This window comes from Ectopseudomonas oleovorans (assembly GCF_003052605.1).
Lineage (GTDB): Bacteria > Pseudomonadota > Gammaproteobacteria > Pseudomonadales > Pseudomonadaceae > Aquipseudomonas > Aquipseudomonas oleovorans_A.
The window spans coordinates 1-44,532 of record NZ_QASO01000139.1 but is presented as its reverse complement, the minus strand read 5'-3'; the positions used below and the strand labels follow the sequence as shown (position 1 = coordinate 44,532).

The 44,532-nt window shown below is 60.9% G+C and carries 37 protein-coding genes, 2 tRNA genes and 1 pseudogene; 8 read left to right on the top strand and 32 right to left on the bottom strand.

Annotated features, from left to right (window positions below; genetic code table 11):
* The 16 genes and pseudogenes from DBO86_RS26975 to DBO86_RS25070 form a co-directional block, all read right to left on the bottom strand.
* A partial coding sequence (locus DBO86_RS26975) for an IS66 family transposase (protein ID WP_482764211.1) occupies nt 1-202 on the bottom strand: 202 nt, incomplete at its 3' end.
* Nucleotides 203-335: 133 nt separating this feature from the next.
* Entirely contained in the window at nt 336-2,441 is a 2,106-nt protein-coding gene (gene pnp, locus DBO86_RS25140) for a polyribonucleotide nucleotidyltransferase (RefSeq protein ID WP_004424390.1), read from the bottom strand.
* Nucleotides 2,442-2,612: 171 nt separating this feature from the next.
* Nucleotides 2,613-2,882: a 30S ribosomal protein S15 gene (gene rpsO / locus DBO86_RS25135; RefSeq protein WP_074860168.1), complete on the bottom strand. Its 270-nt coding sequence runs from the start codon at nt 2,880-2,882 to the stop codon at nt 2,613-2,615.
* A gap of 170 nt (nt 2,883-3,052) precedes the next feature.
* The gene (truB, locus tag DBO86_RS25130) at nt 3,053-3,973 is read right to left on the bottom strand and encodes a tRNA pseudouridine(55) synthase TruB (protein WP_108235188.1); all 921 of its coding nucleotides are present in this window, start codon (nt 3,971-3,973) and stop codon (nt 3,053-3,055) included.
* Nucleotides 3,974-3,975: 2 nt separating this feature from the next.
* Nucleotides 3,976-4,365: a 30S ribosome-binding factor RbfA gene (gene rbfA, locus DBO86_RS25125; RefSeq protein WP_013716991.1), complete on the bottom strand. Its 390-nt coding sequence runs from the start codon at nt 4,363-4,365 to the stop codon at nt 3,976-3,978.
* Nucleotides 4,366-4,476: 111 nt separating this feature from the next.
* On the bottom strand, nt 4,477-6,966 hold the full coding sequence (infB, locus tag DBO86_RS25120) for a translation initiation factor IF-2 (protein WP_108235187.1): 2,490 nt from the start codon (nt 6,964-6,966) through the stop codon (nt 4,477-4,479).
* Between the two features lie 27 nt (nt 6,967-6,993).
* Nucleotides 6,994-8,475, bottom strand: coding sequence for a transcription termination factor NusA (nusA, locus tag DBO86_RS25115; RefSeq protein ID WP_104729468.1), 1,482 nt, complete (start codon nt 8,473-8,475; stop codon nt 6,994-6,996).
* Between the two features lie 160 nt (nt 8,476-8,635).
* Nucleotides 8,636-9,094, bottom strand: a complete 459-nt coding sequence (rimP, locus tag DBO86_RS25110; RefSeq protein WP_108235186.1) for a ribosome maturation factor RimP — start codon at nt 9,092-9,094, stop codon at nt 8,636-8,638.
* Between the two features lie 129 nt (nt 9,095-9,223).
* Nucleotides 9,224-9,300, bottom strand: a tRNA-Met gene (locus DBO86_RS25105).
* A 97-nt stretch (nt 9,301-9,397) separates the two neighbouring features.
* Nucleotides 9,398-9,483 (bottom strand) — tRNA-Leu (locus DBO86_RS25100).
* Between the two features lie 7 nt (nt 9,484-9,490).
* Nucleotides 9,491-9,868 carry a preprotein translocase subunit SecG gene (gene secG, locus DBO86_RS25095; protein WP_108235185.1) on the bottom strand — a complete coding sequence of 126 codons (378 nt, stop codon included), beginning with the start codon at nt 9,866-9,868 and terminating at the stop codon, nt 9,491-9,493.
* Between the two features lie 3 nt (nt 9,869-9,871).
* Nucleotides 9,872-10,627 (bottom strand): triose-phosphate isomerase, encoded by a 756-nt coding sequence (tpiA, locus tag DBO86_RS25090; RefSeq protein ID WP_108235184.1) that lies wholly within the window; start codon nt 10,625-10,627, stop codon nt 9,872-9,874.
* Between the two features lie 65 nt (nt 10,628-10,692).
* On the bottom strand, nt 10,693-12,030 hold the full coding sequence (gene glmM / locus DBO86_RS25085) for a phosphoglucosamine mutase (RefSeq protein WP_108235183.1): 1,338 nt from the start codon (nt 12,028-12,030) through the stop codon (nt 10,693-10,695).
* 169 nt (nt 12,031-12,199) lie between these two features.
* Nucleotides 12,200-13,051 carry a dihydropteroate synthase gene (gene folP / locus DBO86_RS25080; RefSeq protein WP_108235182.1) on the bottom strand — a complete coding sequence of 284 codons (852 nt, stop codon included), beginning with the start codon at nt 13,049-13,051 and terminating at the stop codon, nt 12,200-12,202.
* Between the two features lie 8 nt (nt 13,052-13,059).
* On the bottom strand, nt 13,060-14,973 hold the full coding sequence (gene ftsH, locus DBO86_RS25075; RefSeq protein WP_108235181.1) for an ATP-dependent zinc metalloprotease FtsH: 1,914 nt from the start codon (nt 14,971-14,973) through the stop codon (nt 13,060-13,062).
* Nucleotides 14,974-15,145: 172 nt separating this feature from the next.
* Nucleotides 15,146-15,750 (bottom strand): annotated as a pseudogene (locus DBO86_RS25070) (RlmE family RNA methyltransferase).
* A 90-nt stretch (nt 15,751-15,840) separates the two neighbouring features.
* On the opposite strand from DBO86_RS25070, the gene yhbY reads away from it, so the two are divergent.
* Entirely contained in the window at nt 15,841-16,152 is a 312-nt protein-coding gene (yhbY, locus tag DBO86_RS25065) for a ribosome assembly RNA-binding protein YhbY (protein WP_104729464.1), read from the top strand.
* A gap of 26 nt (nt 16,153-16,178) precedes the next feature.
* Here the strand turns inward: yhbY and DBO86_RS25060 are convergent, their stop codons facing one another.
* Genes DBO86_RS25060 through carA form a run of 4 tightly spaced genes read right to left on the bottom strand, consistent with a single transcriptional unit; the run spans nt 16,179 to nt 21,476 of the window.
* Nucleotides 16,179-16,619: a hypothetical protein gene (locus DBO86_RS25060; protein WP_004424423.1), complete on the bottom strand. Its 441-nt coding sequence runs from the start codon at nt 16,617-16,619 to the stop codon at nt 16,179-16,181.
* Nucleotides 16,597-17,073 (bottom strand): transcription elongation factor GreA, encoded by a 477-nt coding sequence (gene greA / locus DBO86_RS25055; RefSeq protein WP_074860149.1) that lies wholly within the window; start codon nt 17,071-17,073, stop codon nt 16,597-16,599. Before greA ends, DBO86_RS25060 begins: the two co-directional genes overlap by 23 nt.
* Complete coding sequence (gene carB, locus DBO86_RS25050; protein WP_108235180.1) at nt 17,070-20,291, bottom strand: carbamoyl-phosphate synthase large subunit; 3,222 nt, start codon at nt 20,289-20,291, stop codon at nt 17,070-17,072. The genes greA and carB overlap by 4 nt, the downstream gene beginning before the upstream one ends.
* Nucleotides 20,292-20,327: 36 nt before the next feature.
* The gene (carA, locus tag DBO86_RS25045) at nt 20,328-21,476 is read right to left on the bottom strand and encodes a glutamine-hydrolyzing carbamoyl-phosphate synthase small subunit (RefSeq protein ID WP_108235179.1); all 1,149 of its coding nucleotides are present in this window, start codon (nt 21,474-21,476) and stop codon (nt 20,328-20,330) included.
* Nucleotides 21,477-21,531: 55 nt separating this feature from the next.
* Between carA and DBO86_RS25040 the strand changes: the two genes are divergently transcribed.
* Nucleotides 21,532-23,166, top strand: a complete 1,635-nt coding sequence (locus tag DBO86_RS25040) for a DNA cytosine methyltransferase (protein ID WP_208630567.1) — start codon at nt 21,532-21,534, stop codon at nt 23,164-23,166.
* A gap of 4 nt (nt 23,167-23,170) precedes the next feature.
* Here the strand turns inward: DBO86_RS25040 and DBO86_RS25035 are convergent, their stop codons facing one another.
* The 5 genes from DBO86_RS25035 to grpE all read right to left on the bottom strand — a co-directional run bounded on the left by DBO86_RS25035 (nt 23,171) and on the right by grpE (nt 28,818).
* A complete protein-coding gene (locus tag DBO86_RS25035) occupies nt 23,171-23,902 on the bottom strand; it encodes a PmeII family type II restriction endonuclease (protein ID WP_108235177.1) in 732 nt (243 codons plus the stop codon).
* A gap of 63 nt (nt 23,903-23,965) precedes the next feature.
* Nucleotides 23,966-24,769, bottom strand: coding sequence for a 4-hydroxy-tetrahydrodipicolinate reductase (gene dapB / locus DBO86_RS25030; RefSeq protein ID WP_108235176.1), 804 nt, complete (start codon nt 24,767-24,769; stop codon nt 23,966-23,968).
* A 62-nt stretch (nt 24,770-24,831) separates the two neighbouring features.
* The gene (gene dnaJ, locus DBO86_RS25025) at nt 24,832-25,959 is read right to left on the bottom strand and encodes a molecular chaperone DnaJ (RefSeq protein WP_108235175.1); all 1,128 of its coding nucleotides are present in this window, start codon (nt 25,957-25,959) and stop codon (nt 24,832-24,834) included.
* A 135-nt stretch (nt 25,960-26,094) separates the two neighbouring features.
* Nucleotides 26,095-28,011, bottom strand: a complete 1,917-nt coding sequence (gene dnaK, locus DBO86_RS25020) for a molecular chaperone DnaK (protein ID WP_108235174.1) — start codon at nt 28,009-28,011, stop codon at nt 26,095-26,097.
* A gap of 99 nt (nt 28,012-28,110) precedes the next feature.
* Complete coding sequence (gene grpE, locus DBO86_RS25015) at nt 28,111-28,818, bottom strand: nucleotide exchange factor GrpE (protein WP_279630331.1); 708 nt, start codon at nt 28,816-28,818, stop codon at nt 28,111-28,113.
* A 19-nt stretch (nt 28,819-28,837) separates the two neighbouring features.
* Between grpE and recN the strand changes: the two genes are divergently transcribed.
* Nucleotides 28,838-30,514 (top strand): DNA repair protein RecN, encoded by a 1,677-nt coding sequence (gene recN, locus DBO86_RS25010; protein ID WP_055987037.1) that lies wholly within the window; start codon nt 28,838-28,840, stop codon nt 30,512-30,514.
* 280 nt (nt 30,515-30,794) lie between these two features.
* Here recN and fur read toward each other — a convergent pair whose 3' ends face one another.
* Nucleotides 30,795-31,199, bottom strand: a complete 405-nt coding sequence (gene fur / locus DBO86_RS25005) for a ferric iron uptake transcriptional regulator (RefSeq protein WP_108235172.1) — start codon at nt 31,197-31,199, stop codon at nt 30,795-30,797.
* A gap of 94 nt (nt 31,200-31,293) precedes the next feature.
* Here fur and DBO86_RS25000 point away from each other — a divergent pair, with 94 nt between their 5' ends.
* Entirely contained in the window at nt 31,294-31,812 is a 519-nt protein-coding gene (locus tag DBO86_RS25000) for an outer membrane protein assembly factor BamE (protein ID WP_017675346.1), read from the top strand.
* A gap of 69 nt (nt 31,813-31,881) precedes the next feature.
* Here the strand turns inward: DBO86_RS25000 and DBO86_RS24995 are convergent, their stop codons facing one another.
* The 3 genes from DBO86_RS24995 to DBO86_RS24985 are packed head-to-tail and all read right to left on the bottom strand — an operon-like array spanning nt 31,882 to nt 34,033.
* Entirely contained in the window at nt 31,882-32,202 is a 321-nt protein-coding gene (locus DBO86_RS24995; protein WP_017675347.1) for an RnfH family protein, read from the bottom strand.
* Nucleotides 32,195-32,629 (bottom strand): type II toxin-antitoxin system RatA family toxin, encoded by a 435-nt coding sequence (locus DBO86_RS24990; protein ID WP_017675348.1) that lies wholly within the window; start codon nt 32,627-32,629, stop codon nt 32,195-32,197. The genes DBO86_RS24995 and DBO86_RS24990 overlap by 8 nt, the downstream gene beginning before the upstream one ends.
* On the bottom strand, nt 32,630-34,033 hold the full coding sequence (locus DBO86_RS24985) for a sodium-dependent transporter (protein ID WP_108235171.1): 1,404 nt from the start codon (nt 34,031-34,033) through the stop codon (nt 32,630-32,632). It abuts the gene before it with no gap.
* Between the two features lie 127 nt (nt 34,034-34,160).
* Here DBO86_RS24985 and smpB point away from each other — a divergent pair, with 127 nt between their 5' ends.
* Nucleotides 34,161-34,643 carry an SsrA-binding protein SmpB gene (smpB, locus tag DBO86_RS24980; protein WP_017675350.1) on the top strand — a complete coding sequence of 161 codons (483 nt, stop codon included), beginning with the start codon at nt 34,161-34,163 and terminating at the stop codon, nt 34,641-34,643.
* 170 nt (nt 34,644-34,813) lie between these two features.
* On the opposite strand, the gene DBO86_RS24975 is transcribed toward smpB, so the two are convergent.
* A complete protein-coding gene (locus tag DBO86_RS24975; RefSeq protein WP_017675351.1) occupies nt 34,814-35,581 on the bottom strand; it encodes an FCD domain-containing protein in 768 nt (255 codons plus the stop codon).
* 295 nt (nt 35,582-35,876) lie between these two features.
* Between DBO86_RS24975 and DBO86_RS24970 the strand changes: the two genes are divergently transcribed.
* The 3 genes from DBO86_RS24970 (at nt 35,877) to dld (ending at nt 40,509) form a co-directional block, all read left to right on the top strand.
* Nucleotides 35,877-37,568, top strand: coding sequence for an L-lactate permease (locus tag DBO86_RS24970; RefSeq protein ID WP_108235170.1), 1,692 nt, complete (start codon nt 35,877-35,879; stop codon nt 37,566-37,568).
* 84 nt (nt 37,569-37,652) lie between these two features.
* A complete protein-coding gene (lldD, locus tag DBO86_RS24965) occupies nt 37,653-38,792 on the top strand; it encodes an FMN-dependent L-lactate dehydrogenase LldD (RefSeq protein ID WP_108235169.1) in 1,140 nt (379 codons plus the stop codon).
* Between the two features lie 4 nt (nt 38,793-38,796).
* On the top strand, nt 38,797-40,509 hold the full coding sequence (dld, locus tag DBO86_RS24960) for a D-lactate dehydrogenase (protein WP_074855252.1): 1,713 nt from the start codon (nt 38,797-38,799) through the stop codon (nt 40,507-40,509).
* A gap of 291 nt (nt 40,510-40,800) precedes the next feature.
* Here the strand turns inward: dld and clpB are convergent, their stop codons facing one another.
* A complete protein-coding gene (gene clpB, locus DBO86_RS24955; protein ID WP_108235168.1) occupies nt 40,801-43,365 on the bottom strand; it encodes an ATP-dependent chaperone ClpB in 2,565 nt (854 codons plus the stop codon).
* 119 nt (nt 43,366-43,484) lie between these two features.
* Nucleotides 43,485-44,222 (bottom strand): nitroreductase family protein, encoded by a 738-nt coding sequence (locus DBO86_RS24950; RefSeq protein WP_108235167.1) that lies wholly within the window; start codon nt 44,220-44,222, stop codon nt 43,485-43,487.
* Nucleotides 44,223-44,532 lie beyond the last annotated feature (310 nt).

Genomic DNA, 44,532 nt, shown 5'->3' with positions numbered 1-44,532 from the left:
CTGGCTCGGCGGCCGGCGCTTCGATCAGCTCTTCGACCTCGTTGAACATGGCCAACTGCGGTGAGTCGGCGTCTTCAGAGCTGCGCTCGGACTTGGGCGAGAACAGCTTGTGGCGCAGCAAGGCGTTCTCTTCCTGCAACTGCAGAATCAGAGCCTTGAGCAGGACGGGATCGTCGGGAAGGTTGTCGGCGCCAAATTTCATGGCGCCGGATTATACCGGCTCAGGTTACGAAGCGCGGCGTCAGTATCTGGTGCGGACGGTTGCGCGCCATGCCTGGCGCACCACAAAAAAGGGCTCCCGCAGGAGCCCTCTCGTTCGAACAGGCGAACCGTGCTTAGACGCCAGAGGCCTCGGCAGCAGCTACGTCCTTGATCGACAGTTTGATACGGCCGCGGTTGTCCACGTCCAGTACCAGTACCTTCACTTCCTGGCCTTCCTGCAGCACGTCGGTGACCTTCTCCACGCGCTGATCACTGAGCATGGAGATGTGCACCAGACCGTCCTTGCCCGGCAGGATGTTGACGAAGGCACCGAAGTCGACGATGCGCTCGACCTTGCCGACGTAGATCTTGCCGATCTCGGCTTCGGCAGTGATGGCCAGCACGCGCTGCTTGGCAGCCTCGGCCGCGTCCTTGGTTTCGCCGAAGATCTTGATCGAGCCGTCGTCTTCGATATCGATCGAAGCCTTGGTCTCTTCGCAGATGGCGCGGATGGTGGCACCACCCTTGCCGATGACGTCGCGGATCTTGTCCTGGTCGATCTTCATCGCAATCATGGTTGGCGCGTTAGCCGACAGCTCGCTGCGCGATTGGGCGATGACCTGGTTCATCTGACCAAGGATGTTCAGACGCGCTTCCAGCGCCTGCTCCAGCGCCTGCTCCATGATCTCTTCGGTGATGCCCTGGATCTTGATGTCCATCTGCAGCGCGGTAACACCCTTGGCGGTACCGGCTACTTTGAAGTCCATGTCGCCCAGGTGATCTTCGTCACCGAGGATGTCGGTCAGCACGGCGAATTTCTCACCTTCCAGTACCAGGCCCATGGCGATACCGGCAACCGGTGCCTTCATCGGCACACCGGCGTCCATCAGCGCCAGGGAAGCGCCGCACACCGAAGCCATGGAGGAAGAGCCGTTGGACTCGGTGATCTCCGACACCACACGGATGGTGTACGGGAACTCGTCGGCGCTCGGCAGCATGGCGGCAACGCCACGACGGGCGAGACGGCCGTGGCCGATTTCGCGGCGGCCAGTGGCGCCCATGCGACCACACTCACCCACCGAGTACGGCGGGAAGTTGTAGTGCAGCATGAAGGGGTCTTTCTTCTCGCCTTCGAGGGTGTCCAGCAGCTGTGCGTCGCGGGCGGTACCGAGGGTGGCAACCACCAGCGCCTGGGTTTCGCCACGGGTGAACAGCGCCGAGCCGTGGGTCTTGTCCAGTACCCCGACTTCGATATTCAGGCCACGTACGGTGCGGGTGTCACGACCATCGATACGCGGTTTGCCGTTAACGATGTTCTCGCGCACGGTGCGGTATTCGATCTCGCCGAAGGCTTCCTTGACTTCACCGGCAGTAGGCTGACCTTCTTCGCCGGAGAACTTGGCGACGACCTGATCGCGCAGCTCGCCCAGACGCGCATAGCGATCCTGCTTGACGGTGATGGTGTAGGCCTGGGAAATCGCCTCGCCGAATTCGCCACGGATGGCGTTCAGCAGAGCGGTGTTTTCCGGCTTCGGCTGCCAGTCCCAGGTCGGTTTTCCGGCTTCGGCAGCCAGCTCCGCGACAGCCTGGATGACCACCTGGAACTCCTCATGGGCAAACAGCACGGCGCCCAACATCTGGTCTTCGGTCAGCTCTTTGGCTTCCGACTCGACCATCAGCACGGCGTCCTTGGTACCGGCCACGACCATGTCCAGGCTGGAGGCCTTGAGCTGCTCGTAATTCGGGTTCAGCAGGTAGCCAGTTTCCGGATGGAAGGCGACGCGCGCGGCACCGATCGGGCCGTTGAACGGGATACCGGAGATGGCCAGAGCGGCCGAGGTACCGATCATCGCCGCGATGTCCGGATCGGTCTTCTTGCTGGTGGAAACCACGGTGCAGATGACCTGCACTTCGTTCTGGAAACCTTCCGGGAACAGCGGGCGGATCGGACGGTCGATCAGGCGCGAGGTCAGGGTTTCTTTCTCGGAAGGACGCGCTTCACGCTTGAAGAAACCGCCAGGGATCTTGCCGGCTGCGTAGGTCTTTTCCTGATAGTGAACGGAGAGCGGGAAGAAGCCCTTGCTCGGGTCGGCGCTCTTGGCGCCTACCACGGTGACCAGCACGCTGACGTCGTCATCGACAGTGACCAGCACGGCGCCGGAAGCCTGACGGGCGATACGGCCAGTCTCGAGGGTAACGGTCGACTGACCGAACTGGAATTTCTTGATTACCGGGTTCACGGTGTTTTCCTTCTCTTTGTTGCCTTGGGGGAAATTGGAAAGAAGCGCGGGAGTCGGACCCGGTGCATCCCTCGAAAAGCCAAAAGCTGGAAGCCCAGCGCCACGAGGTGAGGATCACTCCCCACTCGCGACGCCGAACTCCCAGCTTCCAACTTGTGCAGCTCGCGTCTATTAACGACGCAGGCCCAGGCGACCGATCAGGGCGCTGTAACGACTGGAGTCTTTACCCTTCAGGTAGTCCAGCAGCTTGCGGCGCTGGTTAACCATACGGATCAGACCACGACGGCTGTGGTGATCCTTACCGTTGGCCTTGAAGTGACCTTGCAGCTTGTTGATGTTGGCGGTCAGCAGGGCAACCTGCACTTCCGGGCTACCGGTATCGCCTTCAGCTTGCTTGTAGTCGTTAACGATCTGGGCTTTTTCTTCAACGCTGAGTGCCATGTTGGCTTCCTCTCATCTGGAAACTGCCGAAGCAGTCTCAATAGGCCGGAAATCGCTTCCCGTGTTTTAAAAAGAGGTATGACCGTGCCTACTAACAGCCACCCTCGCAGCACCTGATGACGACGTCGTCAGCATCAGGCTTTCAGCCTTCTCGGCCGAACCGTTCGGTGCTACGCACCGGTATAAATCAATCGACGCGGGGCGATACGCCCATCGTCACTCACTTCACCGATGCCGATGAAGCGACCATTGTGATCCTGCACCCGCACCATGCCGAACTTCGGTGCTTCCGTCGCTCGCACCGGCTGCCCTTGCAACCAGTAGAACGCACTGTGCTCGGAGAACTGCAGCAGCGGCCAGTCCTGCAGACCGCTATCGGCCGGTAGCAGGAAGCGATCCAGCGCCTCGTTACCACCTTCGGCGTGTGCAGCCTCCAGTTCTTCCAGCGTCACGGTACGCGCCAGATCGAACGGGCCGGCCTTGGTACGACGCAACTTGGCGACATGTGCACCGCAGCCGAGCAACTGGCCGAGGTCCTCGACCAGCGTACGAATATAGGTGCCTTTGCTGCAATCAACCGCCAGACGGGCCTGCTCGCCTTCGCAGGCCAGCAGTTCCAGGCGCGCAATAGTAACAGAACGCGCTTCGCGCTCCACTACTTCACCCGCACGAGCCAGCTTGTAGAGTGGCTGACCATCCTTCTTCAAGGCCGAGTACATTGGTGGTATCTGTTTGATTTCACCGCGAAAACGCGGCAACAGCGCCTCAATCTCGGCGCGACCGACGGTCACCGGGCGCCGCTCGATAACATCGCCTTCGGCATCACCAGTGGTGGTAGTGACGCCCAACTGAGCGACGGTCTCGTAGCCCTTGTCAGCGTCGAGCAGATACTGAGAAAACTTGGTCGCCTCACCGAAACACAGCGGCAGCACACCGGTGGCCAACGGGTCGAGGCTACCGGTGTGACCGGCCTTCTCGGCATTGAGCAGCCAACGCACCTTTTGCAGGGCTGCGTTGGAAGTGAAGCCGCGCGGCTTGTCGAGCAAGATGATGCCATCGACCTTGCGGCGAATACGTTTGACCTGCGCCACGCTTAACCCTCGCTGCCGTCCTGATGCTTGCGGTCTTCCGCCACCGCGCGCTCGATCAGCGCCGACAGCTCGGCGCCGCGACGAATGCTGGCGTCGTACTGGAAGTGCAATTGCGGGATGGTGCGCACTTTCATCGACTTGCCCAGCAGCATGCGCAAGTAACCAGCTGCCTCGCCGAGGATCTCCAGGTTGAGCTTGATCTGCTCGGCATCGTCGTCCTTGCCCATCACGGTGATGAACACCTTGGCATGGGAAAGGTCGCGACTCACGTCGACCGCAGTGATGGTTACCAGACCCAGGCGTGGGTCCTTGATCTCGCGCTGGATCAGCACTGCCAACTCACGCTGCATCTGATCACCGATACGCTGGGTACGGCTGTAATCTTTGGCCATTTCTTAGTTACCTTTCCTTCGTCTGCAGCCTAGCCGGCAGCGGACGTAAAAGCGGCAAACGCCCGGCCGCGCTTGAGCGGGGCCGGGCGTTGCATGATCGGGATGTCGCGCTTACAGGCTGCGCGCCACCTGGACCTTCTCGAACACTTCGATCTTGTCGCCGACCTTGACGTCGTTGTAGCTCTTCACGCCGATACCGCACTCCATGCCGTTGCGCACTTCGGCAACGTCGTCCTTGAAGCGACGCAGCGATTCCAGCTCGCCTTCGAAGATCACCACGTCCTCGCGCAGTACGCGGATCGGACGGTTGCGGTAGACGGTGCCCTCGATGACCATGCAGCCAGCGACAGCGCCGAACTTCGGCGAACGGAACACATCACGCACTTCGGCGGTGCCCAGGATGTTCTCGCGAACATCGCTGCCGAGCATACCGGTGAGCGCCTTCTTGACGTCTTCGATGATGTCGTAGATGACGTTGTAGTAGCGCATGTCCAGGCCTTCGGCCTCGACGATCTTGCGCGCACCAGCGTCAGCACGGACGTTGAAGCCGAACAGCACGGCATTGGAAGCCAGCGCCAGGTTGGCATCGGACTCGGTGATACCACCGACGCCGCCACCGACCACACGCACTTGCACTTCGTCGTTGCCCAGGGTGCTGAGCGAGCCTTGCAGGGCTTCCAGAGAACCACGAACGTCGGCCTTGAGGACGATGTTGAGGGTCTTCTTCTCTTCCTGGCCCATGTTCTCGAAGATGTTTTCCAGCTTGCCGGCGTGAGCACGGGCGAGCTTGACCTCGCGGAACTTGCCCTGGCGGAACAGCGCAACTTCGCGGGCCTTCTTCTCGTCGGCCACCACCATCATCTCGTCACCGGCATCCGGCGTACCGTCCAGGCCGAGAATCTCGACCGGAATCGACGGACCGGCTTCCTTGATCGACTTGCCGTTCTCGTCGAGCATGGCACGCACGCGGCCGTAGTTGACGCCGACCAGAACCATGTCGCCCTGACGCAGGGTACCGTCCTGAACCAGCACGGTAGCCACCGGGCCACGGCCCTTGTCCAGACGCGATTCGACCACCACACCACGACCCGGAGCCGACGGCGTGGCTTTCAGCTCGAGCACTTCAGCCTGCAGCAGCACGGCTTCGAGCAACTCGTCGATACCGGTACCCATCTTCGCCGAGACATGTACGTAAGGTGCATCGCCGCCCCACTCTTCCGGGATCACGTCGAGCGCGGCCAGGCCGTTCTTGATGTTGTCCGGGTTGGCGTCGGGCTTGTCGATCTTGTTCACCGCGACCACGATCGGCACGCCGGCTGCTTTCGCATGCTGTACGGCTTCCTGAGTTTGCGGCATCACGCCGTCGTCAGCAGCGACGACCAGAATGACGATATCGGTGGCCTTGGCACCACGCGCACGCATCGCGGTGAACGCGGCGTGACCGGGGGTGTCGAGGAAGGTGACCATGCCGCGCTCGGTTTCGACGTGGTAGGCACCGATATGCTGGGTGATGCCACCCGCTTCACCGGAAGCCACCTTGGCGCGACGAATGTAGTCGAGCAGCGAGGTCTTACCGTGGTCAACGTGACCCATTACGGTCACAACCGGAGCACGGGATACGGCTTCACCTTCGAACTTCAGCGACTCGGCCAGGGAATCTTCCAGGGCGGTATCGCTGACCAGCTTGACCTTGTGGCCCAGCTCTTCGGCGACCAGCTGGGCAGTTTCCTGATCCAGTACTTGGTTGATGGTGGCAGGCGAGCCCATCTTGAACATGAACTTGATGACTTCAGCGGCCTTCACCGACATCTGCTGGGCCAGTTCGCCCACGGTGATGGTCTCGCCAATCGACACTTCACGCACCACCGGACCGGCCGGAGCCTGGAAGCCGTGCTGGTTGCGCTTCTTCATCTTGGCCTTGCCGCGACCACCACGACGGAAGCCGTCGCTCTCTTCGTCGACACTGCGCGGTGCGACGCGCGGAGCCGGTGCCTTTTCCTTGAGGGTCGGACGGTGCTGCGCGTGCTTGCGATCACGACGCTCGTCTTCGTCGCTACGCGCCTTCTCGGGACGGCGCACTTCTTCTTTCTTGCGCTCGGCGTCGACAACCGGTGCAGCAGCGACCACAGGTTCGCTGGCCGGGGCCGGAGCAGCAGCGGGTGCAGGGGCTTCGGTAGCGGCGGCGGCGGCCTGACGCTTGGCCTCTTCTTCGGCCTTGCGCTTGGCTTCTTCCTCGGCTTTCAGACGCTCGGCCTCGGCAGCTGCCTGCTGAGCTTCCAGCTCACGCTGCTTCTCGGCCTCGAGCTCTTCCGGGCTGCGCTTGACGAAGGTCTTCTTCTTGCGCACTTCAACGCTGATGGTCTTGCTGCCAGCAACCTTGAGGGTGCTGGTGGTCTTGCGCTGCAAGGTAATCTTGCGCGGTTCTTCGACCTTGTCGCCGTGACTGCTCTTGAGATGGGCCAGCAAGGCCTGCTTCTCACTATCGGTCACTACCTGTTCGGCACTGCTGTGGGACAGCCCAGCTTCACGCATCTGCTGCAGCAGGCGTTCCACCGGAGTGTCGACCACTTGGGCCAGTTCTTTCACCGTGACTTGCGTCATGCATCTTTCTCCTCAGGCCGCAACCGCTTATTCGAACCAGTGGGCTCGAGCGGCCATGATCAGCTTGCCGGCACGTTCTTCGTCGATGCCGTCGATGTCGAGCAGGTCGTCGATCGACTGCTCGGCCAGGTCTTCACGGGTAATCACGCCGCGCAGCGCGAGCTCGAGAGCCAGCGCCTTGTCCATGCCTTCCAGTTCCAGCAGATCATCTGCCGGATGGGCATCGGCCAACTTCTCCTCGTTGGCGATCGCCTTGGTCAGCAGACGATCCTTAGCCCGTGCACGTAGCTCATTGACGATCTCCTCGTCGAAGCCGTCGATACTGAGCATTTCTTCCATGGGTACGTAGGCAATCTCTTCGAGACTGGTGAAACCCTCTTCGACCAGGACTTGAGCCAGTTCTTCGTCGACTTCCAGCTCGTCGATGAAGGACTGCATGATGTCGCCGGTTTCTGCCTGTTGCTTGGCCTGGATATCCGCTTCGGTCATCACGTTCAGCGTCCAGCCAGTCAGCTGACTGGCCAGGCGCACGTTCTGACCGCCACGACCGATGGCCTGCGCCAGGTTGTCTTCGGCGACGGCGATGTCCATGGCATGGGCATCTTCATCGACGATGATCGCAGCCACTTCAGCCGGCGACATGGCATTGATCACGAACTGTGCGGGGTTGTCGTCCCACAGCACGATATCCACACGCTCACCACCCAGTTCGCCGGAAACGGCCTGGACACGCGAACCGCGCATGCCGATGCAGGCGCCTTGCGGGTCGATACGTTTGTCCTTGGAGCGTACGGCGATCTTAGCGCGCGAACCCGGATCACGGGAGGCAGCCTTGACGTCGATCAGCCCTTCGGCGATTTCCGGTACTTCGATGCGGAAAAGCTCGATCAACATTTCCGGCGCGGTACGCGACAGGATCAGTTGCGGGCCGCGGTTCTCGGTACGAATTTCCTTGAGCAGGGCACGCAGACGCACACCCACGCGGAAAGTCTCGCGCGGGATGATGTCTTCACGGGCCAGCAGCGCCTCGGCGTTGTTGCCCAGGTCGACGATGACGTTGTCGCGGGTGACCTTCTTCACGGTGCCGGAGACGATCTCACCCAGCCGCTCGCGGTAGGCGTCTACCACTTGAGCACGCTCAGCCTCGCGCACTTTCTGCACGATGACCTGCTTGGCGGTTTGCGCGGCGATGCGACCGAACTCGATGGAATCGACCTTCTCTTCGAGCACGTCACCGATCTTGGCGTTGGCCTCAACGGCCTGCGGCATGTCCTCGGTCACCTGATAGGCCGGGTCCTCGAACTCGGACTCATCGACCACGGTCCAGCGGCGAAAAGTTTCGTAACTACCGTTCTGACGATTGATCGACACACGCAGATCGACCTCATCCTCGAAACGTTTCTTGGTCGCGGTCGCCAGAGCCAGCTCCAGCGCCTCGAAAATCACGCCGGCCGGTACACCCTTCTCGTTGGATACCGACTCAACAACCAGCAGTACTTCTTTGCTCATCGTACGCCTCGCCTTTCGCAATCCATTGGTTCTGCACAGTCCGCGTCACGCTTACGCCATCGGCGCCAAAATACGTGCGCTACCGCGCTACCTTCGCGCCATCTGTGTCGCTCGAACTGCACAGAAGGTCGACAGCCCGGCAGCGACGCAGATCCGCATTTCAATCAAATCGGGGGATGATATTGGCCTTGTCGATCAGGTCGATCGGCAACAGATACTCGTGGTCATCCACCTGCACTACCACGTCCTGCTCCTCCACACCGCGAAGAAGGCCCTGGAAGTTACGACGCCCGTCGAAAGGCGAACGCAGCTTGACCTTCACCTGCTCACCGACATGCGCCGCAAATTGCTCAAGAGTGAACAACGGACGATCCATGCCAGGAGAAGAAACTTCCAGTGTGTACTCCGAGGTAATCGGATCCTCGACATCGAGTACACCACTGAGCTGACGGCTGACGATTTCACAATCGTCGATCAGGATGCCATCGGCTTTATCGATATAGACACGCAGCAGCGAATGACGCCCCTGCGACAGGAACTCGATGCCCCAACATTGGTAACCGAGTGCCTCGATTACTGGGGCCAACAAGGCCTGCAACTGTTCTAGCTTGCTCGACACTTAACGGCCCTCGTGCATGCTGTGCAAATAAAAAATGGGCGAAACGCCCATCCCATCAATCCGCCGTAAATACCAACGGACACTGTCTTTCAGCTAACAAAAAGCCCCTGAAAAGGGGCCTGCTGAAACTGGTTGCGGGGGCAGGATTTGAACCTACGACCTTCGGGTTATGAGCCCGACGAGCTACCAGACTGCTCCACCCCGCGTCAAAGCTGGGCCGGAATTATACGGCCACCCCCTGGCAAGGGTCAACCAAACACTCCAGCAACAAGAAAGCCCGCGAACTGCGGGCTTTCTTGAGTATGGTACCGAGGAGGGGACTCGAACCCCTACAGCCTATGGCCACTACCACCTCAAGGTAGCGTGTCTACCAATTCCACCACCTCGGCAAAACTGTTACTGCCCTGGAGCCTCCGGCACATCCGAAGCATCGGATGCTGGAGCTTGCTCTTCGAGCACCGGCACATCTTCGACAGCCGGTTTTTGTTGAACTTCCAGAACCGCTGGATCTGGCAGACCAACTTGAGTCAGTGCATCAGCTTTTTCTTTAGCAAAGTACGCTAAACCCAAGCTGGTAATGAAAAAAGCCGCGGCAAGTATACCAGTAAACTTACTCAGAAAGGTAGAGGAACCTTGGCTTCCGAATACAGTTGCCGAAGCACCCGAACCGAACGACGCACCCGCGTCAGCGCCTTTACCCTGCTGCAACAGCACCAGCACTACAATCCCGATCGCACCCAGCAGGTGCAGAACAACAATGACTGTTTCCAGCATTCTTCAGTTTCCTGCAGCGCGACAGATCGCACCGAATTCATCCGCATTCAGAGAGGCTCCACCCACGAGCCCCCCATCGATATCTCGCATGCCGAACAACTCGGCAGCACTGGCGGCCTTCACACTGCCACCATAAAGAATTCTCAGCCCGCTCGCGACACCAGCATCGAGCTGCGCAACTTGCGCACGGATTGCTGCGTGCACTTCCTGAGCCTGCTCAGGCGTAGCGGTCAACCCTGTACCAATGGCCCAGACAGGCTCATAGGCAACTACGGCATTCTTTAGCGCTTCGACACCCAGGGCATCGATCACTGCGGCCAACTGGCCACCCACTACACCCAGCGTTTTATTCGCTTCACGCTGCTCGCGGGTCTCTCCCACACAGAGCACGGGAGTCAAACCTGCAGCCTGTACCGCTGCAAACTTGCGCACGACCACCTCGTCACTTTCACCCAGAATCAGGCGACGCTCGGAGTGACCAACAAGCACCAGCTCACAACCGCCGTCGACTAACTGACTAACCGCCAGCTCACCAGTCAAGGCGCCCTGCTCTACTTGTGCCGCACAATCCTGCGCTCCAACCTTCACCGCTTTACCATTCAGGCCTTCGACGACCTGAACGATATGCAGACTGGAGGGAAACACCGCAACATCGACATCAGCAGGCAGTACCTGCTGACGTACACCTTCGATCAGCTCTGCGACGCTTGCGCGGGTACCGTGCATTTTCCAGTTACCAGCGACCAAGGGGCGACGCATGTTTTACCTCGTCGATCAAAGAGGGCGCAGATTTTACCCAAGAGCACCCTCGGTAGCAAGCGCAATCAAGCACAGACTTCGGCAACAATCTTAGCCAATTCATCGGCATAGCCGCGAACCGAGCTTTCCTCGTCACCTTCGACCATCACCCGCACCAGCGGCTCGGTGCCGGACTTGCGCAGCAGCACTCGACCACGCCCAGCCATGCTCTCGGTCACCCGCGCGCAGGCTTCCTTCACCGACGGATGCTCGAGCGGATCGACAGCACCAGAGAACCGCACATTGACCAGCACCTGCGGACACTTCTTCAGATCGCTACGCGCATCAACCAGGCTCTGACCGCGGCGCTTGAGCGCCATCAACACCTGCAGAGCCGCAATAATCGCATCGCCAGTCGTGGTGTGCTGGAAGCACACCAGGTGCCCGGAATTCTCGCCACCGAGCTGCCAGTTGCGCGCCAGCAATTCAGCGATCACATAACGATCACCGACATTGGCACGAATGAATGGGATGTTCAGATCAGCCAGAGCCAGTTCCAGCCCGAGATTGCTCATCAGCGTGCCGACCACACCACCACGCAGCCGCCCACGCTCCTGCAGATCACGCGCAATGATGAACAACAGCTCATCACCATCGACCACCGCACCATATTGGTCGACCATCAGCACACGATCAGCATCGCCATCGAAGGCGATACCCAGATCAGCCTGCTGTGCGACCACTTCAGCCTGCAGCGCGGCAATGTGCGTGGAACCGCAACCGTCGTTGATATTCAGCCCGTCGGGCTGCGCCGAAATCACCCGAACCTCCGCACCCAGCTCGCGAAACACGCTAGGCGCGACCTTGTAGGCAGCGCCATGGGCGCAATCGATGACGATCTTCATGCCTTTGAAGCTGGTACCACTGGGCACACTACCCTTGCAGAACTCGATGTAGCGACCGGAGGCATCGTTGATCCGCGAAGCCTTACCGATCCCGGCAGATTCGACCACGGTCATCGGCTGATCGAGCAGCTCTTCGATCATCGCCTCGACATCATCGGGCAACTTGGTGCCCTCACTGGAGAAGAACTTGATGCCATTGTCGTCATGCGGATTGTGCGAGGCACTGATGACGATACCGGCATCAGCTTGGAAGGTACGGGTCAGATAGGCAATTGCAGGCGTCGGCATCGGACCGAGCAGTTGCACGTCCGCACCCGCGGCAGCCAGACCAGCCTCCAGCGCGGACTCGAACATGTAGCCGGAAATGCGCGTATCCTTACCGATCAGGATGCGGCACTTGCCCTGTTTGCGAAACGCCATGCCAGCCGCCCAACCGAGCTTGAGCATGAAATCCGGAGTAATGGGAAACTGGCCAACACGACCACGAATGCCGTCGGTGCCGAAGTACTTTCTAGCCATAACGCTTTCCTTGTTAGCAGGCTATTGAAAACTACCTGCGTTATCTGGCCGTCATTTAAAACAGCCTCAAAATGCTCATTTACAACACGTAAAGTCGAGCGCGGCTCCGAGCGTTTCTCGGCTGTTTTTGCCTAGCCCAGACCGCCTCGCCTACGTTTTCATAAGCCCGCTATTGTGCCGCTTCAACCGCAGCGATCATGCGCACCACGTCCACCGTTTCGGCGACATCGTGCACACGCAGAATATGTGCGCCTTTGGTCAAGGCCAGAGCAGCCAATGCCAGACTACCGTAGAGACGACCACCAACCTCGTGACCAAGCACCTTGCCGATCATGCTCTTGCGTGACACACCAACCAGCAAGGGCCGCCCCAACGCAGAGAGCTCACTCATGCGCTTGAACAGGGCGAGATTGTGCTCCAGGGTTTTGGCAAATCCAAAGCCCGGATCGAGCAGGATCCGCTCAGCGGGAATACCGGCTGTCGCGCAGATGGCCATGCGCTCGACGAGAAAATCACGTACCTCAGCGACGATATCCGGATACTGCGGATCATCCTGCATGTTCCCGGGCTCGCCGCGCATATGCATCAGACACACCGGCAAACCAGTATCTGCCGCCGCATCCAGAGCACCATCACGCTGCAACGAACGCACATCATTGATCAGCCCCGCGCCCAGCCTTGCACTCTCGCGCATGACTGCGGGCGTCGAGGTGTCCACGGAAATGATCACGTCGAGTTCACGGGCGATAGCTTCGACCACCGGCGCAACCCGCTCCAGCTCTTCGGTCGGAGAAACGGCCCGGGCGCCCGGGCGGGTGGATTCACCACCGATATCGATCAGCGTCGCACCCGCGGCGACCATCTGCTCGGCGTGACGCAATGCAGCATCGCGCGCCGTAAAGCGCCCACCGTCAGAGAAAGAATCCGGAGTGACATTGAGGATGCCCATCACCTGCGGACGGGACAAATCAAGAAGCCGGCTACCACAGGGTAGCCGGCTCGGGTGTTGCGCTTGAGACATATGAAACCTTAGTGCTCGGCCGCCGGCCCACCAATGGGCTTTTCAGAACGATCTGGCTCGTCGACCTTGGCCTGCGGAGCACCGGAGTCACCGCCACCATCCCAGCCGCGCGGCTCACGAGGCTCGCGACCATTCATGATGTCGTCGATCTGCTCGGCATCGATGGTTTCGTACTTCATCAGTGCTTCGGCCATGGCATCGAGCTTGTCACGGTTCTCTACCAGCAGTTTCTTGGCCGTGGCGTAGCATTCATCGATGATGCGACGCACTTCTTCATCGATCTGCCTGGCAGTCTCGCCGGAAACGTTGCTGGCCTGGCTGCCCATGCTGCGACCGAGGAAGACTTCACCCTCTTCTTCCGCATACATCAGCGGGCCCAGCTTCTCCGACAACCCCCACTTGGTGACCATGTTCTTGGCCAACTGCGTGGCACGCATGATGTCGTTGGAGGCACCGGTGGTAACGCCATCGAAACCAAGGGTCATTTCTTCGGCAATACGACCACCGAACAGCGAGCAGATCTGGCTGGTCAGCGCGCGCTTGCTCAGGCTGTAACGATCTTCTTCCGGCAGGAACATGGTCACGCCCAAGGCACGACCACGCGGAATGATGGACACCTTGTAAACCGGATCATGCTCAGGCACCAGGCGACCGACGATGGCGTGACCCGCCTCGTGGTAAGCGGTGTTGAGCTTCTCCTTGTCGGACATGACCATGGTCTTGCGCTCAGCGCCCATCATGATCTTGTCTTTGGCCAGTTCGAACTCTTTCATCTCGACCAGACGCTTGCCTGCACGCGCGGCGAACAGCGAGGCTTCGTTGACCAGGTTGGCCAGGTCAGCACCGGAGAAGCCTGGAGTACCACGCGCAATGACCGCCGGATTAACGTCGTCCCCCATCGGCACCTTGCGCATGTGCACTTTCAGAATCTGCTCGCGACCGCGAATGTCCGGCAGACCAACGACCACCTGGCGGTCGAAACGGCCGGGACGCAGCAGAGCCGGATCCAGAACATCAGGGCGGTTGGTGGCAGCAATGACGATGATGCCATCGTTCATTTCAAAACCATCCATCTCCACCAGCAACTGGTTGAGGGTCTGCTCACGCTCGTCGTGACCGCCGCCCATGCCGGCGCCACGATGGCGACCAACGGCGTCGATCTCATCGATGAAGATAATGCACGGCGCGTGCTTCTTGGCCTGATCGAACATGTCGCGAACACGGCTGGCACCAACACCGACGAACATCTCAACGAAGTCGGAACCGGAAATGGTGAAGAACGGCACTTTCGCCTCGCCGGCCACGGCTTTGGCGAGCAAGGTCTTGCCGGTACCCGGCGAGCCAACCATCAGTACGCCACGCGGGATGCGACCGCCCAGGCGCTGGAACTTGCCCGGATCGCGGAGGAATTCCACCAGTTCGCTGACTTCTTCCTTGGCCTCGTCGCAACCGGCGACATCGGCGAAGGTGGTCTTGACCTGATCTTCGGAAAGCAGACGCGCCTTGGACTTGCCGAAGCTCATCGGCCCGCCCTTGCCACCAGCACCGCCCTGCATCTGGCGCATGAAGAACATGAATACGGCGATGATCACCAGAATCGGGAAGCTGGCGACCAGCAACTGAGTCCAGATGCTCTGCTGCTCAGGCTGCTTGCCTTCGATGACCACGTTGTTGTCGATCAAATCGCCGATCAGACCGCCGTCATGAATGGCCGGACGTATGGTCTTGAAGCCCTCGCCGTCGGTACGCTTGCCGGTGATCACATAACCATCGACGGTCACGCGCTCGACACGCCCCTCCTTCACTTGCTCGATGAATTGCGAGTAACTCAGGGTCTGCGGCTCGCTCGGACTGGAGAAGTTGTTCATCACGGTAACCAGCACCGCCGCGATGATCAGCCACAGGATCAGATTCTTTGCCATGTCGTTCAATTAGCTACCCTCTGAAGCAGGCCTCGTGGCGAAGCGAGCTTCCCATGACGACCAATGATATACCGACTAACTTACACCAAACGCCCGCGCCCCGCAGGCACCGTCTGTAACCCTTTATGAGGTTTCTGCAACTGAGACCGACAGGGCGGACACCAGTTTCAACTCACATCCCGCGAAAACCGCGCGCCAACAGGCACTGCTCGCGCGAGCGATCGCGCGACGACAACGGCTTGCGCATCTGCACCTTATCGAAGGTCTCACGCACCTGCTTGTGATACGCATCGAAACCTTCGCCGTGGAAAATCTTGATCAGGAAATCGCCACCCGGGCGTAGAACCCGCCCGGCCAGATCCAGCGCCAGCTCGCACAAGTACATCGCGCGCGCCTGCTCGGCAGTCCTTACCCCACTCATATTGGGGCCATATCGGAAATAACAAGGTCGACCGGATTTTCACCGATAGCCTCGAGAATCCGCACGAACACCGCGTCATCGGTGAAATCACCCTGAATAAAGGTAACGTCGGGAATGCTGTCCATCTCCAGGATATCGGAGGCGATCAGACGCCCTTTGTCGCCGATCACTCGACTGGTAACCTGCGACCAGCCACCCGGCGCGGCGCCGAGGTCGACCACAGTCATATCCTTCTCCTGGATTTCCAGCAGCTTGTAGCTGGCGCGCGAACGATAGCCGTCCTTCTGCGCCATCTTCACGCAAGGATCGTCGAAATGTTCTTTCAGCCAACGCTGGCTGGTCTTGGAACGTGCCACTGAAACCTCTGACTCAACGGATCATGAATAACTGCGCGGGCTCGGGTAAGATAAGCGCCGTTTTCCTGACCGAATTAGGTACTAATGATTATGCCGCTCACTCAAGAGCAGAAGAAACAATTCAAATCTATCGGCCACCACCTGAAACCTGTATTGATCGTGGCTGACAATGGGTTAACCGAGGGCGTGCTGGCCGAACTGGATCGCGCCCTGAACGATCACGAGTTGATCAAGGTACAACTGCGCCTCACCGAACGCGAGGATCGCCAGGCCGCCATCGCCGCCCTGTGCGTAAGCGGGCGTGCCGAACTGGTTCAGTCGATTGGCAAGGTCGCCCTGCTCTATCGCAAGAACCCCAAGCCCAATCGCAACCTGTCCAACGTGATTCGTTACCAGGGCTGACGGCTTCGTGCAGCGCCTGCCAGACGTCAGGCGCCGCGCAATTTACCCGGAACCGGTTGCAGTACCAGCAACAGACCGCAAAAGGCCATCACCAAGTAACTGAATCGCAGCCAGCGCTCGGCATCGGGCCAGTAACGCAGCACAGCGAAGTAGCTCAGGGCCATGGCCGCAACGGTCAGCAGTAGTTGCCCACGTATATCCCGCAACAGACTCGACAGACCTTCACTGCGCAGCAAGGCAAAAGCCTGCAGCGCAACGCATACCGCTGTCAGACCGACCAGTAGCGGCACCAGCCGCGTGGCTATCTCCTGCACCAGCAGAGGCGCCAGACCGCTTTGGCCGATGGCCGGCAGAATGACGAACTGCAACAACCACAAGCCGCCGACCCAGAGAGTCTGGGCCAGCTGCCAGCTAACGGCAGCGGCCCGCGACGGTTGTTGCGGTTTAGATATGACGGACTTCGACAATCTCGTACTCGATCAGGCCACTGGGGGTCTGCACTGCCACCACATCGCCCTCATTCTTGCCGATCAGGGCACGAGCGATAGGCGAACCGACAGAAATCTTGCCCTGCTTGATGTCGGCTTCGTCCTCGCCAACGATCTGGTAGGTCACGCTTTCGTCGGTGTCGACGTTGGCGATTTCCACCGTGGTGCCGAAGATCACCTTGCCGGTGTGCTCGATGGTAGTGACATCGATGATCACCGCGTTCTGCAGACGACCCTCGATATCACGCACACGCGCCTCGACCATGCCCTGCTCTTCACGCGCGGCGTGGTATTCGGCGTTTTCCTTGAGATCGCCCAGCTCGCGCGCCTCGGCAATCGCCTGACTCAGTGCGGGGCGACGCACCTTGGTCAGGTGCGCCAGCTCTTCTTCCAGGGCGCGAGCACCCTGGACGGTCATGGGGTACTTGTTCATGCCTTGATTCCTGCATGCAGATCCTGCAGCCGACGCACGGTCTTCTCGGGACCGAACTTGAGCGCTTCACAGACCGCCTGACCCGCCGCGATGGTGGTGGTGCAGTAGATCTTGTGCTGCAGGGCGTTACGACGGATCGAGTAGGAGTCAGCGATGGACTGACGCCCCTCGGTGGTGTTGATGATCAGGGTGACCTCATCATTCTTGATCATGTCGACCACATGCGGACGACCTTCGGTCACCTTGTTCACCCGGCGCACCGGCAAACCGGCGGCTTCGATCACCTTGGCGGTACCGGCAGTGGCGACCACCTCGAAGCCCAGCGCTACCAGGTCACGCGCGACCTGAACGGCTTCCGGCTTGTCATCCTCACGTACGCTGATGAACGCACAACCGGAGTTCGGCAGAATCTCGCTGGCACCCAGTTGGGCCTTGGCGAAGGCTTCGCCGAAGGTGTCACCGACGCCCATTACCTCACCGGTGGATTTCATCTCTGGGCCGAGGATCGGGTCGACACCCGGGAACTTGGCGAAGGGGAACACCGCTTCCTTGACGCTGAAGAACGGCGGGATGATTTCCTTGCTGTAACCGGCCTCGGCCAGGCTCTTGCCGGCCATGACGCGCGCAGCGACCTTGGCCAGCGACTCGCCAACGCACTTGGAGACGAACGGCACGGTACGCGAGGCGCGCGGGTTCACTTCGATGACGTAGATGTCTTCGCCCTGTACGGCCATCTGCACGTTCATCAGGCCAACCACGCCGAGCTCCAGGGCCATTTTCTTGACCTGCTCGCGAATCTCGTCCTGGATGTGCATCGGCAGCGAGTACGGCGGCAGCGAGCAGGCAGAGTCACCGGAGTGCACGCCAGCCTGTTCGATGTGCTGCATGATCGCACCGATCACCACGGTCTCGCCGTCGCACACCGCATCCACGTCCACCTCGATGGCGCAGTTGAGGAAGCGATCGAGCAGCACCGGGCTGTCGTTGGACACTTTCACCGCTTCGCGCATGTAGCGCTTGAGCTCTTCTTCCTGATAGACGATTTCCATCGCGCGGCCGCCCAGTACGTAGGACGGACGCACCACCATCGGGTAGCCGATGTTCTTCGACAGAGCCAGGGCTTCATCTTCGCTGCGCGCAGTGGCGTTGGCCGGCTGACGCAGGTTCAGGCGCTGCACCATCTGCTGGAAGCGCTCGCGGTCTTCGGCGCGGTCGATGGCCTCGGGGCTGGTGCCGATGATCGGTACGCCTGCTTCCTCCAGGGCGCGGCAGATCTTCAGCGGGGTCTGGCCACCGTACTGGACGATCACGCCTTTCGGCTGTTCGACGCGGACGATTTCCAAGACGTCTTCCAGGGTCACCGGCTCGAAGTACAGGCGGTCGGAGGTGTCGTAGTCGGTGGACACGGTTTCCGGGTTGCAGTTGACCATGATGGTCTCGTAACCGTCTTCACGCATGGCCAGCGCCGCGTGTACACAGCAGTAGTCGAACTCGATGCCCTGGCCGATACGGTTGGGGCCGCCACCGAGGATCATGATCTTGTCGCGACCACTCGGGTTGGCCTCGCACTCTTCCTCGTAGGTGGAGTACATGTAGGCGGTGTCGGTGGCGAATTCGGCGGCACAGGTGTCCACACGCTTGTACACCGGCAGCACTTTCAGCTTGTGGCGATGGGCACGCAGGCTCTTCTCGGAAACGCCCAGCAGCTTGGCCAGACGCGCATCGGAGAAGCCCTTGCGCTTGAGTTTGAACATCAGGTCGTAGTCGATAGCCGACAGACCGAGAGTCTGCACGGTGGCTTCGTCCTTGATCAGATCTTCGATCTGCACCAGGAACCACTCGTCGATACGGGTCAGCTCGAACACTTCGGCCACGGTCTTGCCGGCGCGGAAAGCATCGGCCACGTACCAGATGCGGTCGGCGCTGGGCACGGTCAGCTCGCGACGCAGGGTGCTCTCGGCTTCCGGGTCGTTGAGGTCGAGCTTCGGATCGAAGCCGGCAACGCCGACTTCCAGGCCGCGCAGGGCTTTCTGCATGGATTCCTGGAAGGTACGGCCGATGGCCATGACTTCACCGACGGATTTCATCTGGGTGGTCAGGCGGGCGTCAGCCTTGGGGAATTTCTCGAAGGCGAAGCGCGGAACCTTGGTTACCACATAGTCGATGGCCGGCTCGAACGACGCCGGGGTACGACCGCCGGTAATGTCGTTGCTCAGCTCGTCGAGGGTGTAACCGACAGCCAGCTTGGCGGCGATCTTGGCGATCGGGAAGCCGGTGGCCTTGGAGGCCAGCGCCGAGCTGCGCGATACACGCGGGTTCATTTCGATCACAACCATGCGACCAGTGTTCGGGCAGATGCCGAACTGCACGTTGGAACCGCCGGTTTCCACACCGATCTCGCGCAGTACCGCCAGCGAGGCGTTACGCAGGATCTGGTATTCCTTGTCGGTCAGGGTCTGAGCTGGTGCGACGGTGATCGAGTCACCGGTGTGCACGCCCATCGGATCGAAGTTCTCGATGGAGCAGACGATGATGCAGTTGTCCTTCTTGTCGCGGACCACCTCCATCTCGTATTCCTTCCAGCCGATCAACGATTCGTCGATCAGCAGCTCGTTGGTCGGCGATAGATCCAGACCACGGGCGCAGATTTCCTCGAACTCTTCACGGTTGTAGGCGATGCCGCCGCCGGTGCCACCCATGGTGAAGCTCGGGCGGATGATGCAGGGGAAACCCACCATCTCCAACACGCCGTAGGCTTCTTCCATGCTGTGGGCAATGCCCGAACGCGGGCAGGCCAGGCCGATATCCTTCATCGCCTTGTCGAAACGCGAGCGGTCTTCAGCCTTGTCGATAGTGTCGGCGTTGGCACCGATCATCTCGACGCCGAACTTTTCCAGCACGCCATGACGCTCCAGATCCAGCGCGCAGTTCAGCGCGGTCTGGCCGCCCATGGTCGGCAGCAGGGCGTCCGGGCGCTCCTTCTCGATGATCTTGGCCACGGTGGCCCACTTGATCGGCTCGATGTAGGTGGCGTCGGCCATCGACGGGTCGGTCATGATGGTGGCCGGGTTGGAGTTCACCAGAATGACGCGGAAACCTTCTTCCTTCAGCGCCTTGCACGCCTGGGCGCCGGAGTAGTCGAACTCACAGGCCTGGCCGATGACGATGGGGCCGGCACCGAGGATCAGGATGCTTTTGATGTCTGTACGTTTTGGCATTTTCTTACTCTCGAATCCTTGGGTCAGTCGGCAGGCTTAGCGGCGCTTGGCCATGGCTTCGATGAAGCGGTCGAACAATGGAGCCACATCGTGCGGGCCGGGGCTGGCCTCGGGGTGACCCTGGAAGCTGAAAGCGTCCTTGTCGGTACGCTCGATGCCCTGCAGGGTGCCGTCGAACAGCGACTTGTGGATCGGCCGCACATTGCTCGGCAGGCTGCTCTCGTCCACGGCAAAACCGTGGTTCTGGCTGGTGATCATCACCACGCCAGTGTCGAGATCCTGTACCGGGTGGTTGGCGCCGTGGTGGCCGTGGCCCATCTTCAGGGTCTTGGCGCCGGAGGCCAGGGCCAGCAGTTGGTGGCCGAGGCAGATGCCGAACACCGGAATATCAGTCTCGAGAATTTCCTTGATCGCCTTGATCGCGTAGTCGCACGGCTCAGGATCGCCCGGACCGTTGGAGAGGAACACACCATCGGGATTCAGGGCCAGCACGTCACTGGCCGGAGTCTGTGCCGGTACCACGGTCAGGCGGCAGCCACGAGCAACCAGCATGCGCAGGATGTTCAGCTTGACGCCGTAGTCATAGGCAACCACGTGGTACGGCAGCTCGGCAGCAGCGACTTCCGGGTGGCTGTCGTTTTCCAGATTCCACACGCTGGAGCGCCATTCGTATGGCTTGTCGCAGGTGACTTCCTTGGCCAGATCCATGCCCTTGAGGCCGGGGAAGCTGCGCGCCAGTTCCAGGGCCTTTTCTTCGGTGGCATCGTCACCGACCAGAATGCAGCCGTTCTGCGAGCCTTTCTCACGCAGGATGCGGGTCAGGCGACGCGTGTCGATACCGGCGATGGCGACGGTGCCATTTTCCTTCAGGTACTCATCGAGCGGTTGCTTGTCGCGCCAGTTGCTGGAAATCAGCGGCAGGTCGCGAATGATCAGGCCAGCGGCCCAGACGCGGTTGGACTCGGCATCTTCCGGCGTGGTGCCGGTGTTGCCGATGTGCGGGTAAGTCAGGGTAACGATCTGCTGGGCATAGGATGGATCGGTAAGGATTTCCTGATAGCCGGTCATGGCGGTGTTGAACACCACCTCTCCGATCGTCTGGCCATCGGCCCCGATGGAATCGCCGCGAAAAATGCTGCCGTCAGCAAGGGCCAAAATGGCAGGTTTGGGGGCTGGCTTAGTCAAGAAGACCTCCGTCTCGATCAAGGCTTGAAGCAAACGCAGGTTGTAAAAAAGCGGGATGACGTGTGAAGGTCATCCCGCTTTTTTATTTGAACCATTCTGCGTAACTTTTAGTGGACACACTAAAACAGGAAGCCTACAGGAAAACCCTCGAAATCGAAAGGCGCAAAGACCAAAAAGGCTTTCACTCCCACCATGGTTTTCCCAGCTCAGGGTTGACAGCTACAAGATGCCGGGAAACCATTGGTACCTCCTGCAGGTTTCGTATGAGAAACCCCACGTGAGTACCAAGCTCAGCATCGAAGAAGCGGCGCGCCAGCTTCAGATAAGCCCGCAGCGCACCCGAACGCTCTGCAGAACCCAACTGCTTGACGCAGAGCGAGTCGGCAAGACCTGGATAATCGACCCGCAAAGCGTGACCCAATACGGATTGAAAACAGCACACATGATTGCAGAGGATCATCCTGCCTATCACGCGCCCAAGCGCGACAAGAACGCCCCCATCGCCCTGAGCTTCTTTTCCGGCGCCATGGGGCTTGATCTGGGCATGGAAAAGGCCGGTTTCGATATCCGCCTGGCCTGCGAGTTCGACAAATACTGCCGCCAGACCATCGCCCTGAATCGCCCCAATACGGCGCTGTTAGGCGACATCAATACCTGCACGGCCGAGCAGGTGATCGAGGCTGCCGGCGTTTCTCGTGAAGAAATCGACGTCATTATCGGTGGCCCTCCCTGCCAAGCGTTCAGCACCGCAGGAAAGCGCAAAGCGTTTAATGACGAGCGCGGCAATGCTTTCTTGAAGTTTATCGACCTGGCCCTGGAGGTCAGGCCACCCTACATTGTGATCGAGAACGTGCGCGGCCTGCTGTCTTGCCCGATGGATCACCGTCCGCATGATCAACGTGGCCCGGACTTCCCGGATCTTTCCCTAGACGAGATGAAAGGCGGCGCACTCAACTTCGTGCTGAGCAAATTGAGCAACGCCGGCTACGCCAGCTCGTTCAACCTTTACAACTCGGCCAACTTCGGCACCCCGCAAATTCGTGAGCGCGTCATAATCATCTGCTCACGGGACGGGAAAACAGCGCCATTTCTCACCCCAACGCATAGCGAAGATGGTGCCTTGGGGTTACCAACCTGGCGCACCGTACGCCAAGCACTTGAAGGGCTCAACAACCATCACCACCTTAGCTTCCCGGAAAAGCGCTTGCGCTTCTACCGCCTGCTCAAAGCTGGACAGAACTGGCGTGATCTTGCCCCGGATCTGCAGCGCGAAGCGCTAGGCAAATCCTTCTTCTCAGGAGGCGGCAAGACCGGCTTTTTGCGCCGCCTTGCCTGGGACAAGCCATCACCGACACTGGTGACGCACCCCGCCATGCCGGCAACGGATCTGGCGCATCCGGAAGCGGATCGCCCGCTGTCGATCGAGGAATACAAACGAATCCAGGAGTTTCCAGATGACTGGCAACTGGCTGGCCCACTCATTCAACAATACAAGCAGGTCGGCAATGCCGTACCGATCAGTCTGGGCCATGCCGTCGGAAAACTGCTACGAGACCTGCTTGCAGGCAAGGCGCAGGAAGCGCCACGCAGTTTCCGCTTCTCGCGCTACCAGGCCACCTGCCATGACGAATGGCGCAAGGCGTTCGAGCAACAACGGCGCAAGACCCAGCTCGAACTGGCAATTGGCTGAAACCTCAGGCCTCTGAATTGAAACGCAGCAGGCGCGTCCAGTCGATGGCACCCTGCTCGTCGCAAAATTCAAGGGTAAATTCACGGGTAAATTTGTTGATCATCTGCCCGTAGTTTTCGGCGAACTCGTCATTGCGCTCGCGCGCCTTGAAGCCCAGCGGCTCGATCAGCTGAACATAAAGCTGATCGTCACCCGAGATAAACGACCAGAAACGTTGGCCGCAGTACTTGTAGTAGCTGCCTTTGTCCGGGTTGTTGTCGCGACCATAACAGCAGCCATTGACGGCCACCACCTGCAACCCCGAGTTCCCCGTTCGCAAGGTGCGCTGCGCTGTCAGAAAATTGGTCTTCATCTGACCGATCTGGGAGCTATTACCCCAGTTCGGACCAGACTTGATAGCCACGATATAGCGCCTTCCGTCCCGGTCGAACTCGAGGTCAACACCGGTGATCCCGGACTTCCAGCCACCATAGACCTGGCCATTGATAAAAATGGCTAGCCCTTCGAGCCAGTCACCGAAAAGAGTCTCCTCATTGGAGGAGATATGCGCATCCACGATACCGCGAATGATCTGTTCAGCAGTCAGTACATGCTTGGCCCTATACATATAGGGATTCTTGCGCTTCAGGACATCCTTGAGTTTCAGGCGCCCCAGACTGGCAATACGCTTCTCATGAAAAGAACCGATATTCAACTCGACGTAGCGGGCGACATCATCCAGCTTCAAAGGCGTCATCAGTAACCTACCCCACAACATCCATGCACGAGCGGGAGATCAATCTCCCGCACCCATATAGTCCTACCTCAGGCCCAACACGTCCTGCATGTCGTACAGAGCGGCATCACGCCCCCGTAGCCACAGCGCCGAACGCACCGCACCCTTGGCGAAGGTCATGCGGCTGGAGGCCTTGTGCGTGATTTCCACACGCTCGCCGTCAGCGGCGAACAGTACGGTGTGATCGCCCACCACATCGCCGGCACGTACGGTGGCGAAGCCGATGGTTTCACGCTCACGCGCGCCGGTCTGGCCTTCACGGCCGTACACGGCAACCTTGTGCAGATCGCGCCCCAGCGCATCGGCCACCACTTCGCCCATGCGCAGCGCAGTGCCGGACGGCGCATCGACCTTATGCCGGTGGTGAGCTTCGATGATCTCGATATCCACGTCGTCGCCCAGCACACGGGCGGCGGTATCCAGCAGCTTCAGGCACAGGTTGACGCCCACGCTGTAGTTGGCGGCGAAGACAATGGGAATCTGCTTGGCAGCCTCATTCAGCAGCTGTTTTTCCTCAGGAGAGAAACCTGTGGTACCGATGACCATGGCCTTGCCGGCCTGACGGCAGACTTCCAGGTTCTTCAGGGTTACCGAGGGGTGGGTGAAGTCGATCAGCACGTCGAAATCGGCAACCACCGACGCCAGATCACCAACCAGCTTCACGCCAATCTTGCCCAGACCGGCCAGCTCACCGGCGTCGGCGCCGATCAGGCTGCTGTCGGGACGATCGATGGCGGCCTTGAGCGCGGCGCCCTCGGCCTGCTGTACGGCTTCGATCAGAATCTTGCCCATGCGCCCGGCGGCGCCCATTACTGCGATACGTTGCATAGCAATTCAGCTCCAAGCTGACGCATCGAGGCGCGGACGGGATCCGCGCCCGATACGCTGTTTTATACGTCGCCGAAGAAGCGCTTCACGCCTTCGAACCAGCCACTGGCCTTGGGCGAGTGGGAGTCGTCGCCCTGCAGCGACTTGCGGAACTCTTCGAGCAGCTCGCGCTGACGCTTGTTCAGGTTGACCGGCGTTTCCACCGCCACCCGGCACATCAGATCGCCGGCACCACCACCGCGCACCGGCGCCACACCCTTGCCGCGCAGGCGGAACAGCTTGCCGGTCTGCGTCCCTTCCGGGATCTTCAGTTTGACCCGACCATCGAGGGTCGGCACTTCCAGCTCGCCACCCAGGGCGGCATCGGCGAAGCTGATCGGCACTTCGCAGTACAGGTGCTTGCCGTCGCGCTGGAAGATCGCATGCTCACGGACGTTGACCACCACATACAGATCGCCAGCCGGGCCACCATGAGACCCCGCCTCACCTTCGCCAGACAGACGAATGCGGTCGCCGGTATCGACGCCCGGCGGCACCTTGACCGACAGCGTCTTGCTCTCTTCCACACGCCCCTGGCCGTGGCAGCTGCCACAGGGGTCGGTGATCATCTTGCCGCTGCCGTGGCAGCGCGGGCAGGTCTGCTGTACGGAGAAGAAGCCCTGCTGCATGCGCACCTGGCCAATACCGCCGCAGGTGGTACAGGTCACCGGGCTGGTGCCCTTCTTGGCACCCGAACCATCACAGGTCTTGCAACCAACCAGGGTCGGCACGCGGATGGTCACGGTGGTGCCGCGTACCGCTTCTTCCAGATCCAACTCCAGGGTGTAGCGCAGGTCACTGCCACGCTGGGCGCCACCGCGCGAACCACCACGACCACCGCCGAAGAAGTCGCTGAAGACATCGCCGAAGATGTCGGAGAAGTTGGCGCCACCAAAACCGGCGCCGCCGCCACCGCCCATCTGCGGATCGACCCCGGCGTGGCCGTACTGGTCGTAGGCCGAACGCTTGCTGGCGTCGGAGAGAACTTCGTAGGCCTCGTTGGCCTCCTTGAATTTCTCTTCGGCGTCCTTGTCATCCGGGTTGCGGTCCGGATGGTATTTCATCGCCAGGCGCCGATAGGCCTTCTTCAGCTCGGCCTCACTGGCGCCGCGCTCGACCCCCAGGATCTCATAATAGTCACGTTTTGCCATAGTTGTGCTGCACTCTCAGATTCGTGAGCTCCAGATACGCCGACGCGGGAGATGGCTCCCGCGCGGCGAATCCTGCCCGTCGCGAGCGACGGTGGAGCGTAAAGAAGAAGCGGCCCGCCGAGCAGGCCGCACCCCTTACTTGTTCTCCTTGACCTCTTCGAACTCAGCGTCGACCACGTCGTCACCGGCATCCTTGGCATCGCCAGCGTCAGCTTGCGCGGCACCACCTTGCGGCTGCTCGGCGTACATCTTCTGCGCCAGCGGCGTGGTGGCTTCGGACAGCGCATTCATCTTGGCTTCGATGTTCGCCTTGTCATCACCCTTCACGGCCGCTTCCAGTTCGCCGATGGCTTTCTCGATGGCCGCTTTCTCGTCAGCCGTGGCCTTGTCGCCGGCCTCGGTGAGCATCTTGCGGGTGGCATGCACCAGCTGGTCGCCCTGGTTGCGTGCAGTAGCCAGCTCTTCGAACTTGCGGTCTTCCTCGGCGTTGGCCTCGGCATCACGCACCATTTGCTCGATTTCTTCCTCGGACAGACCGGAGTTGGCCTTGATCACGATGGACTGCTGCTTGCCGGTGGCCTTGTCCTTGGCGGACACGTGCAGGATGCCGTTGGCATCGATATCGAAGGTCACTTCGATCTGCGGCACGCCGCGCGGCGCCGGCGGAATCTCGGCCAGGTCGAACTTGCCGAGCGACTTGTTCTGCGCAGCCTGCTTGCGCTCGCCCTGCAGCACGTGAATGGTCACGGCGCTCTGGTTGTCGTCAGCGGTGGAGAACACCTGAGACTTCTTGGTCGGGATGGTGGTGTTCTTCTCAATCAGCGCAGTCATCACGCCGCCCATGGTTTCGATACCCAGGGTCAGCGGGGACACATCGAGCAGCAGCACGTCCTTGACGTCACCGGCCAGTACCGCACCCTGAATGGCAGCACCCATGGCCACGGCTTCGTCCGGGTTGACGTCCTTGCGCGCTTCCTTGCCGAAGAATTCGGCCACGGCTTTCTGCACCAGCGGCATACGGGTCTGACCACCGACCAGGATCACGTCGTCGATCTTGCTCGCGTCGATGCCGGCATCCTTGAGCGCGATACGGCAAGGCTCGATGGTACGGGCGACCAGATCTTCGACCAGCGACTCCAGCTTGGCGCGGGAAAGCTTCACGTTCAGGTGCTTGGGACCTGTGGCGTCAGCCGTGATGTACGGCAGGTTGACGTCGGTCGACTGAGCGGACGACAGCTCGATCTTGGCCTTCTCGGCGGCTTCCTTCAGACGCTGCAGCGCCAGCGGATCATTCTTCAGATCCATGCCGGACTCTTTCTTGAACTCGTCGACGAGGTAGTCGATCAGGCGCATGTCGAAGTCCTCACCACCGAGGAAAGTGTCCCCGTTGGTGGCCAGCACTTCGAACTGGTGCTCACCATCGACTTCGGCGATCTCGATGACCGACACGTCGAAGGTACCGCCACCCAGGTCATAGACGATCACGGTGTGGTCGCCCTTGGCCTTGTCCATGCCATAGGCCAGCGCTGCGGCGGTCGGCTCGTTGATGATGCGCTTGACTTCCAGACCGGCGATACGACCGGCGTCCTTGGTGGCTTGACGCTGGCTGTCGTTGAAGTAGGCCGGCACGGTGATCACCGCCTCGGTGACCGGCTCGCCCAGGTAATCCTCGGCGGTCTTCTTCATTTTCTTCAGCACTTCGGCGCTGATCTGCGGCGGTGCCATTTCCTTGCCGGCCGCCTCAACCCAGGCGTCGCCGTTGCTGGCCTTGACGATTTTGTAAGGCACCAGCTTGATATCTTTCTGCACGACGTCTTCTTCGAAGCGACGACCGATCAGGCGTTTGACGGCGAACAGGGTGTTGTGGGGGTTGGTCACCGCCTGACGCTTGGCCGACTGGCCAACCAGAATCTCGCCGTCGTTGGCGTAGGCGATGATGGACGGCGTGGTGCGAGCGCCTTCGGCGTTCTCCAGCACCTTGACGCTGCCGTTTTCCAGAATGGAGACGCAGGAGTTGGTGGTCCCCAGGTCGATACCGATGATTTTACCCATGAAAATTCTCCCGAAACTTTGATTATTCCGTCGCCGCCTGTCGCGGGCGCCGGTAGCACTAAAACGCTTGACTCAAAAATGGGGTCGCCCCCGGAAATTTCAAGCCTGCTCGTCGATGGACGGCGGCGGCGTGGCCGGCGCCTTGCTGACCACGACCATGGCCGGGCGCAGCAGGCGACCATTGAGCAGATAGCCCTTCTGGAACACCTTGAGCACCGAGTTCGGCTCGGCATGGATGCTTTCCTCCATGGCCATGGCCTGATGATGATCCGGGTTGAACGGCGCACCATGCGGGTCGATGGCTTCCAGGTTGTAGCGAGCCAGGGTGTCGTGGAACAGCTTGAGGGTCAGTTGCATGCCCTCACGCACGGCCTTGATCGACACATCGTCAGGGCTGGACAGCTCCAGGCCGCGCTCCAGACTGTCGATTACCGGCAGCAGATCGCCAGCGAACTTTTCCAGCGCAAATTTGTGTGCCTTCTCTACGTCCTGCTCCGCGCGACGACGCACGTTCTGCAGGTCGGCAGCCATGCGCAGCGACTGATCCTGTGCAGCGGCCAGTTGCTCTTCCAGCGTTTGCACGCGAGCAGCCAGGTCGTCACCAGGCGCAACAGCTTCTGCCGCCTGCGCCTCGGGATTCTGCGTATCCAGGGTCTGTTCGTCAGCCATGCCTTTCTCCTCTCGAAAAAACTGGCGCGATACCGACTCGCGCTCCTGCCGCCTATATGGAGTCAATTCCACAGCTTTCAAGGGGCAATAGGGAGGATTGCCAGAGAAAGAAAAAACACTGTATAAATAACCAGACATCAATTCGGGAGCGTTCGCCATGCTGGTGCACCTGTCCATTCACAACTACGCCATCGTCGACCACCTGGATCTCGAGCTGGATGCCGGCATGAGCGCCATCAGCGGCGAGACCGGTGCCGGCAAGTCGATCATGCTCGACGCCCTCGGCCTGTGCCTGGGTGATCGCGCCGACAGCGGCGTGGTACGCCCAGGCGCAGACAAGGCTGACATTCTCGCCAGCTTCGACCTGGTGGACATTCCCGAAGCCCGCACCTGGCTCGCCGAACGGGATCTGGACAACGACGGCCCGTGCATCCTGCGCCGGGTGATCACTGCCGAAGGCCGCTCGCGCGGCTATATCAACGGCAGCCCCTGTCCGCAGGCCGACCTCAAGGCACTTGGCGAGCTGATCATCGATATCCACAGCCAGCACGAGCATCAGTCGCTGCTCAAGACCGACACCCATCGCCGCCTGCTCGATGAATACGCCGGCAGCCAGGACCTCGCGCGCCAGGTACAACTCGCCGCGCAGCGCTGGAAGCAGACACGCAACGAGCTGGAGCGCATCTCCAGCCAGGGTGACGAACAGCGCGCCCGCCACCAGCTGCTCAGCTATCAACTGGAAGAGCTGGAAAATCTCGCCCTCGGCGACAACGAACTGGAACAGCTGGAACAGGAGCACAAGGCGCTGAGCAACGCTGAAGCGCTACTCGCGGCCTGTCGCCAGGTGCTCGATCTGTGCAGCGAGAGCGATGCCGGCAACGTGCTGTCCGCGCTGACCGCCAGCCTCAACCGCCTGGGCGCCTTTGGCGGCCAGGGCGGCGCCTTGAACGAAGCCAGCAACCTGCTGGCCAGTGCGCAGATCCAGGTGGAGGAAGCCGTCGGTGAATTGAACCGCTTCCTCGACCACTTCGACGCCGACCCGGAGCGTCAACAGTTTCTCGAAGAGCGCCTGGACACCATCTACACCCTGGCACGCAAGCATCGCATCCAACCCACCGAGCTGGCCGCCTTGCAGCAACAGTTGTTCGAGGAGCTTGAAGGCCTGAATGCCGACGACCAGGCCAGTGAACGCCTGGCCGAAGAGCTGGCCGCCTATGAGCGTCATTACCAGGAGAAAGCCGCCGAGCTCAGCACACTGCGCTGCAATGCTGCCGAGCGCCTGGCCACAGCCGTAGAGCAGGAAATGCAGGCGCTGGGCATGCCTGGCGGCCGCTTCAACATCCAGTTCCAGGCCATGAGCTGCGAAGAACCGCATGCCAGTGGCCTGGAAATGGTGGAGTTCCTGGTCAGCGCCAACCCCGGCCAGCCGCTACGCGGCCTGGCCAAGGTGGCCTCCGGTGGTGAGCTATCACGTATCAGCCTGGCGATCCAAGTGATCACCGCGCAGACCTCGCGTGTACCGACCCTGGTATTCGACGAAGTGGACGTCGGTATCGGCGGCCCCACAGCAGAGGTGGTCGGCCAACTCCTGCGCCGCCTGGGCGAGCGCGGTCAGGTGCTATGCGTCACACACCTGCCGCAAGTCGCCGCGCAGGGCCATCAACATCTGTTCGTGCACAAGCGTCGCGGCGAAGATGCCACGTCTACCGCCGTGAGCAAGCTGGACGAGAGCGGCCGCGTCGAGGAAATAGCCCGCATGCTCGGTGGCGTCGACCTGACCGAGGAATCCCTGGCTCACGCGCGCAAGATGGTCACCAGCGCTCAGGCTGCCTGAAGCGACGTAGCCTGGATGCAATCCGGGAGCACCAAATCACCCGGATTGCATCCAGGCCACGACAAAGCAAAAAGGCGACCCGAGGGTTAATGCTGATCAGATAAGTTAGTCACCACCCCCTCCTACTTGCAGTAGAGGGGGCGCTTTTCGTAGGAGCCAGCTTGCTGGCGATGCTTTTTATGGCGGATCGCCGGCAAGCCGGCTCCTACAAAGATCGAGTGCAACGGCTTAACTGACTGGCATTAACCCGAGGGTCGCCTTTCTGATTGCCGCGGAAGGATCAGCTCTTCTTGCGTACGTAAAGCACCAGATTGTGGTCGACCAGCTCGAAACCGTGTTCCTTGACGATCTCCTTCTGACGCTTCTCGACCTCGGCATCGAAGAACTCGATCACTTCACCAGAATCGACGCAGACCATATGGTCGTGATGGCCGCTGTCAGCCAGCTCGAATACGGCATGGCCGCCATCGAAGTTGTGACGCACCACCAGACCGGCCGCTTCGAACTGGGTCAGCACGCGGTACACGGTGGCCAGGCCAACGTCCTCACCCGCTTCCATCAGAGCCTTGTAGACGTCCTCCGCACTCATGTGGCGGTGCTCGGCGTTGTCGAGCATTTGCAGGATTTTGACTCGTGGCAGAGTCACCTTCAGTCCAGCTTTGCGCAGTTCGTTATTTTCAACCATGGTCTGCTTTCTCATGGATGCTGCTTCGCAGCACCCTTCAATACGGGTATGATCCGGGGTTCAAGTTGCCCAAGATAGTGGAAGTCACCCTCCGATGCAAAAAACCAAGCTCTTGCTGACCAGCCTGTCGCTGACCGGGCTCTTCGCACTCGCCGGTTGTTCATTCCCCGGGGTTTACAAGATCGACATTCAACAGGGCAATGTCGTGACACAGGACATGATAGACCAGCTACGCCCGGGAATGACCCGACGCCAAGTGCGGTTTATCATGGGCAACCCGTTGATCACCGACACCTTCCATGCCGATCGCTGGGATTATCTGTACAGCATCCAGCCTGGCGGCGGTCAGCGCCTGCAGGAACGCGTCAGCCTGGTATTCGACGGCAGCGACCAACTGGTTGGCCTGGCCGGCGACTTCATGCCCGGCGTCAGCCGTGACCAGGCAATCATGGGCGAAGGTAGCGACACCGACAGTGCGCAGCCGCAAGCCAAACCACAGGACGAAACCCCGCCGGCGCCTGGCTCGCTGCTGGAGCAGATTCAGCGTGAGGTGGATCAGGTCGAAACCGTTCCGGTTCCGACTCCCGAGCCGCTGGAAACCGATCCGCAGTAACACGCGGACACGAAAAAGCCCGGAGCGAATCCGGGCTTTTTCATATTTGCCGCCTAACGAGCTGACGGGTTAGCTCGACTCCTCGCCTTCTTCCCTGGCCTTGGCTTTGGCCGCACGCTGCTTGCGCACTTCCTTCGGATCGGCGATCAGCGGCCGATAGATCTCGACACGCTCACCCTCCTCCAGCACTCGCTCTTCCGGCTTGCCTACCGCTTTGCCAAAAATGCCCAGCGGCGCCTGGCTCAGATCCAGCTCCGGAAAGAACTGCTGCATACCAGAACGCAGCGCGGCCTCGCGCACCGTGGTGCCGGCCGGTACGGACAGACGCAGGAGTTTCTGCCGTTCGGCAAGGGCATAGACCACTTCGATGGCGATACTGGGCTTATCCATATAGCTGCTTGGCTCGCTGGCAGAAGGCGTCGACCATGGTATTGGCCGCCTGATTGAACAGCGGGCCCAGCGTGGCACGCACCAGGGGCCCAGCATAGTCGAAGGTCAGGTCCAGGCTGATCTTGCAGGCCTTGTCGCCCAGCGCCTTGAACTCCCAGACGCCATGGAGACTAGTAAAAGGCCCTTCCTGCAGGTTCATCTCGATACGCTGCCCAGGCAGCAGCACGTTACGCGTGACGAAGCGCTGGCCGATGCTGCCCTTGGCCACCTCGAGGCTGGCCAGCATGTGCGTCTCGCTGACCTCCAACACCTCACTGGCGCGGCACCAAGGCAGAAATTTTGGGTAACCGGCCACGTCGTTGACGAGATCAAACAGTGCCTGCGCCGGGTACGGCAACAACGCCGAACGCTGGATTCGAGTAGCCATTTACTTGCTCAGCTCCGCAATGAACACGATCAGCACGCCGATTGGCGCCACGACGCGAATCAGCCAGAGGGCCAGATTGAACAGCAGCGGGCTTCTGATGGACAACTCTTCACGCACAGCATCACGGCTTAGCACCCAACCAGCGAACATGGCGAAAGACAGACCGCCCAGCGGCAGCAGGATACGGCTGGTGAGGTAGTCGATGCTGTCGAAGAACGTCTTGCCGCCCTCGGCACCCCACTGCAACAGATGGAAACCGTCCTCGGCGAAGACGAAGAACTTGGCCTCGGCCCACAGGTTGAACGACAGCACCGTGCCCATCCCCACCAGCCAGCACAACAGCGCCAGCGCGGCGGTTACCTGCGCACGGCTGCGCCCGGTTTTTTCGACGAAGTAGGCCACGGCCGGCTCCAGCATGGAGATCGACGAACTCCATGCGGCAACAGCCACCAACACGAAGAAGATCAGCCCCATCACCTGACCGAAAGCGATGTTACCGAAGGCAATCGGCAGGGTGACGAACATCAGCCCCGGGCCACCGCCCGGCTCCAGGCCGGCGGCGAAGACGATAGGGAACAATGCCAGCCCCGCAGTCAGCGCCACCAGGGTATCGAGCAGACCGACGGTCAGCACCGTGGCGCCTATCGAGGCCTTCTTCGGCATGTAGGCGCCGTAGACCATGATCGAGCCCACGCCCACGCTCAGGGTAAAGAAGGCATGGCCCATGGCAGCCAGAATGCCGTCCTGCACCTTGCTCGGATCGAAATGGAAGAGGAAGTCGAAACCTTCACGGAAATGCCCGGTGGTGAAGCTATAGCCCAGCAGCACCAGCAACAACACGAACAGCAGCGGCATCATGATGCGCAGGCTGCGCTCCAACCCTGCTACCACCCCCTTGGCGATGACGAACGCAGTGATCAGCATGAACAGGCTGTGCCACAGGGTCAGTCGCCACGGATCGGAGGTCAGACCGCCGAACGCCGCACCTGCCCCATCGGCGCTGATGCCGGTGAAGTCGCCACGCCCCATGCCGATGATGTAATCCAGCGACCAACCGGCTACCACGCTGTAGAAGGACAGGATCAGTAGCGCAGCGACCATCCCCATCAGCGCAGCCAGCGACCAGTGCTTCGAGGCTCCGGCTTCGATCGCCAGGCTCTTCATCGCATTGACCGGACTCTGCCGACCGCGGCGGCCGATCAGGGTTTCCGCCAGCATGACGGGTACGCCGACCAACACGATGAATACCAGGAACATCAACACGAAGGCACCACCACCGTAGATGCCGGTCATGTACGGGAACTTCCAGATGCTGCCCAGGCCGACTGCCGAGCCAATCGCAGCCATGATGAATACCCAGCGACTGCTCCAGCCCCCGTGAATTGAAACTTTGTCGCTCGCCATTGCGGCCAAGACCCATATCTGTGGGAAAAAAGATCGCGCATTGTCGGAGATTAGCGGCATGGGCTCAAGTTTGGCTCGGTAAAGCCCCATGGCGCAGGCGCGGACGACTCCCTATAATGCGCGCCCTATGGCTAAGCAAAAGAAACATCCCCAAGGCACCATCGCGCTGAACAAGAAGGCGCTGCATGACTATTTCATCGAACACAAGTTCGAGGCCGGCCTGGTGCTGTCCGGCTGGGAAGTGAAGAGCCTGCGTGCCGGCAAGGCACAGTTGGTCGACAGCTACGTGCTGCTCAAGGACGATGAGGCCTGGTTGATGGGCTGCCACATCACGCCACTGAAAACCGCCAGCACCCATGTCATCGCCGACCCGACCCGCACGCGCAAGCTGCTGCTGAACAAGCGCGAGCTGGAAAAGCTGTTCGGCTCCGTGCAGCAGAAGGGCTACACCGCCGTGGCGCTGTCGCTGTACTGGAAGCAGCATCTGGTCAAATGCGAAATTGCCCTGGCCAAGGGCAAGAAGGACTTCGACAAGCGCCACACCGAGAAAGAGCGTGACGCCGACCGCGAGGTTCAACGTGCGATGCGCAGCAAGGGCAAGGACGACTAAAAGCGGCGACAGGCTGCAGGCAAAGTTGGCGTAGGGCGGACTCAGGAGCCCAAGCGAACAGTCCGCCATGCCAGACCTGGCACCACAACATTCCGTTGGGACTCAACAGCGTATTGCTTCGCCAACGGATCGCCGCCAGTCACGCCCTGCTCCAGTACAGCCTGTAGCGCCTACAACCCCAGTCGGCGCTGCGCACGCGCCACGCGCTGGGCTTCCAACTGCACTTCCGACAGCACCTCCTGCACATAATCGATATGCTGATTGGAGAGCTCGCGGGCGTCTTCCGCGCGACCTTCGATGATTGCCTGGTACAGCGCGCGGTGCTGCCCGATCAGCATGTCGCGGGTCTCTTCGCGCTGGGCATACATGCCACCGATGTTGGTCACCACGTTGCGCTTGAGCAGATCGAACAAGCCACGAATGGTGTGCAGCAGAACGGCGTTGTGGCTGGCCTCGGCAATCGCCAGGTGAAAACGCGCATCGGCCGCCCCCTCCTCGGCGCGAGTCACCTTGCCGACTCGCGCGTAGCAATCCTGCAAGGCTTCGAACGCTTCGGTGAGGCGCTGCCGATCGATATCGGTGGCGCGCCTGGCCGCGTAGTAGGCGCAGGAGCCTTCCAGCGTGTGACGAAATTCCAGCAGATCGCGCTGGGCGTCTTCCTTGTGCTCCAGCAGTTGCAACAGCGGGTCGCTGAAGGTCGAGCCGAGTGATTCGGCGACATAGTTACCGCCTCCCTGGCGACTGACCAGCAGCCCCTTGGCCACCAGTTTCTGGATCGCCTCACGCAGGGACGGACGAGACACACCGAACTGCTCGGCCAGCGCACGTTCTGCAGGCAGCCTCTCACCGACACGCAAGGTGCCCTCGAGAATCATGGTTTCCAGTTGCGCGACAATGTCATCAGAGAGACGACGCTGCCGCACCTGACCTACTTCCATTACCCACATCTCCATTGGTTTGACCAGGCCGATGGCCTCACAGGGCAAGCCTATAGCGCCCTTCTTCGCTGAACAAGCAAGCACTCTACGACCAAAGTCTTAGCCTCTCGATTTGACAGTCTATTGAGCAACTTTTAACCTGAGCCCGCTACTTTGTAAATTGGTATTACCAATTTAGCCAACAAGAACAACAAACCATCGAGGTCACGCCATGACAGCCCTACGCGCTGCAAGCCTGTTCGATCACGCCTCATCCCTGCCGCGCCAGTTGTGCGCTCGTGTGGAGTAAGACCCAATGTCCAACGGAATTCTCGCCCTGCTGGCGTTCTCGCCGATTCTGCTCGCTGCCGTGCTGCTGATCGGTCTGCGCTGGCCGGCCAAACACGCCATGCCTCTGGTTTACCTGGTGACTGCTGCTGTAGGCCTGTTCGCCTGGGACATGACCTTCAACCGCGTACTGGCCTCCACCCTGCAAGGCTTGCTGATCACACTGGGGCTGTTGTGGATCATCTTTGGCGCGATTCTGCTGCTGAACACCCTCAAGCACTCCGGCGGTATCACCGCCATTCGTGCCGGCTTCACCACCATCAGCCCTGACCGCCGCATCCAGGCGATCATCATTGCCTGGTTGTTCGGCTGCTTCATCGAGGGTGCCTCGGGCTTCGGTACACCAGCCGCCATCGCCGCGCCGTTGCTGGTGGCGATCGGTTTTCCGGCAATGGCCGCCGTTTTGCTGGGCATGCTGGTGCAAAGCACACCGGTATCCTTCGGCGCCGTCGGTACGCCGATCATAGTTGGCATCAACACCGGCCTGGATACCGCCAGCATTGGCGCACAACTGGTCGAACAGGGTTCGTCCTGGGGGCAATTCCTGCAGCTGATCACCAGCCAGGTAGCGATCATTCATGCCACCGTTGGCGTGGTCATGCCACTGATCATGGTCATGATGCTGACACGCTTCTTCGGTCAGGAAAAAAGCTGGAAAGCGGGTCTGGAAGTGCTGCCATTTGCCATCTTTGGTGGCCTGGCTTTCGTACTGCCCTACGCGGCTACCGGTATTTTCCTTGGGCCGGAATTTCCGTCGTTGCTGGGCGGCCTGATCGGTCTGGCCATCGTCACCAGCGCCGCACGTTTTGGTTTCCTGGTGCCGAAGAAGACCTGGGACTTCGCGCCGGCGGACAAATGGCCAAGCGAGTGGCTGGGCAGTGTCGAGATGAAACTGGACGAGCTGACCGCCAAACCCATGAGCGCGCTGCGTGCCTGGCTGCCCTACGTAATGGTCGGCGCCCTGCTGGTGATCAGCCGCGTATTCCCGGAAGTGGGTAATGCACTGAAAGCCGTGGTAGTGAACTTCCCCGACCTGCTCGGCGAGGCCGGCGTCAGTGCCAATTTCCAGCCGCTGTACCTGCCGGGGGGCATTCTGGTCGCCGTGGTGCTGGCCACCTTCTTCCTGCATGGCATGAAAGCACGTGACCTGGGCAAGGCCGTGAAGGAATCGTCCAGCGTGCTGCTCAGCGCCGGCTTCGTGCTGCTGTTCACCGTGCCGATGGTACGCATCCTGATCAACTCCGGCGTCAATGGTGCCGAGCTGGCCAGCATGCCCATCCTCATGGCTGGCTGGGTAGCCGAGAGTGTTGGTGGCATCTACCCGCTGCTGGCGCCAAGTATCGGCGCACTGGGCGCCTTCATCGCCGGCTCCAATACCGTCAGCAACATGATGTTCAGCCAGTTCCAGTTCGGTGTAGCCAGCAGCCTGGGTATTTCCAGCGCACTGATCGTCTCCGTCCAGGCCATCGGCGCCGCTGCCGGCAACATGGTGGCGATTCACAACGTGGTTGCTGCCTCGGCAACCGTCGGTCTGCTCGGGCGCGAAGGCAGCACCCTGCGCAAGACCATCTGGCCGACGCTGTACTACGTGCTGTTCACCGGCATCATCGCGATGATCGCGATCTACGTGCTGGGTGTGACTGACCCACTGGTGCACTGAACCTCGTCACACGAAAGCGCCCCGACCATGTCGGGGCATTTTCCGTCAGGCTATGCTTTCTCTTTTTAGTAACAGGATGAGCCCATGATCATTTCTGCCTCCACCGACTACCGCGCCGCGGCCCAGCGCAAGCTGCCGCCCTTCCTGTTCCATTACATCGATGGCGGCGCCTACGCCGAGCACACCCTGCGCCGTAACGTTGCCGACCTGTCGGACATCGCACTGCGCCAGCGGGTGCTGAAGAACATGTCCGACCTGAGCCTGTCCACCGAACTGTTCGGCGAACAGCTGTCCATGCCTGTTGCCCTGGCTCCGGTCGGCCTGACCGGCATGTATGCCCGTCGCGGTGAAGTGCAGGCGGCCAAGGCCGCAGCAGCCAAAGGTATTCCCTTTACGCTGTCCACCGTTTCGGTGTGCCCGATCGAGGAAGTCGCGCCGGCCATCGACCGGCCCATGTGGTTCCAGCTCTACGTGCTGAAGGATCGCGGCTTCATGAAGAATGCCCTGGAGCGCGCCAAGGCGGCCGGTTGCTCGACCCTGGTGTTCACCGTCGATATGCCCGTACCCGGTGCGCGCTATCGCGATGCCCACTCCGGCATGAGCGGCCCGAACGCGGCGCTGCGCCGCATGCTGCAGGCCATGACCCATCCGCAGTGGGCCTGGGATGTCGGCCTGCTGGGTAAACCGCACGACCTGGGCAACATCTCAGCTTATCGCGGCAACCCCACCGGCCTGGCCGACTACATCGGCTGGCTGGGCGCCAACTTCGACCCGTCGATTTCTTGGAAGGATCTGGAATGGATTCGCGACTTCTGGGACGGCCCGATGGTGATCAAAGGCATCCTCGACCCTGAAGATGCCCGCGACGCGGTGACCTTCGGCGCTGACGGCATCATCGTTTCCAACCACGGCGGACGTCAGCTCGACGGCGTGCTGTCCAGCGCCCGGGCGCTACCGGCCATCGCCGACGCGGTCAAGGGCGAGCTGAAAATCCTCGCCGACTCTGGCATCCGTACCGGTCTCGATGTGGTACGCATGCTGGCCCTGGGTGCCGACACCGTGCTGCTCGGCCGCGCCTTCATCTACGCCCTGGCAGCAGCCGGTGGCGCCGGTGTGAGCAACCTTCTCGATCTGATCGAGAAGGAAATGCGCGTGGCCATGGTGCTGACCGGCGCCAAGTCCATCGCCGAAATCACTCCGGATCTACTGGTAAAGGAGCGTTGAGCCAATGACTGCTGCCGCCTCCATCACCCGTGACGCCCTGCTGGCGCAGATGCGCCAGATCGTCGGCAGCAGCCACGTGCTGACCGACGAACAAGCCACACGGCGTTTCCGCAAGGGCCACCGTACGGGTGAAGGCAACGTGCTGGCGGTGGTGCGCCCAGGCTCCTTGCTGGAGCAGTGGCGCATCCTGCAGGCGGCAGTAGCGGCCGACCGCATCGTCATCATGCAAGCGGCCAACACCGGCCTGACCGGGGGCTCGACTCCCGATGGCGACGACTACGACCGCGAGATCGTGTTGATCAACACCCTGCGCATCACCGGCGTACAGTTGATCAACGGTGGCGAGCAGGTGGTGTGCCTGCCCGGCGCCACCCTGGATCGCCTGGAACAGGCATTGGCGCCGCTGAATCGCGAACCGCACTCGGTGATCGGCTCGTCCTGCATCGGCGCCTCGGTACTCGGCGGCATCTGCAACAACTCCGGCGGCGCCCTGGTGCGCCGTGGCCCGGCCTATACCGAGCTGGCGCTGTATGCACAGGTTAAAGATGACGGTTCGCTGGAACTGGTCAACCACCTGGGGATCGAGCTGGGCAACGATCCGGAGGAAATCCTCACCCGCCTGCAGAGCGGCGACTACACACCGCAGCAGGTGCGCAACGAAGAGACGGCAAAGGCCTCCGACGCGCGCTACGGCGAGCACGTGCGCGACGTCGATGCCGACACTCCGGCGCGCTTCAACGCCGACCCATCGCGCCTGTTCGAGGCCTCCGGTTCGGCCGGCAAACTGTGCCTGTTCGCGGTGCGCCTGGACACCTTCCCGAAAGAGCCGAGCACGGTGTTCTATATCGGCAGCAACGACCCGCACGATCTGACCGAAGTGCGCCGCCACCTGCTGGCCAGGCTGCCGCGCCTGCCAATTGCCGGGGAATACATCCACCGCACCGCCTTCGACATCGGCGAGAAATACGGCAAGGACACCTTCCTGGTGATCGACAAGTTCGGTACGTCCAAGGTGCCGGCTGCCTTCGCCATGAAGAGCCGGGTCGACGGTTTCTTCGAACGTTTCGGCCTGCGTGGCGTGACCGACAAGGTCATCCAGGCCCTGATGAACCTACTGCCCAGCCACCTGCCGCCACGCATGCGCGAGTACCGTGACCGTTTTGAGCATCACCTGCTGGTGCGTGTATCCAACGACACGTTGGAACAGACCCGCAGCTTCCTCAACGAGTACTTCGCCAACAGCACCAGCGGCGCCTATTTCGAATGCGATGCCGATGAGGGACGCAAGGCCTTCCTCCATCGCTTCGCCGTGGCCGGTGCCGCGATCCGCTACCGCGAGTCGCACCGCAGCAGCGTCGAAGACATCCTCGCCCTGGACATCGCCCTACGCCGCAACGACCGCGACTGGGTCGAGACGCTCCCGGCCGAGATGGAAGAGCGGATCATCCACAAGCTGTACTACGGGCATTTCTTCTGCCATGTGTTCCACCAGGACTATATCGTCAAGAAAGGTAATGACCCGCTCGCCATGGAACATGCCATGTGGAAGCTGCTGGACGAACGCCGCGCCGAGTATCCGGCCGAGCACAACGTTGGCCATCTCTACGTGGCCAAGCCGGCATTGGCCGGCTTCTACCGCGAACTCGACCCGACCAATACCTTCAACCCCGGCATCGGCCACACCTCGAAGAAGAAGCATTGGGGTGGTTGTTGCTAAGAGGTTGACGCTTTACGTAGGAGCGGCTTCAGCCGCGAACCTCGCGGCTGACGCTCCTACGGATTAGGTGTAGGGCGGCCTCACGAGCGTAGCGAGTAGCCCGCCGGGCCATGCCAGGCCTGGCAGCACAACGACCGGCGTACTGCTTCGCGACGACTGCATGGATGCAGGAGGTAGAGCGACGCAGGAAGCCAAAGCCGAGTACGCCCTACGGGTTCTCCCCTTTTCCCTACGGCTACAAAAGCAAAGGCCCGCCAAATTGGCGGGCCTTTGTGCTTACGCGGCAATCGATCAGGCGAAGACGATCTCCTCGCCGTCCACCTTGGCATGCACCGTCGCGCCCGGGGCGAAATCGCCGGCGAGTATCTGCTGTGCCAGCGGGTTCTCGATCCAGCGCTGGATCGCACGCTTGAGTGGACGCGCGCCGTACACAGGGTCGTAACCGACAGCGATCAGCTTGTCGAGCGCCTCCGGCGTCAGCTCTAGGCTCAGCTCACGCTCGGCCAGACGACTACGCAGGCGCTGCAGCTGAATCTCGGCAATACCGGCGATCTGCTCGCGGCCCAACGGTTCGAACACCACCACCTCGTCGATACGGTTGATGAATTCCGGACGGAAGTGGCTGCCCACCGCATCCATCACCGCGGCGCGCTGCGCTTCCTTGTCGCCCACCAACTCCTGGATCTGCGCCGAGCCGAGGTTGGAGGTCATCACAATCACGGTGTTCTTGAAGTCGACGGTGCGCCCGTGGCTGTCGGTCAGGCGGCCGTCTTCAAGCACCTGCAACAGCACGTTGAACACGTCCGGGTGGGCCTTCTCCACCTCGTCCATCAGCACCACCGAATACGGCTTGCGACGCACCGCCTCGGTCAGGTAACCGCCTTCCTCGTAACCTACGTAGCCGGGCGGTGCACCGATCAGGCGAGCGACGCTGTGCTTCTCCATGAACTCGGACATGTCGATGCGAACCAGCGCCTCCTCGGTGTCGAAGAGGAACTCGGCCAGCGCCTTGCACAGCTCGGTCTTGCCCACCCCGGTCGGGCCGAGGAAGAGGAACGAGCCGCTCGGCCGGTTGGGGTCGGCCAGGCCGGCGCGCGAGCGGCGCACCGCGTTGGCCACCGCGACCACCGCCTCGTGCTGGCCGATGACGCGCTGGTGCAGCAGGTCTTCCATTTTCAGCAGCTTCTCGCGCTCGCCTTCGAGCATCTTGCTCACCGGGATGCCCGTCCACTTGGAAACGACTTCGGCGATTTCCTCATCGGTAACCTTGTTGCGTAGCAGCTGGTTCTCAGCCTTGCCGTGCGCATCGACCATCTGCAGACTACGCTCCAGATCCGGAATGATGCCGTACTGCAGCTCGGCCATGCGATTGAGATCGCCCTTGCGGCGCGCGGCTTCCAGTTCGGTCTTGGCCTGCTCGATCTTCTGCTGAATCTGCGCCGAGCCCTGCACCTCGGCCTTCTCCGACTTCCAGATTTCCTCCAGGTCGGCGTATTCCTTCTCCAGCTTGGCGATGTCGTCCTCGAGTTTCTCCAGGCGCTTCCTGGTGGCCTCGTCGTCTTCCTTCTTCAGCGCCTCGCGCTCGATCTTCAGCTGGATCAGGCGGCGGTCAAGGCGGTCCAGCTCCTCGGGCTTGGAGTCGATCTCCATGCGGATGCGGCTGGCGGCTTCATCGATCAGGTCGATGGCCTTGTCCGGCAATTGGCGGTCGGTGATGTAGCGATGGCTGAGCTTGGCCGCGGCGATGATCGCGCCATCGGTGATGGTCACACCGTGGTGCACCTCGTAGCGCTCCTTCAGGCCACGCAGGATGGCGATGGTGTCCTCCTCGCTCGGCTCGTCCACCAGCACCTTCTGGAAGCGTCGCTCCAGCGCAGCGTCCTTCTCAATGTACTGACGGTATTCGTCCAGGGTGGTGGCACCAACGCAATGCAGCTCGCCGCGCGCCAGCGCCGGCTTGAGCATGTTGCCGGCATCCATGGCGCCCTCGGCCTTGCCGGCGCCGACCATGGTGTGCAGCTCGTCGATGAACAGGATCACCCGCCCTTCCTGCTTGCCCAGCTCGTTGAGGACGGCTTTCAGGCGCTCCTCAAACTCGCCGCGGAACTTGGCGCCGGCAATCAGCGCGCCCATGTCCAGCGCCAGCAGGCGCTTATCCTTGAGGCCATCGGGCACCTCGCCATTGACGATGCGCTGGGCCAGGCCCTCGACGATGGCGGTCTTGCCCACGCCGGGCTCGCCAATCAGCACCGGGTTGTTCTTGGTGCGCCGCTGCAGAACCTGAATGGTGCGACGAATCTCGTCGTCACGGCCGATCACCGGATCAAGCTTGCCCTCTTCGGCACGCTTGGTCAGGTCGACGGTGTACTTGTCCAGCGCCTGGCGCGACTCTTCGACGTTGGGGTCGTTGACCGCCTGGCCGCCGCGCAGGTTGGCGATGGCATTTTCCAGGGCCTTCTTCGACACGCCCTGGCCGAGCAGCAGCTTGCCCAGCCTGGTGTTCTCGTCCATGGCGGCGAGCAGCACCAGCTCGCTGGAAATGAACTGGTCGCCGCGTTGCTGTGACAGGCGGTCGGCCTGGTTGAGCAGACGCGCCAGATCATGCGACAGGTTGATATCGCCGGTGGGGTTCTGCAGCTTGCCGAGCTGATCCAGCTCGCGGGTCAAACCTTGGCGCAGGCTATTGATGTCGAAGCCGACCTGCATCAGCAGCGGCTTGATCGACCCACCCTGCTGTTCGAGCAGCGCCTGCATCAGGTGCAGCGGCTCGATGGCGGCATGATCCATGCCCACCGCTAGGGATTGGGCATCAGAGAGTGCAAGTTGCAGCTTGCTGGTCAAACGATCGATACGCATATATGTCCTTCCTCCAGAATGGCGGGCCGGGACTACATCCCCGAAAAAAGAAACTCGCTGAGATGCAGACTAGATAAGGACGATTACGCCGTATTCAAGAGACAACGAGTTGACCCAGATCAGCGCCAGATCACCTGCTGCTCCAGCGGAAAGCGCAGGCGCGGATTGTAGACGCCCTTCTCGCCCTGGCGCCCGACGGCCAGCAGCATGATGGGGATGGCCTGACGCGGGATATCCAGCACCCGGCGTAGGCGCGGCTCATCGAAGCCTTCCATCGGACAGGTGGCATAGCCATGGCTCTGGAAGGCCAGCATCAGGTTCTCCGCCGCCAGCGCCGTCGACTTAACCGCCCACAGTCGCATGTCGGCCTTGCTGTTGGGCTTGCGCATCAAGGGTTTGCGCACACCCATCAGTCGCACCAGCTGACGCTTGAACAAACCCAGCAAGCCCAGCGGCCCTTGGTTGTACTGGAAGGGCGCGGTCTTGCTGTAGAAACTGCGGATGCGCGCCGGCACCTCGGCCTCCGGCCAGTAATCGATAACGTTGCGACAGGCCTGACGCCAGGTGTCCGGGCGCGCCAACACGGCGATGATCAAGGGTGCACGGGCGGCGTTCTGGCTCATGCATACCGGGTGCAGTTGCGCCAGCAGCGCCGGATCGCGAATCACCTGAAAACTCCAGGGCTGCAGGTTGCAGGAACTTGGCGCCAGCACGGCCAGCTCTAGGCAATCGCGAATCACCGCATCCGGCACCAGCTCAGGGGTGAAACGGCGCACTGAACGGCGACTTTCGATCAGCGCGCGCAGTTCGGCCGGCGAAGCCATCGCGGGTGTTTGTTGGTTAAGAAAACTGGTCATGGGCGCACTCCTCGGCAATCGCCCGATTAAGCAGCCAGGCGACTTGGCGAACAAGAGGATGGGAGGAAATGGCCGTGGATTTGGCTGATCAGCCTCACCTGCGCCTCTGATCGAGGACGCAGGAGCCAAGACCTAGGGTCTGTTGCCGTTTCGACGCGAGCCGCGTTGCTGCGCCAAATTGCGCCACGCGAGGCGCGGGATGCAGGTAATGGTCGTTCCCTTGCCAAATCCCGCAACGACGCATGGCGCAATTTGCCGCGCAACCCGAAGGGACGGGCCAGTTTTTGCGTGGTACGTCGTTACTCGACGG

Bases quoted from the DNA above. Each gene is read 5' to 3' on its own strand.
- rpsO (WP_074860168.1), bottom strand. From the start codon at position 2,882: ATGGCACTCAGCGTTGAAGAAAAAGCCCAGATCGTTAACGACTACAAG.
- rbfA (WP_013716991.1), bottom strand. From the start codon at position 4,365: ATGGCCAAAGATTACAGCCGTACCCAGCGTATCGGTGATCAGATGCAG.
- infB (WP_108235187.1), bottom strand. From the start codon at position 6,966: ATGACGCAAGTCACGGTGAAAGAACTGGCCCAAGTGGTCGACACTCCG.
- nusA (WP_104729468.1), bottom strand. From the start codon at position 8,475: ATGAGCAAAGAAGTACTGCTGGTTGTTGAGTCGGTATCCAACGAGAAG.
- secG (WP_108235185.1), bottom strand. From the start codon at position 9,868: ATGCTGGAAACAGTCATTGTTGTTCTGCACCTGCTGGGTGCGATCGGG.
- tpiA (WP_108235184.1), bottom strand. From the start codon at position 10,627: ATGCGTCGCCCCTTGGTCGCTGGTAACTGGAAAATGCACGGTACCCGC.
- glmM (WP_108235183.1), bottom strand. From the start codon at position 12,030: ATGGCTAGAAAGTACTTCGGCACCGACGGCATTCGTGGTCGTGTTGGC.
- folP (WP_108235182.1), bottom strand. From the start codon at position 13,051: ATGTCTCAAGCGCAACACCCGAGCCGGCTACCCTGTGGTAGCCGGCTT.
- ftsH (WP_108235181.1), bottom strand. From the start codon at position 14,973: ATGGCAAAGAATCTGATCCTGTGGCTGATCATCGCGGCGGTGCTGGTT.
- yhbY (WP_104729464.1), top strand. From the start codon at position 15,841: ATGCCGCTCACTCAAGAGCAGAAGAAACAATTCAAATCTATCGGCCAC.
- greA (WP_074860149.1), bottom strand. From the start codon at position 17,073: ATGAACAAGTACCCCATGACCGTCCAGGGTGCTCGCGCCCTGGAAGAA.
- carB (WP_108235180.1), bottom strand. From the start codon at position 20,291: ATGCCAAAACGTACAGACATCAAAAGCATCCTGATCCTCGGTGCCGGC.
- DBO86_RS25040 (WP_208630567.1), top strand. From the start codon at position 21,532: ATGACGTGTGAAGGTCATCCCGCTTTTTTATTTGAACCATTCTGCGTA.
- DBO86_RS25035 (WP_108235177.1), bottom strand. From the start codon at position 23,902: ATGACGCCTTTGAAGCTGGATGATGTCGCCCGCTACGTCGAGTTGAAT.
- dapB (WP_108235176.1), bottom strand. From the start codon at position 24,769: ATGCAACGTATCGCAGTAATGGGCGCCGCCGGGCGCATGGGCAAGATT.
- dnaJ (WP_108235175.1), bottom strand. From the start codon at position 25,959: ATGGCAAAACGTGACTATTATGAGATCCTGGGGGTCGAGCGCGGCGCC.
- dnaK (WP_108235174.1), bottom strand. From the start codon at position 28,011: ATGGGTAAAATCATCGGTATCGACCTGGGGACCACCAACTCCTGCGTC.
- grpE (WP_279630331.1), bottom strand. From the start codon at position 28,818: ATGTCTGGTTATTTATACAGTGTTTTTTCTTTCTCTGGCAATCCTCCC.
- recN (WP_055987037.1), top strand. From the start codon at position 28,838: ATGCTGGTGCACCTGTCCATTCACAACTACGCCATCGTCGACCACCTG.
- fur (WP_108235172.1), bottom strand. From the start codon at position 31,199: ATGGTTGAAAATAACGAACTGCGCAAAGCTGGACTGAAGGTGACTCTG.
- DBO86_RS25000 (WP_017675346.1), top strand. From the start codon at position 31,294: ATGCAAAAAACCAAGCTCTTGCTGACCAGCCTGTCGCTGACCGGGCTC.
- DBO86_RS24995 (WP_017675347.1), bottom strand. From the start codon at position 32,202: ATGGATAAGCCCAGTATCGCCATCGAAGTGGTCTATGCCCTTGCCGAA.
- DBO86_RS24990 (WP_017675348.1), bottom strand. From the start codon at position 32,629: ATGGCTACTCGAATCCAGCGTTCGGCGTTGTTGCCGTACCCGGCGCAG.
- DBO86_RS24985 (WP_108235171.1), bottom strand. From the start codon at position 34,033: ATGGCGAGCGACAAAGTTTCAATTCACGGGGGCTGGAGCAGTCGCTGG.
- smpB (WP_017675350.1), top strand. From the start codon at position 34,161: ATGGCTAAGCAAAAGAAACATCCCCAAGGCACCATCGCGCTGAACAAG.
- DBO86_RS24975 (WP_017675351.1), bottom strand. From the start codon at position 35,581: ATGGAAGTAGGTCAGGTGCGGCAGCGTCGTCTCTCTGATGACATTGTC.
- DBO86_RS24970 (WP_108235170.1), top strand. From the start codon at position 35,877: ATGTCCAACGGAATTCTCGCCCTGCTGGCGTTCTCGCCGATTCTGCTC.
- lldD (WP_108235169.1), top strand. From the start codon at position 37,653: ATGATCATTTCTGCCTCCACCGACTACCGCGCCGCGGCCCAGCGCAAG.
- dld (WP_074855252.1), top strand. From the start codon at position 38,797: ATGACTGCTGCCGCCTCCATCACCCGTGACGCCCTGCTGGCGCAGATG.
- clpB (WP_108235168.1), bottom strand. From the start codon at position 43,365: ATGCGTATCGATCGTTTGACCAGCAAGCTGCAACTTGCACTCTCTGAT.
- DBO86_RS24950 (WP_108235167.1), bottom strand. From the start codon at position 44,222: ATGACCAGTTTTCTTAACCAACAAACACCCGCGATGGCTTCGCCGGCC.